A 55578-nucleotide genomic window follows, 5' to 3' on the forward strand; every position below is an offset into this window, starting at 1 on the left:
AATCGATCATCGAAGCGCCGCTCGGCACGCCGCGCGCCTTCGGCCTCTTCGTCATGAGCGGCACGTCGTGGAAAAATCTCACGGCCGATCAGAAGAAGCTTCTGTGGTCGGAAATGCCGAAGGCGACGGCGGCGGCGACCATTCGCGGCCATATCGTCGAGGACCAGCATGCCATCGAGGAAGCCAAGAAACACGGCATCAGCTTCGTGCCCGGCGCTTCGCTAAAGGGCGTGATGGATGCCTTCAATGCCGAAGAGATTGGCATTGTCGCGGCGGAAGCCAAGTCGCTTGGTGTGAAGGATCCGGAAGCGCTCATCGCCAAGCACATCGAACTCATACGCAAATGGGAAGCGCTGACCAAGGACATCGGCCAGGACGAAGCGAAACTCGCGGCGCTCCTGCAATCGGAAGTCTATTCCAAGATCGATCCGTTGAAGTGGTAGGACGATGACAGTGAGTGGTGCGGTGCGGCGGCGGGGACTCGAACGGTTTTTGCATCGCTACGACAAGGATGCGGACTTGCAGCGGAGGCTGGATGACGATCCAGCCTCCGTCGCCCGTGAATTCGCGCTCGCGACCGAGGAAATCAGCGCTGTGGTGCGACGCGACGTGGCGCAACTGCTGCGCTGGCAGCTGCATCCGCTGCTGATCCGCAATTTCGCCGGCTTCCAGAAGATCGACTACGTCGCCGAATACCGCAAAGCCGGCTTTGGCGTCGACGGCCAATCGTAAGCCGTTCGACAGGAGAACATCATGGCCAACATCGTCTGGAAAAGTTGCGTCTCTCACACGGCCGCCATGCTGCGCATGCCGCAGGGAACCGACGAGGCGCAGGCCAATCGCGTCTTTCAAGCCTTCGCGCATTTAAGAGAGACATTGAAAGCGAGCCGCCCCGACGTCCTCGTCATCATCGCCACCGACCATATGATGACCTTTTCCTATGAGGCCGTGCCGGTTTTCGCCATCGGCACCGGCGCGGCTTTTCCCTCTTGGGGCGAGGCCGGCACGCCGGATCGCACCTTCAAGGGGATCGATGCTTTTGGCGACGACGTTGTCAAACGGCTGATCGACAGCGAGTTCGACGTCGTTTCGGTGGCGGAGATGAAGCTCGATCACGCCTTTGGCTGCCCGCTGAGCTTCCTGATGAAGGATATCGATATTCCCCTCCTGCCGATTTACGTGAACTGCACGGTGCCGCCGCTGCCCAGCCACGCGCGCTGCCGCGCCTTCGGCACGGCCCTGGGCCAGGCTTTGCGGGCGCAGTCGGTGGCCTCGCGTATCGCCATCGTCGGCACCGGGGGCATCAGCCATTGGGTCGGCCTGCCGCAGACCGGCCTGATCAACGAGACTTTCGATCAGGACTTCCTGCGCCTGTTCGAGGCCGGCGAACTCGATGCCATCGTCGATTTCGATTCCGACAAAGTGATCGCCGAGGCCGGCAATGGCGCGGCGGAAATCCGCAATTGGCTGATCGCCGCCGCAGCTGCGCAGGCCAGCAAAGGCACGCGCCTCGCCTATGAGCCGGTCAGCGCCTGGAAGACCGGCATCGGTCTCGTCGAACTTTCATCTTAGAGGCAGAATATGTCGATCATCGAGAACACGGCGCGCGATCTCATCGCCGCTTACGATCAAGCCCCGATCGCGCCGGTGCGCGAAAAGCTCAACGGCGTCGCGGATGCCTATGCGGTGCAACAGAAGACCGTGCGCGACTGGCTGGCCCGGGGACGGCGCATCGCCGGACGCAAGATCGGCCTCACCGCCAAAGCCGTGCAGCAGCAGCTTGGCGTCGACGAGCCGGATTTCGGCACGATCTTCGCCGACATGGTGGTGCCGCATGGCGGCGAAGTGGCCAAGGGCACGGTGCAGCAACCACGCATCGAAGCGGAGATCGCTTTCGTCTTGAAACGTGATCTCGCCGGCGCAAACGTCACGGCGGAAGATGTCATCGCGGCCACCGACTATGTCTGCCCGGCGCTGGAAATCTGCGGCAGCCGCATCGCCGACTGGAACATCAAGATCGAGGACACGGTGGCCGACAACGCCTCCGCCGGCCTGATCGTGCTGGGCGAGAAGCGTTCGGCCGCCGATCTCGCGCACTTGCCAGACGTGGCGATGCAGCTTGCGCACAATGGCGCGGTGGCCGTGGAAGGGCGTGGCGAAGCCTGCCTCGGCAATCCGGCCATTGCCGTTGCCTGGCTGGCGCAGGCGCTGGCCCGCTACGGCGAAGGCCTGAAGGCCGGCGACATCGTCATGAGCGGCGCGCTGGCGCGCATGCTGCCGGCGAGCCCCGGCGATGTGTTCGAAGGCGACTTCGGCGCTTTCGGCATCGTCAAAGTTTCCTTCGCCCGGTGAACTCTATGGCAAAAGTCAAAGCGGCGATCATCGGTTCCGGCAATATCGGCACGGACCTCATGATCAAGATCATGCGCCATGGCGATCCACTCGAAATGGCGATGCTGGTCGGCATCGATCCGAATTCGGAAGGGCTGGCGCGGGCGCAGCGCCTCGGCGTCGGCCATACGGCGCGCGGTATCGAGGGGCTGATGGAGAGCCCCGACTTCAAGGACATCCGCATCGTCTTCGACGCCACGTCGGCTGGCGCGCATCAGCGCCATGCCGATCTGTTACGACCGCACGGCAAGATCCTCATCGATCTGACGCCGGCGGCGCTCGGCCCCTTCGTCGTGCCGGTGGTCAATCTCGACGCGCATGCGCAAAGCGACAATATCAATATGGTGACCTGTGGCGGCCAAGCGACGATCCCGATCGTCGCGGCCGTCAACTCGCAATCACCCGTCGTCTATGCGGAGATCGTCGCCTCCATTGCTTCGAAATCCGCCGGCCCCGGCACGCGTGCCAATATCGATGAGTTCACCGAGACGACGGCGCGGGCCATCGAGCAATTGGGTGGCGCGCAGCGCGGCAAGGCGATCATCATTCTCAATCCGGCCGAACCGCCCGTGCTGATGCGCGACACGGTCTATTGCCTGACGCGCGACGGCGAGCCGGGCAAGATCGCCCGTGCCGTCGAAGACATGGTGGCCAAGGTGGCAGCTTATGTGCCGGGCTATCGGCTAAAACAGAGCGTGCAGTTCGAACGGATCAGCAACAACAATCCCATGCGCATTCCCGGCATCGGCGATGTCAGCGGCCTGAAGACCACGGTGTTTCTGGAGGTCGAGGGCGCGGCGCATTATCTCCCCGCCTATGCCGGCAATCTCGACATCATGACCAGCGCCGCCATGACGACGGCGCGCAATCTGGCTCTACGTTTGGAGACGAGCCATGCCTGATTTCAATCCGTCGCGGCCGATCTATGTGCAGGACGTGACCCTGCGCGATGGCATGCATGCCATCCGCCATCGCTATACGATCGACCAGGTGAAGCAGATCGCCGGTGCGCTTGACCGCGCTGGGGTCTCCGCCATCGAGATCGCCCATGGCGATGGCCTGTCCGGCAGCAGTTTCAACTATGGTTTCGGCGAACGCACCGATCTCGAGTGGATCGAGGCGACCGCCACGGTGGTGAAACAGGCCGTCGTCACCACACTCCTTATCCCCGGCATCGGCACGATCCATGATCTCAAGGATGCCTATGCCGCCGGCGCCCGCTCCGTGCGCGTCGCCACCCATTGCAGCGAGGCGGATGTCGCCGCGCAGCATATCGAGGCGGCGCGCAAGCTCGGCATGGATGTCTCGGGCTTCCTGATGATGTCGCATATGCTGGAGCCGCAGGCGCTTGCGGGCCAAGCGCAGCTGATGGAGAGCTATGGCGCCCATTGCGTCTATGTGGTCGATTCCGGTGGCGCCCTCACCATGGCCGGCGTGGCGGAACGCTTCCAGCGTTTCAACGATGTCCTGAAGCCGGAAACGCAGACCGGCATGCACGCCCATCAAAATCTGTCGCTTGGCGTCGCCAATACGATCGCGGCGCTGGAACTGGGTGCGACCCGTGTCGATGCCAGCCTTGCGGGCATGGGCGCCGGCGCCGGCAATGCGCCGCTCGAAGCCCTCGTCGCCGTGATGGAGCGTTATGGCTTTGCCAACAGCTGCAATCTCTTCGCCTTGATGGATGCGGCCGAAGACCTGGTGCGCCCGTTGCAAGACCGCGCCGTGCGTGTCGATCGCGAAACCCTCAGCCTCGGCTATGCCGGCGTCTATTCGAGCTTCCTGCGTCATGCGGAAAATGCCGCCGCCAGCCACGGGCTCGACGTGCGCTCGATCCTGGTCGAACTGGGACGCCGACGCATGGTCGGCGGCCAGGAAGACATGATCGTCGACGTGGCGCTGGATCTGGCGAAAGCGCAGAGAAAATAAGGCTGAATCGTTGAAAACTTACCGTCATTGCGAGGAGCGCAGCGACGAAGCAATCCAGGGCGCGTGCCTTGACCCCTGGATTGCTTCGCTGCGCTCGTAATGACGGCTATCTCAATGCTGTCCTACGACTTTTCTGAGCACGGAAGCGGCATCGCCGTTCAGAGCATCGGCATGCCAAACCACATATTGATCGGGACGCACGAGGATCAGCCGGGCCGCATAATCGGCGCGGTTTGATTGCTGGTCGTCCCTGACGACCTTAAGTGGCACGTGCAGATTTTCGGCTGCCGCCGTGAAGGCTGCGACCGTGTCTTCCCGCGCATCGAACGCCAGAAGCGTGAAGTCGTTCCCCAGCGCCTCGAAACTGCTCGCCCCCGAGGACATCGCGACAGGCGCCAGATGATGCCCCGCGCGGGCGCGCACGGCGTGGGTTCCATGGGCTGAATTGACACCGCCTTCGGGGCCGAACATCACGGTGGAGCCTTCATAGTTTGGCTCATATTGCTGGAAACGCGATCCGATATCCGTCTCGCGGGCATGCCATGCGGTTTCAAATTCGGGCTTGTCGACGGTTGGATTGTAGCGATCGAGAAAGGCCGCATCGCGCTTGATGCGCGCGGTGATGAAATCATCCGCCGTTTCCCAGAACACCGGACGACGCTCGATGCTGTAGCTTTCGAGAAGACGATCGGTGCCCCAGCCGTTGAGACGCGCAGCCAGTTTCCAGCCGAGATTTCTGACGTCTTCCAAGCCGTTGTTCAAGCCGAAGCCACCATAGGGCGGATGGCTGTGCGCCGCATCGCCGGCGATGAAGACGCGGCCCTTTTGATAATGTTCGGCGACCGCCACGCGCATCTTCCAAAACGACAGATGTTCGAAATCGCAGTGGCACTCGAAGCCGGCAGCCTGGCGAATGAGTCCCAGCGCATCGAAAGTTTCGAGGCTCGCTTCCATGGGCACGGGCGCATGGAAGAACCATTCGTCCGGTTCCGAAATGCGGCCGAAGAACTGCCAATAGCCTTTCAGCTCCGGCTTGAGCACGCGATAGGTCGACCGCTGCGGGAAGCGCTCAAGCCGTTGGCTCAGGTCGCGCGAGCGGAAGACCGCGAGCAGCATGTTCTGCTCGTAGTCCTGCTTGCTGCGCTCGATCCCGAGTTGTGACCGGACATTCGAATGCGCACCGTCGCAACCAACGAGATAGTCACAGCTCACCGTGGCTTGTTCGTCGGACTCGATCGAACGCAGCTCGATCCGCACTTCGGATTCATCTTGCGACAGACGACCGGCTTCCCAGCCGAAAAGCGTATCCACTGATGGCTGTGTCGCCACCTTCTTTCGCAGGACTTCCTCCATACGATATTGCGGCAGGCGTTCATTGTCTTGCGAATAGAACGGACGGACGAGTTCGCGTCCGGCCGGCGCATGCCAATAGTCGCTCATCAGATCGCCATAGGCGGTCAGCTCTCCGATCGGATAGCCTGCCGGCATCAGACGCGCCGCCCGCAGTTCCTTCTCCAAGCCCCATGTGGCGAAATGTTCGAGCGTGCGCTGGGTCAGGTTTTGGCCCTTGGGAACCTTGCTCAGGGTTTTTCGCGGCTCGACGAGAAGACACGAAATACCCCTGAGCCCCAATTCGATCGCAAGGCCGACGCCAACAGGACCGCCGCCGACGACAATTGTCTGATAGTGATTTTTCACGATGTCTTCTCTCAGACTCATAGCGTCTTGCAGACGCCTCAAAACAAAGATCCAGGCAAAATTGCGTTTCTCTCGAAACGCAGTTTTCTTTAACGAGCCGCTTCGGAAATCTGACGCGCGCGCTCGAGAACCGCCGGCGGCGTGGCATAGACCTTTGCCAGGATACTGGCGATCTCGTCGCCGAACACCGGCGATACGTCGATCGATTGCCGTTCGGCCTCGGCGATGAAATCAACGTCCTTCGTCATTTTCTCAAACGCTGTGCGCAGCATCTCCACGCGATCGGCAGGCACGTTCGGCGGCGCCGCCAGCGGCCATGCGATGGCGAGCCGGGCGAGGAAGAACGACAGCAACTGACGGTCATCCTCATCGGTCACGAGATCCAAGGCAGAAGGCACATTCTCCAGATCGGGCGCCTTGGTAAGACCGAGCTGCATCAGGATGCGTACCTGCTGCTGCTTGATCCACGCCGGGCGGCTGGCCTTGAGATAGCCCCACGACAACCCAGCCATGCCATCGGCCTCGCCGCGATCGACGGCCAGAAGCGTTTCGGTGGCGCCCGGATAGCCGGTGACGATTTTCAGCTTGGTTTTGAAGATCGTATTGATGATCCGCGGGAAGGTCGCGGTATCGGCACCGCCGCCGGTGGTCGCGATCACGACCTCCTCGGTCTTCAGATCGTCGATGCTTTTGGCGCGCGAGGCTTGGCGCACGAACATCACATTGGTCTCGCGGCTGGGGCTGCCGATCCAGCTCAGCTTGCGCGGATCGAACTGCGCGCTCTTGTTGCCGACGAGCGGTTCGAAGGGGATGCCGCGCGAGAAAGTGCCGAGAGAAGTGCCGTCCTTGGGCGCGATATTGGCCAGATAGTTGATCGCCGAGAGGCTGCCGGCGCCGGGCATGTTCTGCACGACGACCGTCGGGTTGCCGTCGATATATTTGCCGAAGAAACGGCTGATCGTGCGGGCACTGAGATCGTAGCCGCCGCCGGGCGAGAAGCCGACGATGATGGTGATCGTCTTGCCCTTGTAGAAACCCGTTTGCTGGGCCGAGGCAGCCGGAGCAAACGGCATGCACAACGGCAAAATGGCGACGCAGCCGAGCGCCAATTTCCTCAAGTTCATGTCACCTCCCAAAAAATAGAACATCATTCTAATTTGCCGGCTATTTACAGACTGGCGCCGGTTCATGCAAGAAAATAGAACAGCGTTCTGAAATGGATTTGCGGAGGATAGGCGGATGACCCAGGTCGATGATGGGGAAGCCAAGCACGTGGCTTCCGTCGAGCGCGCCCTGAGTGTTTTGCAGGCCTTCTCGGCCGAGCGCCCGCGCATGACGCTCGTCGACCTCGCGACGGCGACGGGTCTCTATAAAAGCACCATTCTTCGCCTTTGCCAGACGCTTGAAGTTGCTGGCTTTTTAGCGCGCAGCGAGAACGGGCATTATTATGTGGGCGCGGCGACGCTGCAATTGGCGCGGCTGCACCAGGAAGCCGTTGAGCCCGCCGAGCTGATCCTGCCGGCGCTGCGCGAACTCGTCGCGGAAACCGGCGAAAGCGCCTGTTTCAACATCCGCAACGGCGACAACCGCGTGTGCCTCTATCGCATCGAATCGCACCACCGGCTGCGCGACCACGTGATGGTGGGGGATGTCATTCCGCTGAAATTCGGTGCGGCGGGTCATGTGCTGGAGGCGTTCTCAGGCGGCAAGAGCCCGAGGCATGCGCAAATTCGTAAGGCGGGCTATTCGATCAGCCTGGCGGAGGTGAGCAGCGGCGTCGCGGCGATCGCGGCGCCCGTATTCAAGGGCGGCGGCGAACTGGCAGGCGCCATCGTTCTGAGCGGCCCGAGAAGCCGTATCGATGATGCGACCCTCAAGCGGTTGGAGGGCGTCATCATCAAGGCGGCGCAAGCACTCTCGAAACGCTTCGGCAGCACCTATTTGACCTATAGCTGATCGCTCGCGGCCAATAAAAAAACCGCCGCGTCATGCGCGGCGGTTTCGCGAACGCGTTGCTTCTTGTTATTTCGCGTCGAGGAATTTGTTGGTGTAGAGCGTCTCGGCATCGCCTGGATTGCCGATCTTGTTCTCGCGCAAGGCGCTGACGCCAGCCTGCCAAAGCTTCGGCACGTTGCGCATCAGGTTCTCGCGCCCTTCCGACAGCCAGAGCTGGTCGATGGTCGCTTTTTCCTGGGCGACGACGCTGTCGATATCGCGCAGGCCGGGGATTTCGAAATCCTTGGCGGCGCGCTCGAAGATCGGCTTCAGCGGCTGCGCCACCATTTCCTCGGCCGACGCGCGCAAGGCCCGCACGGCGCGGGTCAGAATGTCGCCTTTCTTCTCCGCTGTCTGCTGAGTGACCACATAGGTCTGGCCCGGCATCGGCGCATAACGATCGATCGACCAGGCGACGATGTCTTCCTTCATGTTCTGCAGCGCGATGACGACGAGCAGCGAACCGAAGAAGCAATCGACGCGGCCCTGTTTGACGAATTGCATGGCGCCCGGGCTGTTGCCGGTGGCTTCGCGCTTCACATCGTCGGGCTTGAGACCGGCCTTCGCCAAGACGAGATCGAGCAGGATGTCACTGGTGCCGCCGCGCGTCACGAGACCCACGGTCTTGCCCTTCAAGTCCTCGGCCTTTTCGATTGGTTTCGACTTCGGGCTGATCATGTGGAACGTGCCGCCCTGATAGATGGTGGCGATCGCCACCAGCGGCACATTGGTCTGGCCTTTGGCGAGCATGACATCGAGGCTGGCGGCGCGCAGAATATCCACCTGGCCGACGACAAGCTGCTGCATGGCCTGAGCGCCGCCCTGGCCGCCGATGATCTTGGCATCGAGATTCTGCTTGGCGAAATGGCCGCCGGAAACGGCATTCATCATCTCGATGAAATCGGGGATGAAGCCGAAAGGAGTCATCAGAGAGACCTGATCGCGCGCCTGCGCCCGTAGAATGGCCGGAAAGCCAAACGGCGCGGCGGCTGCCGCGGCCGCGGATGCTTTGATCAGTTTACGCCTGTCCATCATCTGATACTCCCCTCGCTTGTAGACGGCTTATGCCGCTTATTTGAGATTGACCGACTGATGCCACGGAATGAGGAAGCGCCGGAGCGCGCCGGTGGCGAAATAGAAGAAGAAGCCCAGCAGGGTCATCTGGATGATGACGGCGAACAGGCCGTCGGTCTCATAGCCGTTCATCTTCGAAACCAGCATGAAGCCGAGGCCGGCATTGCCGCCGAGATATTCGCCGACGATGGCGCCGATGATCGCCAGCACGATGCCGACTTCCATGCCGGTGATGATGTAGGGCAAAGACGAAGGCAGTTCGAGACGACGGAAGATTTGCCAGTTCGTCGCGTTGAGGCTGGTCATCACGTCCTTATGGCCAGCATCGACCGACTTCACGCCCAGCACCGTATTGGTGAGGATGGGGAAGAAAGCGAGCACGGCGGCGACGATCACCTTCGGTGTGTTGCCGAAGCCGAACCAGACGATGAAGAGCGGCAGCAGCGCCACTTTCGGAATGACCTGGGTGGCGACGATGAAGGGATTGAGCGTCAATTCCAGCCAGCGGGCGCGGCCGAGCAGCACGCCGAGACCGACGCCGATGACCAAAGCCCAGAGAAAGCCGATCACGGTGACGTAGACGGTGAGGAACGTGTGGCCCCAGGCGCGGCGCGACATCAGCATGTCGATCCAGGCATCCCAGACCTTCGCCGGCGCCGGCAGAATGAAGGGCGAGAGATTGGTGGCGGCCACATAGAAATGCCAGATGCCGATCAGTACGATCAGCAGCAGCGGCGTGGTGACCCATGGCAGAACGCTTTCGCGCATGGGCTTGCGGCGCGCGGCGGTGGGCGGAACCGAGACGATGTCGTTGTTGCTCACGGCGCTCATCACGAAATCTCCGCCAGACGATGGCGCAACATTTTGGCGATCTCCTGAAAATCCTTGCTCGCCTGCACGTCGAGGGAGCGGGGCCGCGGCATGGGCACGTCGATGATCGTGTCGATACGGCCAGGGCGCGGCGACAAAAGAACGATGCGATCGGCGAGAAAGACGGCCTCCGAAATCGAATGGGTGACGAGCACGACGGTCTTGCGCGTCTCCATCCAGATGCGCTGCAATTCGAGATTCATCGTGTCGCGTGTCATGGCATCGAGCGCGCCGAACGGTTCGTCCATCAAAAGGATCTTGGGATTATAGGACAGTGCGCGGGCGATGGCGGCGCGCTGGCGCATGCCCCCCGACAATTCGCGCGGCCAGCGCTTCTCGAAGCCCGCGATGCCAACGAGCTTGGTCAACTCCCGCGCCTTGGCGCGGCGCTCAGTGGTGCCGACGCCCTTCAGTTCCAGCGGCAGCGCGATATTGTCTTCGATCGACAGCCACGGAAACAGGTTGGCGTCCTGGAAAACCATGCCGAGTTCCGACAGGGCCTGGCCCTGGCGCACGCCATGGCTCCATAATTCCTTGTCTTCCACCTTCAGCGCGCCACGGGTCGGCTCCAGCAGACCGCCGATCATGCGCAGCAATGTGGTCTTGCCGCAGCCCGACGGGCCGAGCAGCACGACGAACTCTCCTTCCGCCACCGCCAGATCGGTCGGCGCCAAAGCATGCACGGCTTCCGTGCCGGCGCCGAACCACTTTTCGATGCGTGATAACGATATGGCAGACGACATCAATGCTCCCGAACTTCTCGCCAAAGCCCCATTGTATGCTGAAGCGGCTTATCGCTGAAACTGAACAGCACAGCTTCGCGGTTTGCTTCGTGGCGGAAACGCAACCAGCCTGGAATGACAAAGTGGTCGTGTCGCGACCATGTGAATGTTTTCTCAATGCCATCGAGGCCGATGACCGTGGTGCGGCCCTCACCCTCGGCGACGCTGAACACGAGGGCTTCGGTGGTGCGGTAGAAGCCACCGGCAAAACCCTGAGGCAGAAGCTGCAAATAGGCGGCCATGGTCGGCATGATGGGGCCGCCGGTCTGCGGATGCGCATAGGCCAGGCGATAGCCGTGCACCGGATCGGCCTGCGCCCCTTTTGCCAATTGCGCCAGCGCGCCGCGCGCCTGCACGTATGGGTAGTGAATGCGCGGCGAGGCAACACTAATAGCCTCGGCCTCGGCCGGCAGCATGCCGCTGCCGAAACGGGCCATGGCCGCGCCTTCAGGCATTTTCGGTACGCCGCCTGCGGGCGGTTTCATCTCCGCGAAGGTCGTGCCCATGAGGCGCACGATCGGCAGATCGAGGCCGTCGAGCCAGGCGACGGCGGCATTGCCAGGATTGCCGTGACCATGCCAGGCGAAAGCCGGCGTCAGGATCAGATCACCCGCCGCCATGGTGAAGCGTTCGCCGCCAACTTCCGTATAGGCGCCGGCGCCCTCCAGAATGAAGCGCAAGGCCGACTGGGCATGACGATGCGGCGCTGCCGTTTCACCGGGCAGAAGATATTGAATACCGGCGTGCAAGGTGGCGGTGATGCGGGATTCGCCCGGATAGGAGGGGTTTTCGAACAACAGCACGCGGCGTTCAGCGAGTTCGGCTGAAATTTCGCGGGCGGCGCGTTCGAGATCGGGATTGAAATCGGCGGCGCGCCAATGGTGCGCCACCGCCGGCGGCGTCGGTTCGCTCGGCAGCATGCCGCGCATCACTTGCCACAATGGAATGAGGTGACGGGCGCGCAGCCCGTCCTCCCATCCGTTCGAACCGACTGTCGCCGCGCCGCTCATCAGGCACGCACCGCGATGCTGAGCGTGCCGATCTCCGGCACGGTGAGCGCAATCGTATCGCCCGGCACCACCGGCGCCACGCCTTCGGGCGTGCCGGTCATGATCAGGTCACCAGGTTGCAGGGTATAGAAGCGCGAGGCGTAAGCGATCAGCTTCTGTGTGTTGAAAATCATGTAGCTGGTCGACGAATCCTGGCGCCTTTCCCCGTTGACGTCGAGCCAGAGCCTGACGTCATTGGGATCTGCAATCTCATCCGCGGTGACCATCCAAGGGCCCATCACCGCATAACTGTCGACCGACTTGCGCAAGCTGCGATCTTCGGCGCCGCGCAAGGTCATATCGAGGCCCAGCGTGTAGCCGAACACGTGGTCCAGCGCGTCTTCGTAAGCAATGTTCTTGCCAGCTTTGCCGATGACGGCGACGAGCTCGCCTTCGTGGTCGGTGCGCCGGTCAGGGAAATGAATGGCGATCCCCTCGGCCGGGCCGACGATGGAGGTGCCGGCCTTCAGAAACAGACCGAGATCGTCGATCGTCTTGCCGACGACGCCCTGGTTGATCTGCCTATCGGCGGCGACTTCGGCCACGTGCTTCATATAGTTGGCCGGCGCGCCGATGACTTTGCCCGGCATGCCGACGGGGCTGAGCAGACGAACGTCGGCCAAAGGCTTGCGCGGCGCCTTGGCGGCGGCCTCGCGCAGTTTCGGCAGAAGGCCGGGCAGAGCCGCGATCACCGGATCGCCTGCGGTAAGCGGATAAACCAGCGGCGGCAAACTGCCGAGGACGAGTTCGGTCACATCGGCGACCGTCTCCCCTTCGATGACGCCAAACCGGTTCGGTTCAAATCGACAAAGGCGCATACACGGATCTCCCTGCCCTGTCCCAGCCTGTGAGGGCCGGCCTTTAGGGGCTTGCGCGATGCTAGACCAAGGAACAAATCTTGCGCAACAAAAATTATGCGTATACTGATCGTGAGTATACGCACTTGTTTGGCGGAGGATGGCGATGGAATACGGCGTTCAATTCTTTCCGGACGTGAAACCCGAGGAAAAGTCAGCAGCCCGCTATTTCGAGGAATGCTTGAACATTGCCGAGCAGGCCGAAAGCCTGGGCTTCACCCACGGCCGGATGGTCGAGCACTATTTCCATTACTATGGCGGCTACAGCCCCAATCCGCTGCTTTTCCTGGCATCGCTTGCCCAAAGAACACGCAAGATGCGTCTCATCACCGGCGCGCTTCTGCCGGTGTTCAGCAATCCGCTGAAAATGGCCGGCGAGATCGCCATGGTCGATGCCTTGTCGAACGGCCGCGTCGATATCGGCTTCGCGCGTGCCTTCCTGCCGCATGAATTCCGCCGCTTCGGCATTTCGCCCAACGAATCCGTGCGCCGCTTCCGCGAAGGCATCCGCCAGATCGATCTGCTGCTGCGCGAGGACGTGGTCAACGACAAAGGCGAATTCCTCACCATCGAAAACACCACCTCGCTGCCGCGCCCGACCCAGACACCACGGCCGAAATTCTACGTCGCGGCGCTCAACACGCCGGAGAGCTTCGAATATGCTGGCCAGAACGGCTTTTCGATCATGGCGATCCCGATTGCCGGCGGGCGCATGCGCGAACTGACCAAGATCTACCGGGACGCCTGGCGCGCCGCCGGCCATCCGGGCGACGGCGAGGTCATGCTGGCCTTCCACATGTATTGCGAGCCAGATGGCGATCAGGCCCGCGCCACGGCCAAACCTTTTATCGAGGGTTATTTCCACTCTCTTGTCGATGCCGCTTCGGACTGGCTTTCCGGCACGAGTTCTGATGATTATCCTGGTTATGCCAACATCATGAACAAGTTGAAGGCGACCAATATGGAAAACCAGATCGAGGGCAAATCCGCCTGGATCGGCTCGCCGCAGGAGCTGCGCGAGACGGTGGCCGGGCTTTTCGACGAATTCGGGCCGTTCGAGCATGCTTCATTGCAGATCGGCTTCAATATGCTGCCCTATGACAAGGCCATCGCCTCGATGAACCTGTTCGCCAAGGAAGTCATGCCGTTTCGGCCCAAACATGGCTAACCAAAATGGCTGACAAAGACGAGGCCTACGATTCCGTCTCCGGCCTGCATGATCGCGCCGGCCATCTGGCGCGCCGCCTGCAGCAGACCGCGGTGGCGCATTTCACGCGCTGCAATGGCTCGTTCGGCGTCACATCCGTCCAATATGCGGTGCTGATCGCGGTGCGCGACCATCCCGACCTCGATCAGGCGGCGCTGGCGGTGCAGATCGCTCTCGACAAGTCGACGCTCGGCGTCGTCGTCGACAAACTCGAACAGCGGGGCATGCTGAAACGCGCCCGCGATACGGTCGACAAGCGCCGCTACACCGTGCGCCTGACGCCGCGCGGGCGCAATCTGCTCGATTCCATGCGCCCGAGCGTCTGGCAATCGGAAAGCGATCTCCTGGCGCCGCTGACACCGGCCGAACAGAAGAAATTGAAGGCGCTGATCAGCAAACTGCTGCACGGCAATCGTGGCGTCAGCCGCACCGGCCCTGTCGATGAAGCCGCCTTGCCGCCACTGCGCCGTGGCCGCGCGTCAGCCAAATATGCGGACAAGCCGGACGCGGCGCCACGCAACACCAATCGCTAGATATTCGGGAGCAAACGTCGTGTTGAAGAAAGGCTACAAACAACTGTTGGCCGAGGCCAATGCGGTGGTCAAAACCGTCCCGGTAGAGGAAGCCAAGGCCCTGCGCGGCCAAGACGACGTGCAGTTCGTCGACATCCGCGATCCGCGCGAACTGGAACGCGACGGCATTATCGAAGGCGCGATGAGCGCGCCGCGCGGCATGCTGGAATTCTGGGTCGATCCCGAGAGCCCCTATTACAAGCCGGCATTGGGCGACGGCAAGAAGACACTGGTTCTCTATTGCGCCAGCGCGTGGCGCTCGGCCTTGGCAGCGAAAACCTTGACCGATATGGGTATGACCAATGTCAGCCATCTCGAAGGTGGTTTCACCGCCTGGAAGAATGCCGGCGGCGCCGTGGTGAAAAAGGAAAAATGATTTGACGAGCCTGCTGGTCGAAAACATCGGTGAATTTTTTACCGGCGACATCGCCGCGCCGACCGCCGACGTGCGCTCCCTGCTGGTTGAGGACGGACGCATCGCCGCGCTGAACGTGGCTGCGGACACTAAGGCCGACGCGGTGATCGACGCCAAGGGCAGCGCCGTTCTGCCCGGCCTCGTCGACGGCCATGTCCATCCGGTGCTGGGCGAATGGACGCCGACACAGGATGCGATCGGCTGGGTCGGCAATTATCTGCACGGCGGCTCGACGACCATGGTTTCGGCTGGCGAGCTGCATGCGCCGGGCCTCGACTATAACAATCTGACGCCGGAACTCGTCACCGCGCTGGCGGAAGTGACACGGCAGACCACCGGCCGCGTACGCTGGAGCAATGTGAAACTGCATGCCGGCACGGTACTGCTGGTGCCGGGCATGAACGAAACGCATTTCGACCGGCTGGCGAAGGTCGGCGCCATTCTGGCGAAATTCCTCTTCTATCCACTCGGCACCAATCCGGAGGAAGCCAAGCGCTATGTGCGTTGGTGCCGTGAACGCGGCATCCGTACAAAAGTACATACGGGCGGCGTCTCGCGCTCGGGCTTGAGCCAGATCTGCGGCTTCGAAATCCTGTCCTGGCTACAGCCTGATATTGCCGCGCATGTGTCGGGCGGTCCGATCCCGATGAGCGATGGCGATCTCAAGCGAGTGATCGACGAAACGACATTCGCGCTCGAAATCTGCACGTCCGGCAACTATCGCTCGACTTTGCTGGCGGCGCGCCGCCTGCGCGAACGCGGCCAGCTGCATCGCATGACCTTGGGCACCGATACGCCCGGCGGCACGGGCGTGGTGCCGCGCGGCATGCTGCGCAACATCTGCTATCTGTCTTCGGTCTGCGATCTGACACCCGGCGAGGCGATCGCGGTCGCCAGCGGCAATACCGCTCTGGCGCATGGGCTCGACGTCGGCTTCCTGCGCGAGGGCGCGCCAGCCGACTTCCTGATCTGCGGCCCTGTCGAAGGCTCGGCCGGCACGACTTTGGCCGATGCCATCGCCCATGGCGACCTGCCCGGCATTTCCTATGCTTTTATCGACGGCAAGCCTGTTGTCAGTGGTCGCAGCGAACAGACGCCGCCGTCGCGCTACACGATCAGGCTCGAAGCGGGCTGCCCCTGCCACGGCGATGGCACCGGTCGTTTCAACTGCAATTGAGAGAGCGAACGGATGCGCATTCTGACCCATCACGACGTCGTTCGCACCCTGCCCATGGCCGATTGCGTCGTGGCGATGAAACAGGCGCTGATCGATCTCGCCAATGGCGCTTATTATCTGCCGCTGCGCCTGAAGGCGCGGCCTGAAGGCGAGCCCAATCGCATGGGCTTCATGCCGGCACTGCGGCTCGCCGATGACCGACGCCTATGGTCGGTGAAGGAGATTTGCGTGACGCCCAGCAATGGCGCGCGCGGCATCGATCCGCACCAGGGCATGGTAATCCTGCACGACGGTTACGACGGGCGCCCGCTCGGCATTGTCGATGCCTCGTCCATCACCGCGATTCGCACCGCCGCGGTCACCGCCGTCGCCACGGCGGCTCTGGCGCCGCGCGAGGTGCGTAAAGTGGCGATTATCGGCGCCGGCGTACAGGCCGCCGCTCATGTGGACGCCATGCGCGTCGTCGTGCCTAAGGACGCCGAGATCGTCATCGCCAACCGCTCACCAGGCCGCGCCGCGCAATTGGCGGAGGAAAAACACTGCGGTTTCGCGCCGACGATCCAGGAAGGTCTTGCCGATGCGGACGTTGTCTGCACGGTCACCGGCTCCTACGAGCCGATCCTGAAACTCGAATGGCTGAAGCCCGGCTGTCACGTCAACGCGGTCGGATCGAGCCTGGCGGCGGCGCGCGAACTCGACGGACCGACGATGAAGGCGGTGGAGCTTTATGTCGATCGCCGTGAATCGGCGATCAACGAATCGGGCGAATATATTTTTGCGGTGCAGGAAGGCTTTATCGGCCCCGATCATATTCGTGCCGAACTGGGCGACGTGCTGACCGCGCGCCATCCGGGGCGTTCGTCGCAGGACCAGATCACCTGTTTCAAATCGCTGGGCCTGGCGGTGGAAGATCTCGCCGCCGCCGAACTGGCGCTGCAAAACGCCGAGCGGTTGAACGTCGGCACCCACGTCGACTGGTAAACAGCGCGAAGGGCATTTCTTCGCTCCCGTATTGGGCTATAGTCCGCTCCCCTGACGTTCAGCCCTGATTTCATCAGGCCGAACGCCAGATTCTTCGTTTGACGCATTTTCTTCACGCGAACCGGAAACCACTTCGCTTGAAAATGCTTTTCGGCTTCGGGAGCGGACCATGATCGATCTCTATGCGCTGACCAGCCCCAACGTTCAAAAGATTTACATTGCTCTTGAAGAACTTGGACTTCCCTACAAGGAACATTTCGTCGACGTCTGGAAAGGCGATCAATTCGCCGCCGAGTTCATGAAGCTCAATCCGAACGCGAAAATTCCAGTGATCGTCGATCATGACGGGCCGGACGGCAAGCCGATCACCATTTTCGAATCCGGCGCGATCTTGCTCTATCTCGCCGAGAAGACGGGCAAGCTGCTGCCCAGCGACAAGCGCGCCCGCACCGAAGCGCTGCAATGGCTGATGATCCAGCTCACCGGCGTCGGCCCGGCCTTTGGCAATTTTGTCCACTTCTCGCGCTTCGCGCCGCAGGGCAACGACTATTCGGTGTCGCGCTACAAAACTGAAATGACGCGTATCTTGAACCTCATCGACGAGCGCCTCAGCAGCAGCGCTTATCTCGGCGGCGCCGACTATTCCATCGTCGACATCGCCACCTGGCCGTGGATGCGCGGCTATATGGCCAACGCAGGCGTAGCGGAAAAAACGCCCCATCTCGCCCGCTGGTTCGCCGCCATCGAGAAGCGCGACGCCGTGCAGCGGGCGCTGGCCAAGATCGGCAAAATCCAGTCGGTGCGCGAAACAGCTAAGCCACGAGACATGGACCGCATGTTCGGCCGCGGCGAATTCGCCCGCGCCTGAGACAAAAGGGGCTGGTGCCCACCGGCTCTTTTTTACAGAGGCTTTTGTTTTCAAAAACTTTGCAAAGCGCGCGCGATCGCCTATTTTCGCGCGCCGTAATCACGAAGCCGACATAAGGGAGGGGACTATGACGATCACGCGCAAACAATTTCTGCAGGGCGCTGCGGCAGCAGCCGGCACGATCGCCATCGCGCCTGGCGTTTTCGCCCAGGAATATCCGAGCCAGAACTTTCTCGTCGTCTGCGGCTTTCCGCCGGGCAGCGGCGCCGACATTTTCGCCCGCTATTTCGCCGAGAAGATCCGCGTGAAGACCGGCCGCAACGTGGTGGTCGAAAACAAGGTCGGCGCCAACAGCAATATTGCCACCACCTATGTCGCCCGCTCGAAGCCGGACGGCTACACGCTCTATCCTTTCGCCGGCACCACCGTGGCCGCCACCATGCATCTGTTCAAGGAACCGCCTGTCGACGTCGGCAAGACGCTGACAGTGGCCGCCACCACCAGCAATCTCGCCTTCATGGCCTTGGTCGACGCCAAAAGCCCCTACAAGACCATGCAGGAGCTGACCGAGGCGATGAAGAAGAAAGGCACCAAAGCGACCTATGCGACCGCTGCCAATCCCGGCACGATCATGGGGGCGCTCTATAAGCAGGCGACCGGCATCGAAGCGGTTGAGGTCTCCTATCGCAACGCGCCGGATTCCCTCAACGAAATGCAAGACGGCAAGCTCGACTTCGCCTTCCACGATCCGATCTTCGCCTTGGCACAGGTGCGCGAAGGGCGCATGCGCGTTCTCGCCGTCAGCTCCTCCGACCGCCTGTCGTCGCTGCCCGATGTACCGACGATGAAGGAAACCGGCATTCCGATGGATCTCAACATCTGGTGGGGCGTGATGGTGCAGAAGGACACGCCGAAGCCGATCCTGGAAAGAATCAACGCGATGTTCCGCGACATTCTCACCACAGACGATACGAAGAAATTCCTCGCTCTGTCAGGTGCCGACCCGATGCTGCGCACACCGGAACAGGCCGACGCCATGTTCCAGGCCGCGATCAAGGAATGGGGCGACTACGTCAAGCTCGCCAAGATCCCGCAGAACTGAAAATTCCTGGCCAACGCGAGCGCCAATCAGAGCCAAACGGCCTGATTGGCGTTTGAAAAACACCATGTTAGCCTCGTGTCATGAGCGGCCGGACGCATTGGCAATCCTGGGACACGGCAAGAGCCAGCGGCAGTAAGATCGATTACTGGTCCGATGTCGTCGTTCGCGGCGTGATCGACGCATCGATGAAGCCGGCCACCAAGGCGTGCTTCGACGGTTTCCTGGCGAGCCGCTCGATCGAGACGGCCCGCTTTGTCTCGTTCCGCTCGCAGCCGCATCAGATCAATCGAACGACGACGCAAGCCCGCGGCGGCGACGGCCATCTCATGATCGGGCTGCAGTTGCGCGGCGTCTCCTTCATCGAACAAGGCGACACACGACTGCGGCTCGTGCCGGGCCAGATCGCCGTGGTCGACAGCAACAAACCGTTCAATCTTCACTTCCCCGATATCATCGAACGCCGCTTGATCCTGGTGCCGCGCACCTTCCTTGACTTGGGCGCGGGCACGCGGAACGACGCGCCGCACATCATCCGCTGCGAGGCGGGCGCCGCACAGGTAGCGCGGGAGGCGCTCTTGCGGCTGACCGATCTGACCTGCAACTGGTTGGACCAGGACTGCACTTTGATGATGCAGGCGTTGTCGCATCTGCTACGGACGGTGCCCGATCAACGGGCGCCGTCCGCCTCGGCAAGCCGGCTGACCCTGGCCGATATCCAGATGGAAATGCGCGCCAGGCTTTCCGACGAAAGCCTCAACCCGGCAATGCTCGCGCGGTCGTTCGGGATTTCCGTGCGCTCGCTCTATCGGCTGTTCGCGCAAGAGCGGCGGAGCTTTTCGCAGCTCCTGCTCGACTTGCGGCTCGATCATGCACGCGCGCAAATGGAAAAGGACGCGGGCCAATCCCTGACCGCCATCGCGCTGGACAGCGGCTTGAGCGATTCGGCCCATTTCTCGCGCGCCTATCGCGCCAAGTTCGGCGAGGCGCCGAGCCTCACCCGCGCCAGGCTCCGCTCGAAACCTATTCGGGCTTGATCCCGGCGGTTTCAGCCACCTTGCGAAACAACTCAAGCTCCGTGCGTATCCGTTCGGGTACTTGCGCAGCCGAGGTGGTGGACGGCTCGATGCCCAACAGACGCACCTTCGCTTGCACTTCCGGCAGCGCGAGAATCCGTGCGGTTTCCCGTTCGAGCTTGCCGACAACCGCGGCGGGCGTGCCGGCCGGCGCGAAAAGAGCGGACCATGGAACGACCTCAAAACCGGGCAGACCGGCTTCGCCCGCAGTTGGAATATCGGGCAGGCTCGGAATGCGCTGCAGCGTGGTCACCGCCAGGCCCCTCAACGTTCCGCCCTGAATCTGCGGCAGAACGGTGGAAATGTCACCAAGGGTGAGCGACACGTCATTGGCGACAACCGCCATGACCGCCGGCGCACTGCCACGATAGGGCACGTTCTGCAGTTTGATCCCAGCGCGCTGCGCGAACATTTCCGTTGCGATCTGGAACGAACTGGCCGCCGAACTGTAATTGATCTTACCCGGCTCGGCTTTGGCCAGGCGGATGAAATCCTGCAACGTCTTGGCCGGCACCGACGGATTGACAGCGACGATCAATGGAAAATGACCGATCATCGCCACCGGAACGAAATCCTCGACCGGATTGTAGTTGGCCGACTTCAACAGGAGCGGATTGACGGTCATCGCGCTGCTTGACCCGACCAGCAAAGTGTATCCGTCCGGGGTGGCGCGTCTGACGGCGCTGATCGCGACCATGCCGCTGGCTCCGGGCCGGTTCTCGACAATGAAAGTCTGACCCAAGGCTTGCTGCAGATGCTCGGCCAGAATACGCGCGAGGACATCATTTCCCCCGCCGGCGGCGAAGCCGACCATGAAAGTAACCGGGCGCGATGGATACGCCTCCTGAGCCAGAACAGGCGGGGCCCACATCAAGGCGGACAACAAAGCACTGAAGACGAAACGGCGGATCATCATCATGGAGAGCCCTCCCAAGCCTATTATTCGATACCGTAACGCCCTGGCGCAATAATTCCATTCGGATCCAGGGCCTGTTTGATGGCGGCGCAGGCATTCACAACCTGCTGCGTGCGCTGGCCCTGATGGAAGGCTTGATACTGCGTCGGCGCCCGGCCCACGAAAATGCCGCGCTCCCGAAACGCTTCGCACATGGCGCGATAACACCGGTCGGCACGCGCGGCCTCTTCGGCTTTGTCGCGATCATAGATGATGGCATGGACGCTGCGCGCGAAGCGCGGGCCACAGACAAACGAGGCCATGTAGTCGAGCCCGTTGTCGAGCGCGATCTTGCGACATTGCGCCTGGAAGGCGTTGACCATCAGTCCGTCCATCGGCGTGCCGGGGGTAAGCCAGATTGCGCCGCCGCCCGGCCGCCACTTGAGCATGCCCAATTCGCCATCGGCCGGCCGACCGGAGTTCGAATTGATTGCCGCATGGAGGTGCGGCATGGCCTGCGCATCCTCGAACGGTATGTAGCGCGCCTTGCCGGAGGCTTCGAAATGGGCACGCAGCATGTCGATGCCCGGCTTCAGCGCCTCGTCGCTGCCGCCGTAGAGCGCGCCGGAAACCGTCCACGAGCCGACGCCATAACGCTGTTGCAGATCACGGCGTTCGGCCAAGGATAACGGCGCCGCCGTCGGCGCGCCGGAACGCGGATGGCGCTCCTGCGACGACAACAAATAAAGATCGTTGGTGGCGCGAATGAGCGTCGGCACCAAGGTTTTCTTCTTCATGGCGCGGATCAATTCGATGATCTCCTGCAGATCGTCGTCATCCGGGAAGGTGAAGAAGAACGGACGAATGGCACTCGGGCGCTGGTTCAACCAGATGCCGACGCGGGTGACGATGCCATAATTGGACTGGGTGAAGAGCCCGTCCAGCGCCGGGCCGAAACTGTATTTCGTGACATGCCAATTGGGATGGGAGGACATATCGAGCCCACCGTCACCGGTGCGGATCGTGTCACCATTGCCGAGCACCACCTCCATGCCGCAGACATTGCCGAAGTGATCGCCCGCCGGCCCGCTGCCGCCGCCCTTGTCGAGCGCATTGCCGAGCAGGCTGCCATCCGGCGGCCCGGCGGTCGGCGACATCATCAACGCCGAGCCACGGCTTTGCAGCGCCTCATAGAGAGCATTGAACGTGACGCCAGGCTCGACCACGCAATAGCCGAGCTCTTCATTGATCTCGACGACGCGATTCATGCGACGACCGAGATCGACCACAACCTGGCCCGAGCGCATCGGCGCACGGGAGCCAAGCCCTAGATTGCGCCCCATGCTGATCGGAAAGAGCGGTACGCGAAACGCATTGGCATGCCGCACGATGGCTTCAACGTCCGCCGTGGAGGCCGGAAACAGAATGGCGGACGGAACGTGGTCGGCGCCGGGCAGCGTGTGGTGCCCATATTCTGCGCATTCCTGGCGATTGGAAGACAGGATGTCGGGATCAAGAGATTGGCGCAGGGTGTCAAGAAAGGCGTTCAGTTGAGCGGCGGTTGTCATGGGCGTGATCCGGTGGAATGCTGCCCGCAAGTTAGGGCGAGAGCTTTCCACCGATCTTGATCGAGCCTGCCAGTTTTCTTGTCCCCGACTGCCAAATCCCGAAGGAGCGCCCTACGGCCGCAGGCGATAGCCGGTGCGGAACACCCACCAGACGATGGTGAGACACAGCAGCATGAACAGGAAGGTCATGCCGGCGCTGATGCCGAAATTCACATCGGCCACGCCATAGAAAGTCCAACGGAAGCCGTTGACCAGATAGACCACCGGATTGAACAGAGTGACGGTGCGCCAGAGCGGCGGCAGCATATCGATCGAATAGAATGTGCCGCCCAGGAAGGTCAGCGGCGTCACGATCATCAGCGGCACGATCTGCAATTTCTCGAAACTGTCGGCCCAAAGCCCGAGCACGAAGCCGAACAGGCTGAAGGTCACGGCGATCAGAACGAGAAAACCGAGCGCCAGGACCGGATGGACGATCTCGAAGGGGACGAACAGCCGCGCCGTTGCCAGTGTGATCAGACCGATGATCATCGATTTCGTCGCCGCGGCGCCGACATAGCCGATGACGATTTCGGCCACCGAGACCGGCGCCGACAGTACTTCGTAGATGGTGCCGGTGAATTTCGGCAGATAGATGCCGAAGGAAGCGTTGGAAATGCTCTCACTGAGCAAGGTCAGCATGATCAGGCCCGGCACGATATAGGCGCCATAACTGACGCCATCGACCGTCTGCATGCGCGAGCCGATCGCCGAACCGAAAACGATGAAATAGAGCGAGGTGGAGAGAACCGGCGAGGCGATGCTCTGAAACAAAGTGCGCCAGGTGCGCGACAGTTCGAACGTATAGATCGCCCGGATCGCATGGACGTTCATCAGCGGGCCCTCACCAGATCGATGAAAATATCCTCAAGTGTGCTGCGGCGCGTTTCGATGGCGCCGAACTCCAATCCGAGCGCCGCGAGACGGCGGAACAGTTCCGCCACGTCGGCATGTTCGCCGCCATTCTGCGATTGATAGACCAGTGTGGCACCGTCGCTCGAAAGCTCGATCGGCAGATCGGACAGGCCGGCGGGTAAGGCCTCCAGCGGTTTCTTGAGTTGCACCGTCAGCTGCGATTTGCCGAGCTTGGCGAGAAGACTGGTCTTCTCCTCCACCAGGATGATCTCGCCCTTGTTGATGACGCCGATCCGATCGGCCATCTCCTCGGCTTCCTCGATGTAATGGGTGGTGAGGATGATGGTGACGCCGGATTCGCGCAGACGGCGCACCATTTCCCACATGTCGCGGCGTAGCTCGACATCGACGCCGGCCGTCGGCTCATCGAGAAACAGAATCTGCGGCTCGTGCGACAAAGCCTTGGCGATCAGCACGCGGCGCTTCATGCCGCCCGACAGCGCGCCGATCTTGCTGTCCTTCTTGTCCCACAATGAAAGATCGCGCAGCACCTGCTCGACATAAGCCGGATTGGCTTTCTTGCCGAAGAGGCCGCGGCTGAACGACACCGTATTCCAAACGGTTTCGAACATGTCGGTCGACAATTCCTGCGGCACGAGGCCGACCAGGGTGCGCGAGGCGCGGAAATCCCGGGTCACGTCATGGCCGGCGACCGTGACTGACCCGGCGGTGGGCTGCACAAGGCCGCAGACGATGCCGATCAGGGTCGTCTTGCCGGCGCCATTGGGACCCAGCAACGCGAAAATCTCGCCACGACGGATATTGAGGTCGACGGATTTAAGGGCCTGGAAGCCGGACTTATAGGTCTTCTCCAGGCCCGTGATCGAAACGATATTCTCCACTCCGGGCTCCCGCTTTCCCATCACATCAAACCGGACACAGCAAGGCTGACTGTTTCAGCCAACACAATGTCAGGATATGGCAGCAGGAAACGGACCCGTGTCCAGCGCACCGCAAGGGCGCTGGAGATATTCGCCTCGCCGGTTGAGATCAAGGGTCGCGCTTCGTTATTTCCGCGCGCCGCCGCGCAGCGATCTGCGGCGGCGCGTCAAACCGTTCAGGATCAGTTCGATGTCGCCTCTGGCCTGACCGTTGTGCTCCGACGCGCGCTGGCGAGGAGAGCGCCGACGACGATCAAAAGAGCGGAGAGACCTACGAGAAGAGTGGCCGGCGCATAGCCGGCCACAATGAGAAGCAGGGTCGAGAGGAGCGGCGCGAAATAGGACAGGGCGCCGAGTAGCGGCAGGTTGCCGTGCTTGGTGGCATGGTCCCACGCCAGGAAGGCCAGGCCCGTCGGGCCAATTCCCAGCAGCAGGATCGCAAGCGCCTGCTGGGTCGTCGGCCAGACCGTGCTCTCGAACGCCGCATGAACGATGCCGCCGGCGAGCGCGACGCCGCCGCACACGCCAATCAGCATTTCGCTCGGGACATGCGCGAAGCGATGATTGAATACGGAATAGACCGACCAGATGACCGCGCAGCCGGCCGCCGCCAGATAGCCGGCGATGCCACCAACGAGTTGCGGCTCCGTCGTCTGGTCGGCAAGGATGAGCGTGGCGCCGCCAAGCCCCAGGATCGCGCCAACGACATGTCGCATGTGAAGACGCTCGCCGCAGGGGGCCAGCGCCGCAAGCAGAACGATCAGCAGAGGCCAGAGATAGTTGATGAGACTGGCCTGCACGGGAGGGATGGTGGCCAGAGCAAAGAAATAGAGCGCATGATAAAAAAAGATGGCAAGAAAAGCAGTGATCCAGGCTTCGACCGGTTGTCGCAAGAGGGCCAGCGCGCTGCGACCTCTGATGGCCAACACGACAAGCCCCGCCAGGAAGGCCACGCCGAAACTCAGCGCCAGCAATTCAAACGGCGGTATTCCCTTGGCGCCCACGGCGAGAAGCGCCAGCCCTGACCAAAAAGCAATCGCGGCTGCGCCCACTGCCGTGGCTTTGCCCATCCGCCGATCCGTCATCCCTCTGTCCCCGAAGTCAAGCTGCTGCGCCGACATCAGGGATGACACCGAAGCCGCAGCCTTCCGCGCTTCGATGTCATCAAACCAGACGGATCACAACCGTCGAATTATTGCGGCTCGATCTTCGCCGCTTTCACGTAGCGTTCCCAATCCTGCTGGTCTTTCAACAGTTGTGCCTGGCCTTGTTCGGGCGTGCTGCTCCAGGGATCGCCACCAAACTTGGTAAGAAATTCCTTGGTCTCGGGCGTCGCGACGATTTCGCGGAACCAGGTATTGAGCTGATCGACCACCGGGCGCGGTGTCGCCGCGGGCACCATGACGGCGAACCAACCAAACAATTCAACACCAGGTACGCCTTCCTCGGTCATGGTCGGCAGATCGGGCACGGCGTTCATGCGCCTCTCGGTCGAGACGGCCAGCATGCGCCAGCGGCCGGCGGCCGTGTTGGCCATCGAGGATATGGGATCCATCATGCCATAATCGACGGCACCGCTGGCGAAATCATTGAGACTGTCGGCGGTGGTGCGATAGGGAATTTCCAGCGCCTTGATGCCGGTCGCCACCTTATAGAGTTCGCCCATCACCTTGCCGGTGGTGTTGGATTGGGCATAGCTCGCCTTTTCGCCCTTTTTAAGCATGGCGGCGGTGAGTTCTTTAAAGGTTTTGTACGGGCTGTTGACCGAGACCACGACCATGAACGGCTGCTGATTGAGCGTCGTCACCACCTGCAGTTCCTTAGCCGGATTGATCGGCGGCTTCTTGAACAGATGGAAGTTGGCGGCGGTGGAGCTGCCGGCGTGGATCAGCATCGTATAACCGTCCGGCTTGGCCCGGACCACGTATTCGGCAGCGATATTGCCGGCGGCGCCGACCCGGTTTTCAACGATCGTCGTGCGGCCGGATTTCTTGCGTAATTCCTCGGCGAAATAACGCACCGGTATGTCGGCGCCGCTACCGGGCGGAAAAGCGCAGACCACCAGGAAATTCTGCGACGGGAATTGTTGCGCCGCCGCCCCGGTGACGCCACCAGATGCAGCCAACGCGGCACTTCCCGCGCCAATCAGCATGTTGCGCCTTGATATATCTTGCATTTTTCCCCTCTCGTTTCCCTGGCGTTGAACGCCGGCAATCAATCGATTGATCCCATAGGTTTTTTCGAGCGCGCCGGCTCAATCGGGCGGTCGAAGACGTGAATCAACTGGCTATTGCGGCTCGATCTTCGCAGCCTTCACATAGCCTTCCCAAGCCTGTTGATCCTTCACCAATTGCGCCTGGCCTTGTTCGGGCGTGGTGATCCAGGGATCGCCGCCATTGGTGTTGAGGAATTTCTTGGTTTCCGGCGTCGCGACGATGTCCTTAAACCAGGCGTTGATCTGGTCGATGATCGGCTTCGGGGTCGCGGCCGGCAGCATCACGGCAAACCAGCCAAAGAGTTCGACGCCGGGCACGCCTTCCTCGGTCATGGTCGGCAGATCGGGCACGGCCTGCATGCGCTTCTCGGTCGAGACCGCCAGCATGCGCCAACGGCCGGCAGAGGTGTTGGCCATGGAGGATTGCGGATCCATCATGCCGTAGTCGACGGCGCCGCTGGCGAAATCGTTGAGACTGTCGGCGGTGGTGCGGTAGGGAATTTCCAGCGCCTTGATGCCGGTCGCCGTCTTATAGAGTTCGCCCATCACCTTGCCGGTGGTGTTGGACTGGGCATAGCTCGCCTTGTCGCCCTTCTGCAGCATGGCGGCGGTGAGTTCCTTGAAGGTCTTATGAGGGCTGTTGACCGAAACCACGACCATGAACGGCTGCTGGTTCAGCGTCGCCGCCACCTGCAGCTCCTTGGCCGGATTGATCGGCGGCTTTTTGAACAGGTGATAGTTGGCGGCGGTGGAACTGCCGGCATGAATGAACATCGTATAGCCGTCCGGCTTGGCGCGGACCGTATATTCGGCGGCGATATTGCCGGCGGCGCCGACCCGGTTTTCAACGATCGTCGTGCGGCCGGACTTCTTGCGCAGCTCCTCGGCGAAATAGCGCACCAGCACGTCGGCACCGCTGCCCGGCGGAAAAGCACAGACCACCGTGATATTCTGCGACGGGTATTGTTGCGCCGCCGCTCCGGTCAAGCCGCTCGAAACGGCCAAGGCTGCGCTCCCCGCGCCGACCAACACCTTACGCCTTGAGATGTCCTGCATTTTCCTCCCCTCTCTGTTACTGCCGGACTTTGATGCCGGCACCCCCGCCCTGCTATTTCAGGGTTCCTGCTATTGTATCGATCGCCGAAATAATGAAAAGCCTGAATGCGGATCGCCGCGGAGCGGTCGATTGGCATGATCTCTGGAGCACGCGCATGAGCACCCCGTTGGGCACCCCGTATGGATTTCCGCAATATGTGATCGACCGGGTGATGGCGAAGCGCGGCAAGCTGACCGTTTACGATCGCTTCGATCCCCGCAAGACGGCGCTGCTCGTCATCGACATGCAGAATTTCTATGTCGGCGAAATCGCCTCGGTCGTGGGCATCATTCCCAACATCAACCGGCTGGCGCAGCGCCTTCGTGCAGTGGGCGGTCAGGTCTTCTGGGTGGGCATGACGGCGGGCGAAAAAGGCAGCAGCCATTGGCCGGTCTATCACGATTATTTTTTCACGGCCGAGAAAGGCGCCAACCACCGCGACCAGTTGTCGCCCGGCCATCCCGGCCACGATTTCCACAAGGATCTCGACATCAAGCCAGACGACACGGTCACTTATAAGAACCGCTTCAGCCCGTTCGTCGAGGGCGCGTCCGACCTGCATGCAACGCTGCGGGCGCGCGGCATCGACAGCCTGATCGTCACCGGCACGGCGACCAATATGTGCTGCGAAAGCGCGGCGCGCGACGCCATGATGCTCGACTACAAGGTGATCATGGTGGCGGATGCCAATGGCGCGCGCTACCCGGAAGACCACATGGTCGGCCTCACCTCGTTCTACCAGAGCTTCGGTGATGTCCGCACGACCGATGAAGTGCTGGCCGACGTATTGCCGGCCAGCGCCTAACTTGGATCGTTATTTGTAGATCGCTTTGGCGCGATCGAACATGTCTTGAATGCGCGAGAAATCCTCGGGCACGAGCGGCTTGGCTTCTGACAATTTCTCCAGCTCCGGATCGAGCTTCTCCTTCAGATCGGAGATGACGATGCCGTGACCGTCGCGCGCGTAGACCGCCTGCGCCGTGTCGGAGAAATAGAAATTGGCGAGCAGGCGCGCCGCATTGGGGTGCGGCGCGTTGCGGAATATCCCCACGCCATAGGAACCATAGGTGACGCCTTCCTCAGGGATCACGTAACGCACCGGCAGCGGTTTGATCTTGGCATAATCGCCCAGGATCAAGGGAATATAGATCGGATATTCGCCGCGGGCAACGCGCCGGGTCGCTTCGTTATAATCGCGCACGAAGACAAGCTCCTGCGCCGCAAGCTTTTCGTGGAATTCGGCGCCCCATTTGTCATAGGTCATGTGAAACATGACGCGGCCACCGCCGGACGCACGCGGATCGTCGCTCAAAATCTTGCCCTTCCATTTCGGATCGAGCAGATCGCGCCAGCCCTTCGGCTGGTCTTCCGGCTTCACCATATTGGCGTTGATCAGGAAGCCGTAGTTGATGGTGAAGATCGGGATCACCGTATCGTCGGCGCGGGCCGCAAATTCCGGCTTCAGTCTTTTGGCATCGGGCAGGCCGCCATGGGGCACCAGCGAATTCTCGACCCGATTCGCCCCCCAGGTCTGACTCAGGGCGTTATGCGACACATCGGCGAGAAAACGACCTGTCGACTGCTCGATACGCAGTCGCTCGCGCAGCTCGCCACCGCGCGCCATGAAATATTCGACCTTGATGCCATAGGCTTTCTCAAACGCATCGCCGATCGCCTTATGCGTATTGGGCGAGACGTAGCCGGAATAGACGACGACACTGCCTTCCTTCTTGGCGGCCGCGATCACCTTGGCCCATTCCGCGTCCGATGGGGTTGGCGGCGGCGTTTGCGCCACGACAGACGTACATAACGACAGCAGACCGGCCATAACCGCGAGAACACGCCTCATCTCTTTCCTCCCTTCGAGCCGCAGGGCGGCCCTTATTGCGGTTAGCGCTGGCTTTTTCGCTCCAGCCCCGTCATCTTGAACCTCAGCCCAGTGTTTTATATAAGGGTCCCTTAGGTCTGAGCGATAGACGGCGTCAAGGAGCCAGCCAACCCGTGCAAGAGCAAATTCCCAGCACGATTTATCTGCTGCATCAAGCCGGCCAGGCGCTGCGCCTGCGACTTGAGAATGAATTCCGTGGCCTCAACATCACCGGCCTGCAATTCACCATCCTCGGCCTGCTCGACCGCTATTCCGGCCTGTCATCCGCCGAATTGGCGCGGCGTTTCTTCGTCACGCCGCAGACGATGAATCAGATTGTCGCCAATATGTTACGGCGCGGGCTCATCGAGCGTTCGGTGAGCGAAGACAACCGCCGCATTCTGAAAATGCGCTTGTCGCCGGTGGGACGCGACATCCTGCAGCAATGCACGGTGATCGCTGCCCAAGTGGAATCCGACGTGCTGGAGTGGATGACGCCCACCGCCCAGGAGGATTTCCGCAAAGTCCTGGCCACCTTGCTGCGCACGCTGCGTCCGACAGTGGGCTATACGGAGCCTCTGATGATGACAGAGGCCGACATACCCCAGCTGAACGACGCCAGCGAGACAGGGGACTTCGACGAGAACGGCAAGAAACGCGCCGCCAGCTAAACCGGAGTAAGACACCTCAATCAGACTTGCTGAACAACAATTGCATCGCACGCCGGATCAAAATTTGATCTGGCGCAAAAGGTGGCTCCGGCGTACGGAGACCACATAAAATGGTGGGACACGTCTCGGGAGAGAAATAATGTTACGCGTGAAAAGCCCCCAGGATTTCTGGGCTGGCGTCCTTTTCATCTGCTTCGGCGCCTTGGCGCTGTATCTCGGCCAGAGCTATGCGTTTGGCACGGTAACCCGTATGGGACCGGGCTTTCTGCCGACCGTGCTCGCCTGGATCGTCGTCGGGCTCGGTGCCATTATCGTGGTGCGCGGCATGGCGGTTGATGGTACGGCCATCGCACGCGGCCAGTTGCGGCCGCAATTCTTCATCCTGCTCGCCATCGTGCTGTTCGGTCTTCTGATCGAACGGGTTGGCCTGGCACCGACGATTTTCATCGTCACTCTGGTTGCCTCCATGGCAAGCACAGAAATCCGCTGGAAAGAGGCTGTCGCGCTCGGCGTCGGCGCAGCCATTTTCTCCGTTCTGCTGTTCATCAAGCTGCTCGGCCAAGCCATGCCGGCGTGGGCCTGGAGCTTCTGAACATGGATATGTTCGCCAACCTCGCTACGGGTTTCGGCGCGGCGATCACGCCGGCCAACCTGTTGTTCTGCCTGATCGGTTGTCTGCTCGGTACGCTGATCGGCGTGCTGCCGGGTATCGGCCCGATCGCGACGATCGCCATGCTGCTGCCGATCACCTTCGGCCTCGATCCGCTGTCATCGCTGATCATGCTCGCCGGCATCTATTACGGCGCGCAATATGGTGGTTCGACCACGGCCATCCTCGTGAATCTGCCCGGTGAGACTTCATCGGTCATCACCTGTATCGACGGCTATCAGATGGCGCGGCGCGGCCGTGCCGGCGCGGCGCTGACCATCGCGGCGCTGGGTTCGTTCTTCGCCGGCTGCGTCGGCACGCTGGTGATCGCCGCTTTCGCGCCGGTGCTGGCGGGCTTTGCCGAGAAATTCCGCTCGCCGGAATATTTCTCGCTGATGCTCTTTGGCCTCGTCGCCGCCGTGGTTCTGGCGCACGGCTCGGTCATCAAGGCGGTGGCGATGGTCATCCTTGGCCTGCTGTTCGGCCTCGTCGGCACGGATACGCAGGCTGGCGTGACGCGCTTCACCTTCGGCGTATCCGAACTTTATGACGGCATCGACTTCGTGCCGCTGGCCATGGGCCTGTTCGGTTTCGCCGAAATGATGGGTAATCTGGAAAAGCGCGCCGAAGATCGCAGTCAGACCCAGAAGATCGAAAGCCTGTGGCCGACCCGCGAGGAAGCCAAGCTGGCGGTGCCGGCGGCGCTGCGCGGCACGATCATCGGCTCGTTCTTGGGCATTCTGCCGGGCGGTGGCGCGGTGCTCGCCTCCTTCGCCAGCTATACGCTGGAGAAGAAGATCTCCAAATCGCGCGCCATGTTCGGCAAGGGCGCGGTGGAAGGCGTCGCCGGTCCGGAATCGGCCAACAATGCCGGCGCGCAGACATCGTTCATTCCGCTGCTGACGTTGGGCATTCCCTCGACGCCGGTGATGGCGGTCATGGTCGGCGCGATGATGATCCAGGGCATCGCGCCCGGCACCGCCCTGCTGACGGAACGGCCGACCCTGTTCTGGGGCATGATCGCCTCGATGTGGGTCGGCAATCTGATGCTGGTGATCATCAACCTGCCGCTGATCGGCTTGTGGGTGGCGCTGTTGAAAGTGCCATACCGGCTGCTGTTCCCCTGCATCCTGATCCTGTGCTGCGTCGGCGCCTATGCTGTCAGTTCCAGTACGTTCCTGGTGATCATGATGGCCGGCATCGCTCTGCTCGGCTACACGTTCAACAAGCTCGGCTGCGAATGCGCGCCCTTCCTGCTCGGTTTCGTGCTGGGCCCGCTGATGGAAGAAAACCTGCGCCGCTCGATGGTGCTGTCGTTCGGCAGCCCCAGCATTTTCGTCGAGCGTCCGATCTCGCTGGTGCTGCTGTTGATGTCGGCGGCGTTGATCGCGATCATCGTGCTGCCGTCGTTCCGCAGGACGCGCGAGGATGCGTTCCAGGAATAAGCAGGTCGCCAGACTTAAAAAGAAACCCCGGCGCCAGCGCCGGGGTTTTTGTTTGCCAATATGCCGGTGCCGGTCAGTCCATCCAAGCGACGATGTCACATTGCACGAGTTTGCCGCCGTCCATCACCACTTGGGTGGTCTGGCGCACCGGCCGGTTGGCCGGATCGGGAAACATCTGCGTCCATAGCTTGTTGAGCGCCGAGCGTTGCGACACATCGTGGATGCCGATGCTGAGCTTGACGATGTTGCTCGTATCGCCGCCGGCCGCCTTCATCACCTCAGGGATACGCGCGAACATCAGTTCGCATTGCTCTTCCATCGAGCCCGGGGGGTTGGCGTGATCGATGCCGGTGATGATGCCGGTCATCACCAGATTGCCCATCCGGCAGGCGGCGGGAATGGGATTTTGATGCGCGAAACTGTCGGAATAAATGCTTTGTCGTTTAGCCATGACTTTTCCTTGGCGGTGTCCCAGTGATCTTCCTTTTCGGGCTCTCCTTGAGGCGTTTGGCCCGATTCGAGGGTGGTCAACATAGCCGTTCGCGGCCCGCTTGTACCGCCTCGCGGTTGTGTTGCCGAAGATACCCTGAAACAGCATTTTGCAAGATATTTTGAAAGAGTTGCGGCCCATCGACAGATGCGCCGCTTTCCATAATATGGGCAAGAATAGGAACTTGGGGTTCTGACCCCTGGGTAGGAGCAGGAAGATATGGCGCGTAAGGACATTGCCGGCTTGAAGGTCGATACGGTTTTGGCGGATTTCATCGCCAAGGAGGCCATCGCCGATACGGGGGTGGAGCTCGACGCTTTCTGGCAGGGACTGGCTGGGCTCGTCCGGGATCTCGCGCCGCGCAACAAGGCTCTGCTCGCCCGCCGCGATGACCTGCAAGCCAAGATCGACCAATGGCATAAGGCGCGAGCCGGCAAGCCGCACGATCAGGCCGCCTATGTCGCCTTCCTCAAGGAGATCGGCTATCTGCTGCCGGCACCGGCGGCCAAGCCCGTCGAGACGTCCAAGGTCGACGACGAAATCGCCCGTATCGCCGGGCCGCAGCTCGTCGTGCCCGTCTCCAACGCCCGCTATGCCTTGAACGCCGCCAATGCGCGCTGGGGTTCGCTCTATGACGCGCTCTATGGCACCGATGCCATTCCCTCGGACGGCGGCGCGGAAGCCGGCAAAGGCTACAATCCGGTGCGCGGTGCCAAGGTCATCGCCAAGGGCCGCGAAATTCTCGATCAGGCGGCGCCGCTGGCCATCGGCTCGCACAAGGAGGCCACCGGCTATAAGGTGGTCGACGGACAACTGGCCATCGTCATCGACAATGGCAGCGCGACCGCGCTCGCCAATCCGGCGCAATTCGTCGGCTATGCCGGGCCGGCCGACGCGCCGACCTCGATCCTTTTGGCCAAGAACGGCCTGCATCTGGAAATCGTCATCGACCGCAATCATCTGATCGGCAAGAGCGACGCGGCCGGCGTCGCCGACATCGTTATGGAAGCGGCCATTTCCACCATCATGGACATGGAGGATTCGGTCGCCGCCGTCGATGCGCAGGACAAGACCGAGATCTACCGCAACTGGCTCGGCCTGATGAAAGGCACGTTGACCGCCGACCTCGAAAAGGGCGGCAAGACCATCACCCGCGCCCTGCACAAGGATCGCAGCTTCACCAAGCCCGCCGGCGGCACGCTCACTTTGCATGGGCGCAGCCTGATGCTGATCCGCAATGTCGGCCATCACATGTATACCGATGCGGTGCTCGACGGCAGCGGCAACGAAATTCCCGAAGGCCTGCTCGATGCCGCCGTCAGCGTGCTGATCGCCAAGCATGACATCATCGGCAAGGGCGGCCTGCGCAACAGCCGCGCCGGCTCGATCTATATCGTCAAACCGAAAATGCATGGGCCCGAGGAAGTGGCCTTCACCAGCGAAATCTTCTCGCGCGTCGAAGACATGCTCGGTCTTCCCCGCAATACGGTGAAGATCGGCATCATGGATGAAGAGCGGCGCACGACGATCAATCTCGCCGCCTGCATTCAGGCCGCCGGCGAACGCGTCGTGTTCATCAACACGGGCTTCCTCGATCGCACCGGCGATGAAATCCACACCTCCATGTATGCCGGTCCGATGGTGCGCAAGAACGAAATGCGCAACATGGCCTGGATCAAGGCTTACGAGGACAACAATGTCGACGTCGGCCTGGCGCAGGGTTTGCGCGGCAAGGCGCAGATCGGCAAGGGCATGTGGGCCATGCCCGACCGGATGGCCGACATGCTGGTGCAGAAGATCGGCCACCCCAATGCCGGCGCCAATACGGCCTGGGTGCCCTCACCGACGGCCGCCACCCTGCATGCCCTGCACTATCTGCAAGTGAATGTGGCGGCCAAGCAGGAGGAGCTGGCCAAGCGCGCGCCCGCCAAGCTCGACGACATCCTCACCGTGCCGGTGTCGCAGTCGAACTTCTCGCCGGAAGCGGTGCAGCAGGAAATCGACAACAATGCGCAGGGCATTCTCGGCTATGTGGTGCGCTGGATCGACCAGGGCGTCGGCTGTTCGAAAGTGCCCGACATTCACGATGTCGGCCTGATGGAAGATCGCGCGACGCTGCGTATCTCCAGCCAGCATATCGCCAATTGGCTGCAGCACGGCATCGTCAAGGAAGCGCAGGTGATGGAGACGATGAAGCGCATGGCGACCGTGGTCGATCGGCAGAATGCCGGCGACCCGCTCTATAAGCCGATGGCGCCCAGCTATGACGGCGTCGCCTTCAAGGCTGCCTGCGACCTCGTCTTCAAGGGCACGGCGCAGCCCAACGGCTATACCGAATTCATCCTGCACGCCCGCCGCCGCGAGGCGAAAGCGAACAGTTAATCGCTGCGATAGATCCCCCCGATCCATCGATTGACGACAATTTGCGCGCGCCACCACCCGTGGCGCGCGTTTCATTGGCAGGCTGCGCCCGCGCTCGGCAATCTGCTGCCGTTGATTGCAGCATGGCGGCCAAACTGCCTCTATTTTCAGCTCTCGATTCCAGTGCAACGCACAAAAGTTAGGCGGTGATTCAGACCGTCACAATCCGCGATATGACACCTTAAAATTCGATACTTCCCTCTATTTTCAGAAGCTTAGCCTATCGAAAAAGGCTTGGCACAAAGCTTGCGAATCCCTTGCCGGCAATCCAGCCAGTACAGGGGAGCTTCATGAGTTCATTCACGATCGGCCGCCGCGGCATGCTGGCCGGCATCGTCGGCAGCGCGATGATGTTGTCGGCGTCCTTACCCGCGTTGGCCCAAGAGACCATCAAGGTCGGCGTTCTCCACTCCTTGTCTGGCACGATGGCGATCAGCGAGACGACCCTGAAGGACGTCATGCTGATGCTGATCGAAGAGCAGAACAAGAAAGGCGGCGTCCTCGGCAAGAAACTCGAAGCCGTCGTCGTCGATCCCGCCTCGAACTGGCCGCTCTTTGCCGAAAAGGCGCGCGAACTGATCACGCAACAGAAGGTCGCCGCCGTGTTCGGCTGCTGGACCTCGGTGAGCCGCAAGTCGGTTCTGCCGGTTTTCAAGGAGCTCAACAGCATCCTCTTCTATCCGGTGCAGTACGAGGGTGAAGAGAGCGAGCGCAACGTATTCTACACCGGCGCCGCGCCGAACCAGCAGGCCATCCCGGCCGTCGACTATCTGATGAGCAAGGACGGCGGCGAAGTGAAGCGCTGGGTGCTGGCGGGCACCGACTACGTCTATCCGCGCACGACCAACAAGATTCTCGAAGCCTATCTGAAGTCGAAGGGCGTCGCCGACGCCGACATCATGATCAACTATACGCCGTTCGGTCATTCCGACTGGCAGACGATCGTCTCCGACATCAAGAAGTTCGGTTCGGCCGGCAAGAAGACGGCGGTGGTTTCGACCATCAACGGCGATGCCAACGTGCCGTTCTACAAGGAACTCGCCAACCAGGGCATCAAGGCAACCGACATTCCCGTCGTCGCCTTCTCGGTCGGTGAAGAAGAACTGGTCGGCGTCGACACGTCCAATCTCGTCGGTCACCTCGCCGCCTGGAACTATTTCGAGTCGGTCAAAAACCCGGCCAACGAAGAGTTCATCAAGAAGTGGCAGGCCTTCACCAAGAATCCGAAGCGCGTCACCAACGATCCGATGGAAGCGCATGTCATCGGCTTCCAGATGTGGGTGAAGGCGGTCGAAAAGGCCGGCACCACCGATCCCGACAAGGTGATCGACGCGCTGCCGGGCACCGAAGCGCCGAACCTGACCGGTGGCATTTCGAAAATGCTTCCCAACCACCACATCACCAAGCCGGTGATGATCGGCGAAATCCGCAAGGATGGTCAGTTCGACGTGGTGTGGCAGACCAAGGATCTGGTGCCGGGCGACGCCTGGTCGGACTTTCTTGACGGTTCGAAGGATCTCGAAGCCGATTGGGTGACCAAGAAGTGCGGCAACTTCAACGTCAAGACCAATAAGTGCGGCAGCTAATCAGCTGACGCACCTTCCGGCGGCCGCTTTCCCTCCTCCTCAGGCGGCCGCCGGACCCCACGATTTTCAAGTTCATGCAAGTTCAAGCGGCGAAGAGGCCGGTCCATGCTGCGAAACGCTCGGCTCCTGGCCGCATTCCTTTCGATGATTTTCTGGGCGGCGCCGCTGGCGCCGGCGCTGAGCGCCGAGATCAGCCAGGCGACATTTAGCCGGCTGGCCGCCGACGACTTCAGCGAAACGGCCACAGCCATCGATGAAGTGGCGGCTTCAGGCGCGTCCAATGCCCAGGCGATCCTGGAAGCGCTCGGTTCGGCGCGCCTGTTCTTCGATCCCGCGAGCAAGAAGATTTACATCGGCGGCTCCGGCACGGTGACCGAAGCGGCGACCGGCGCCAGCCTCGCCGCGCCTGCCGGCTTGCAGACCGTGCGCGTCAACAACCGCCTGCGCCGCGCCATCGAAAATGCGCTCGGCACACTGACCTTGCTCTCCCCCGATCCGGCGAAACGCCGCGCCGCCGCCGACGCATTGTTCAAATCGCGCGATACCAGCGCCTTGCCTGCGCTGGAGAGCGCCTTGAAGGCCGAACAGGACGCGGGTGTGCAGAAACTGTTCTCCGAGGCCCGCGCGGCCATTCTGCTCGGCCAACCCGACACGCCACGTGCCGACATCATCGATTCCATCGCGCTGCTCAAGGCGCGCGGCGACATCAGCGCCATCGCCACCTTGCGCTCGCTTTCCGACAAGGCAGCGCCCGATCTGCGGCAGATGGCCAATGATGCCGTCGCCTCGATCGAAAATCGCCTGAAGATGCTGAGCTATGTGCAGAACGTCTGGTATGGCCTGTCGCTCGGATCGGTGCTGCTGCTCGCAGCCATCGGTCTCGCCATCACCTTCGGCGTGATGGGCGTCATCAACATGGCGCATGGCGAAATGGTGATGATCGGCGCCTATACGACCTTCGTCGTGCAGGACCTGATCCGCACGCGTGCGCCGCATCTCTTCGACTGGTCGCTTCCCATCGCTTTGCCACTCGCCTTCCTCGTCGCCGGCCTTGTCGGCATCGCCATTGAGCGCGGCATCATCCGCTTTCTCTATGGCCGGCCGCTCGAAACCCTGCTCGCCACCTGGGGCGTCAGCCTGATCCTGCAGCAGGCGGTGCGGTCGATCTTCGGCCCGAACAATCGCGAGGTCGGCGCGCCGTCCTATATGTCCGGCGCCTTCGATTTCATGGGCCTCTCCATCACGTGGGGCCGCATGTGGATCATCGTCTTTACGCTTTGCGTCTTCTTCGCTTTGCTGGCGGCGCTGAAATGGACGTCGCTCGGCCTTTATATGCGCGCCGTCACCCAGAACCGCCGCATGGCCGGGGCCATGGGCATTCGCACACCGATGATCGACGCTCTGACCTTTGGTCTGGGTTCAGGTCTTGCCGGCATTGCCGGCGTCGCGCTGTCGCAGATCGACAATGTCTCGCCCAATCTCGGCCAAAGCTACATCATCGACAGTTTCATGGTCGTGGTGTTCGGCGGTGTCGGCAATCTGTGGGGCACTTTGGTTTCGGCCATGGCGCTCGGTGTCGCCAATAAATTCCTCGAACCCTTCGCCGGCGCGGTGCTGGCGAAGATTTTCATCCTCGTCCTGCTGATCCTGTTCATCCAGAAACGCCCGCGCGGTCTGTTCGCGCTCAAGGGAAGGGCCGTCGAAGCATGATCACCAAAGCCATCGTCTCTCGCTTCGACGGAATGGGTTTGATTTTTCTGGGCGTGATGGCGGTGGTCGCCATTTTCGTGCCGCTGTCGAATCTGTTCATTCCGGAATCCTCCTTTCTGCATGTACCCACTTATGTGATGGCGCTGGTCGGCAAATACCTGTGCTACGCCATCCTCGCCATTTCGCTCGATCTGGTTTGGGGTTATTGCGGCATTCTCTCGCTCGGCCACGGCGCCTTCTTCGCGCTCGGCGGTTATGCCATGGGCATGTATCTGATGCGCCAGATCGGCTCGCGCGGCGTCTATGCCAATCCGACCCTGCCGGACTTCATGGTGTTCCTGAATTGGAAGGAGCTGCCCTGGTTCTGGTACGGTTTCGATAAATTCCCCTTCGCCTTCCTGATGGTGCTGTTCGTGCCGGGACTGCTCGCCTTCGTCTTCGGCTGGCTCGCCTTCCGCTCGCGCGTCACCGGTGTCTATCTGTCCATCATCACCCAGGCGATGACCTACGCGCTGCTACTCGCCTTCTTCCGCAACGACATGGGCTTTGGCGGCAACAATGGTCTGACTGATTTCAAGGACATTCTCGGCTTCAACGTGCAGGCGCAGGGCACGCGCGCCACCCTGTTCTTCCTGACGGCGCTGACGCTGATCCTCGTCTATCTGATCGGCCGCTGGATGGTGACGACCTCCTTCGGCAAGGTGCTCGTCGCCATTCGCGACGCCGAGAGCCGCACGCGTTTTCTCGGCTACCGCGTCGAGCACTTCAAGCTGCTGGTGTTCACGGTGTCAGCGGCGATGGCTGGACTGGCCGGTGCACTCTACGTGCCGCAGGTCGGCATCATCAATCCCTCGGAGTTCTCGCCGGCCAATTCGATCGAAGCGGTGATCTGGGTGGCGGTCGGTGGACGCGGCACCTTGGTCGGTGCCGCCGTCGGCGCTGTGCTCGTCAATTTCATGAAGTCGGTCTTCACCACCGGCTTGCTGGCGCCCTATTGGCTGTTCCTGCTCGGCGCGATCTTCATCGGCGTCACCCTGGCGCTGCCCAAGGGCATCGTCGGCACGCTCAACGACCTGGCCGGCAAATGGCGAAGAAGACCCGCGCAGGAAGCCGGCGTTCCACGGCTGGCGGAGTGAAGTCATGACCAGCGAGAAAGCCCGCGAAACCCAGGCCCTGCTCTATCTCGACGGCGTCAGCGTCAGCTTCGACGGCTATAAAGCCATTCGCGGCCTGTCGCTTTACATCGAGCCCGGTGAAATGCGGGCGATCATCGGCCCCAACGGCGCCGGCAAGACGACGATGATGGACATCGTTACCGGCAAGACGCGACCGGACGAGGGCGAGGTGCTTTTCGACCGCGGCAAATACGATCTGACCAAACTGGACGAAACCGCCATCGCCGAACTCGGCATCGGACGCAAATTCCAGAAACCGACCGTGTTCGAAAGCCATACGGTGGCCGATAATATTCTTCTCGCGCTGAAAGGCCCGCGCACCGCCACCGCCTCGCTCTTTGGCTGGCGCAACCGCGTCCATAAGGACCAGGTCGACGCCATTCTGACCACCACCGGATTGATCGACCATCGCGACCGCATGGCCGGCGTCATCTCGCATGGTCAAAAACAATGGCTCGAAATCGGCATGCTACTGGCACAGGATCCAGCCATTCTGCTGGTCGATGAGCCGGTGGCTGGCATGACCGACCATGAGACGGAGCTGACCGCCGAACTGCTGACCGAGATCAACAAGGATCATTCGGTCATCGTCGTCGAACACGACATGGCCTTCGTGCGCGCGCTCAACTGCAAGGTCACCTGTCTGCACGAGGGCTCCGTGCTCTCGGAAGGTTCCATCGACAAGGTGGCCGGCGACGAGCGGGTCATCGAAGTCTATCTCGGACGCTAGGAAACAATGGCATGCTGACGGTAGACTCCATCGATCTTTCCTACGGCGCGGCGAAAGTGCTGCGTTCGGTAACGGTCGCGGCCGAGACGGGCCAAGTCACCTGTGTCCTCGGGCGCAACGGTGTCGGCAAGACCTCGCTTTTGCGCGCCATCACCGGCCAGCAGCCGATCGGCGCCGGGCGCATCACACTCGATGGCGCCGATATTTCGCGTCTTGCGCCCTACGACCGTTCGCGCCGGGGTATCGGCTATGTACCGCAGGGCCGCGAAATCTTTCCCCTCCTCAGCGTGAAGGAAAATCTCGAGACCGGCTTTGCCGGCGTAGGACGCGGCGAAAAATACATTCCCGACGAAATCTTCGACCTCTTCCCGGTGCTGGGGCAGATGATGCACCGGCGCGGCGGCGACCTCTCAGGCGGCCAGCAGCAGCAGCTCGCCATCGGCCGGGCGCTGGTGACGCGGCCGAAACTTCTGGTGCTCGACGAACCGACCGAGGGCATCCAGCCCTCCGTCATCAAGGACATCGGCCGCGCGATTGACTATTTGCGCCGGAGCGGAAAGATGGCCATCCTGCTTGTCGAGCAATATTTCGATTTCGCCCGCGAACTGGCCGACCGTTTCGTCGTCATGGAGCGTGGTGAAGTGGTCATGGCCGGCGGCGCTGCCGAGCTCGAGGGGGATGATGTCCGCAGACGGATTGCGATCTGAAGCGGAACAGGCGGTCGATCCTCTCGCTGGCATCCGCGCATTCGGACGTATCGATCTTTCCGTTCAGAACCGGAACGGCATGACGATCCGGCAGCGCGTAAGAGAAGAAGGCGCTTTCCGCATACGCTTCCCGCGCGAGCGGCTGAACCGGCTCGACGCCATTCTCGTCAACGTGGCGGGCGGCGTCGCCGGCGGCGATCACTATCAGGTGCAAGTGACGGCGGGCGCCGGCACGCGCACGGCGCTTTCGACTGTCGCCGCCGAGAAGATTTATCGCAGCGCCGCCGACGTCGCCCGGATCGACGTGTCGCTACGGCTTGACGGCGATGCACAACTGTTCTGGCTGCCGCAGGAAACGATCATTTTCGACCAAGCGCGACTGGCGCGGCGCATCGACGTGGACATGGCGCCCACGGCGCGGCTGACCTTCTGCGAGGCGACCTATCTCGGCCGTACCGCCATGGGCGAAAGCGTGCGCGAGATCGATTGGCGCGAGGCCTGGACCTTGCGTCGCGGCGGACGGCGGATTTTTGCCGAACGTTTGCGCCTGAACGGCGACGCCACTCAGGCGCTCTTGAGCAAAGCGACGGGCGCGGGCCTGCGCTCCATGGCGACCTTGATCCATGTGGCGCCGGATGCTGACGCTTTATGCGAACCACTGCGCGAACGCCTGGCGAGGCATTCCGCCGATCGCTGCGAAGCGGCTTTGTCGTCCTTCGACGGCATGCTGATCGTCCGCATGATCGCCTGGCATGGCCACGATATCAGGCAGTGTCTGGTCGACTGCCTGTCCATTTTTCCCGGCGCGGATCTGCCGCGCTCCTGGCAAACGTAAAAAATCGGCAAACCTAAAATGATGATTGGGTGAAACAATGAATCTGACACCGCGAGAAAAGGATAAGTTGCTCATCTCCCTCGCCGCCATGGTGGCGCGTGGCCGCCTGCAACGGGGCGTGAAGCTCAATCATCCGGAATCCATCGCGTTGATCACCGATTTCGTGATGGAGGGTGCGCGCGACGGACGCTCCGTCGCCGATCTGATGGAAGCGGCCGCCCATGTGGTGACGCGCGATCAGGTGATGTCCGGCATCTCCGAGATGATCCACGACGTGCAAGTGGAAGCGACTTTCCCCGACGGCACCAAGCTCGTCACCGTTCACAACCCCATCCGTTGAGGGAGGCGACCATGATCCCAGGCGAAATCATTACAAAACCGGGCGACATCGTCTTCAACGAAGGGCGCGAGACCGTCACGTTAGCCGTTTCCAACACGGGCAACCGGCCGATCCAGGTCGGCTCGCATTATCATTTCTTCGAAACCAATCCGGCTTTGTCCTTCGACCGCGCCAAGGCACGCGGCTTCCGCCTCGATATCGCCGCCGGCACCGCCGTGCGCTTCGAGCCGGGACAGACCCGCGACGTGCAGCTCGTCGCCTTGGCCGGAGACCGCCAGGTCTTCGGCTTCCGCCAGGCCGTGATGGGAAAATTGTGAGGCAGCCATGAGCAACAAGATTTCGCGCGCCGCCTATGCGGATATGTTCGGCCCCACCACCGGTGATCGCATCCGGCTCGCCGATACGGAACTGTTCATCGAAGTGGAGAAGGATTTCACCACCTATGGCGAAGAGGTGAAGTTCGGCGGCGGCAAGGTGATCCGCGACGGCATGGGCCAGTCGCAATTGTCGCGCGCGCAAGGCGCCGTCGATACCGTCATCACCAATGCGGTGATTTTAGATCACTGGGGCATCGTCAAAGCCGACATCGGCCTGCGCGACGGCCGCATCGTCAAGATCGGCAAAGCCGGCAACCCAAGCATCCAGCCCGGCGTCGACATCATTGTCGGCCCCGGCACGGAAGTGATCGCCGGCGAAGGCAAGATCATCACAGCTGGCGGTTTCGACAGCCACATCCATTTCATCTGCCCGCAGCAGATCGAGGAAGCGCTGATGTCAGGCGTCACGTCCATGCTCGGCGGCGGCACCGGCCCCGCGCATGGCACCTTCGCCACCACCTGCACCCCCGGCCCCTGGCATATCGCCCGCATGATCGAAGCGGCCGATGCCTTTCCGATGAATCTCGGTTTCGCCGCCAAGGGCAATGCCTCGCTGCCCGCCGCGCTCGTCGAACAGGTGCGGGCCGGTGCCTGCGCCATGAAGCTGCATGAGGACTGGGGCACGACGCCAGCCGCCATCGACAACTGCTTGTCCGTCGCCGACGACATGGACGTGCAGGTGATGATCCATTCCGACACGCTGAACGAATCCGGCTTCGTCGAGGACACCATCGCCGCCTTCAAGGGCCGCACCATTCACGCCTTCCACACGGAAGGCGCGGGCGGCGGCCACGCGCCCGACATCATCACCGTTTGCGGCCTGCCCAACGTGCTGCCGTCGTCGACCAATCCGACACGGCCGTTCACCGTCAACACGCTCGACGAACATCTCGACATGCTGATGGTTTGCCACCATCTCGATCCTTCCATCACCGAGGATCTAGCCTTCGCCGAAAGCCGCATCCGCAAGGAGACGATCGCCGCCGAGGATATTCTTCATGACATCGGCGCGCTGTCGATGATGTCGTCGGACAGTCAGGCCATGGGCCGCGTCGGCGAAGTGATCATCCGCACCTGGCAGACCGCCGACAAGATGAAGCGGCAGCGCGGGCGCATGAAGGACGAGACCGGCGACAACGACAATTTTCGCGCCAAGCGCTATGTCGCCAAATATACGATCAATCCGGCCATCGCCCATGGCGTGTCGCGCCATATCGGCTCGGTGCAGGAAGGCAAGCTCGCCGATCTCGTCGTCTGGTCGCCGGCCTTTTTCGGCGTCAAACCGGATTGCATTCTCAAAGGCGGCGTCATCGTCGCCGCACCGATGGGCGACCCCAATGCCTCGATCCCGACGCCGCAGCCGGTGCATTACCGGCCGATGTTCGGCGCCTTCGGCCGCGCCATCGCGTCGCATTCGGTGACATTCGTCTCCGGCGCCGCTGTTGCCGACGGTCTGGCGGCCCGGCTCGGCGTTGCCAAACCCATGGTGGCGGTGGAAAATACGCGTTCCGGCATCTCCAAGGCGTCGATGATCCACAATGGCGGGACACCGAAAGTCGAGGTCGATCCGGAAACCTATATCGTGAAGGCGGACGGGGAAGTGCTCGTTTGCGAGCCGGCGAAAGAACTCGCCATGGCGCAGCGATATTTCATGTATTGAGGTGGCGGTTGGCGAGAGAACCAACCGGTTTGGAGGCGACGTGATTTATGTGATTTCAACGGCTCACCTGAAACCCGGCACGCAGGCACAGGCCGTGGCGGCAGCCAAGCCCTGCCTGGCCGAGACGCTGAAGGAAGACGGCTGCCTGTCCTATGACCTACACGTCAGCGTCAGCGATCCGGACAAAGTGGTTTTCGTCGAGCGCTGGGAATCCCGCGATCACCTGGCCGCCCATACCCGCACACCACATTTTCTCGCCTGGCGCGCCGCGGCCGCCGACTTCGTCGCCAACCGCACGGTGGAAGTCATCGACCCGGCTCAGGTTACAGGACTGTAGACGCACATGATCAAAGCGAATTTCATCAGCAGTAAGGGATCGTGGCAGGCCAAGGCGGCCGATACGATCGTGCTCGACTACGAGGGCCGGCATCGCCGTCGAGTGGTCATGCAGGGCGTGCGTGGCACCGAATTCCTGCTCGATCTGCCGGAAGCCGTAATCCTGCGCAACGGCGATGCCCTGGTGCTCGAAGACGGGCGTTTGGTCGAGATCGTCGCCGCGCCGGAAGAACTGGCGGAAGTGCGCTGCGGCGATGCCAGGCAGTTGGCGCGCGTCGCCTATCACCTCGGCAACCGCCATGTGAATGTGGAAGTGCTGGCCAATCGCCTGCGCATCCGCCGCGACCATGTGCTGGAAGAGATGGTGCGCGGCCTCGGCGCCAAAGTCGCCCATATCGAAGCGCCGTTCGAGCCCGACAGCGGCGCCTATGAGGCCGCCGAATCCCATGGTCATCATGTGCATGGGCATGATCATCAACACGATCATGGCCACCATCACGGCCACGATCACAAACATGATCACGCGCACGACCATGATCATGGTCACAAGCACGGGCATGATCACGACCATCATCACGGACACAAACACGCGCATGACTGACGCGATCGGCTCCGCCGGATTGGATTTGGCGCTCCTGGCTTGGGCCTCGCCGGCTTATCCGGTGGGGGCCTTCGCCTATTCCCATGGGGTGGAATGGGCGGTCGAGAGCGGCGATATCACCGACGGTGAGAGCCTGCATGCGTGGCTGACGGATATTCTGACCGCAGGCAGCGGCCGCAACGACGCCATCCTCTTCGTCGCGGCCTGGCAGGCCGCGCGGAGAGACCCTGCCGCTCTCACTGACATCGCCGAACTCGCCATCGCTCTTGCGGGCGCCAGCGAGCGGCGGCTTGAAAGCCTGCAACAAGGCGCGGGTTTTCTCGCGGCGACGCGCGCCGCCTGGCCGAGCCCGAAGCTCGAAGCCTGCGCGGCCGCTTTCGGCGCCGACACCGTTTATAGCGTCTGTTTTGCCGCTGCCGTGGCCGCCCGCGGTCTGTCGCTGCGCCCGGCGCTCGACATTTATCTTTCCACCTTCCTGTCCAACATCGTCTCGGCCGCCGTGCGCCTCAGCACCATCGGCCAGACCGAGGGACAGAAGATCATCGCCCGTTTGTCGACGGCAATCGGCCCGCTCGCCGATGCGGTCGAACACGCGACATTGGACGATCTCGGCGGCCATGCTTTCCGCGCCGATCTCGCGGCCCTGCACCATGAAACCCAATATTCGAGGCTTTTCCGATCATGAGCACCAACGGACCCTTGCGCGTCGGCATCGGCGGACCTGTCGGCGCCGGCAAGACGGCGCTGATGGAAGCGCTCTGCAAGCGCTTTCGCGACAGCTATGACATCTGCGCCATCACCAACGACATCTATACCAAGGAAGATGCGCGCATCCTGACCGTCGCGGGCGCGCTGCCGCCGGAGCGGATCATGGGCGTGGAGACCGGTGGCTGTCCGCACACCGCCATCCGCGAGGATTGCTCGATCAACCTGCATGCGGTGGCGGAAATGCGTGGGCGCTTTCCGGCGCTTGATGTCATCCTCATCGAATCCGGTGGCGACAATCTCGCCGCCACCTTCAGCCCGGAACTGGCCGATCTCACCATCTATGTGATCGACGTCGCCCAGGGCGAGAAGATCCCACGCAAGGGCGGCCCCGGCATCACCCGTTCCGATCTTCTGGTGATCAACAAAATCGATCTGGCACCGCTCGTCGGCGCCGATCTGTCGGTGATGGACAGCGACACCAAGCGCATGCGCGGACAGCGCCCCTATGTGTTCACCAATATGCGGGATGGAACAGGTCTCGCGCGGATCGCTGAATTCATCGAACGGCAGGGCGGACTGGCCGCTGCCGCCGCTTAATTAAAACAACGGGTGAGGAAACAACATGCCGCAGGTCATGGTGCGCCATCTCGCTGGCGTTTTCACGCGCGAGCAGCAGAACCAGCTCATGGACGATATCGTCGAAGCCTTTGTGCGCGCCGGCGGCGAAGGCATTCGCCCCACCGTCAACGTGACGGTGGAGGAGGTGGCCGACGGCCTGTGGTCGGTCGGCGGCACCAAGCTGACGATCGCCGAGATCGAGCGGCGGCGCGCCGAACGACGCGCGGCGGGTGGGAGTTAGAGCCACTCCGCAAACGTGCGGACGTCGATTTCATTGCTCCAGGCGGCGCGCGGCTGCATGTGCAGTTGATAATAGGCCTCGGCGATGCCATCGGGCGCGACCAGGCGATTGTGATCGGCGTTGGCGGCGCGGGTGCGGGCTGAATCGATCGGCCCGTCGATGGCGATATGGGCGACGTGCAGGCCCTTAGGTCCGAGATCGCGGGCCGCCGCCTGGCTGAAAGCGCGCAAGCCGCTTTTCGCCACCGCCATGGCACCAAAGCCGGCCCCCGCACGCATCTGCGCCGCCGAGCCCGTAAACAGAATGGTACCGCGCCCACGCGCGATCATGTTCTTCGCCACGGCCTTGGTCAGATGGAAAGCCGGCAAACAGCCGGCCTGCCAGATGGCGGTGAATTCTTCCGCGCTCAGGTCGATGACGGGAGCGATTTTCCAGGCGGCCGAATTGGCGATGGCGACTTCGACCGGCCCGGACTCGCGCTCGACCTTGTCGACCAGAGCGGCCACCGCCGCGCCATCGGTGGCATCCACCTGATGGCTGGAGATGTGATCATCGCCGGCGAAGAGACCTACGAGACGTTCGCCATTGCGCGCGGCGGCGGCAACACGTAGCCCGCCGGCACGGAAGCGCCGCACCAGCGAGGCGCCGAGCCCTGCACCAACTCCGAGAATGAGCGCTGTCGGCTCAGCCATCGTTTCCTCCTGTTCTTGTGAAGCGATGCGACCTTATCTGACGATATTGATCATGTCAGCCGCGCGCCCTTCGGTGAAGCAAGTGAGATTATGCGAAACGATCGGCAGTATCTGCTTGGCAAACACATCGCTCATGCCGCCGATGCGCGGCGTGATGATAACATTCTTCATATCCCAGAGCGGGCTTTCATCCGCCGGCGGCTCCTCCTCGAACACGTCGAGGCCGGCACCGCCCAGCGTTCCGTCTTGCAGACGTTTGACTAAGGCCTTTTCATCCACCACCGGTCCGCGCGCCAGATTGATGACCATGCCGCCGCGTTTCATCGCCGACAGCACGCCGTCGTCGATCATATGGCGGGTGCGTTCGCTCAATGGCACGAGGACGATGAGGAAATCGGCAAGGTTGGCCGCTTCCTGCAATTGCGCGCGCGGCATCAGCCGGTCGAAACCCGGCGCGCTGGCGCGGGCATCGCTGATGCCAATGACCGTCATGCCAAAGGCCTTGCAGCGCGCCGCCATATCTTCGGCAATCGGGCCGATGCCGACGAGAACCGCCGTCTTGCCGAGCAGCAGTTTCTGCGGCCAGCGCTGCCAGACATGGGCGCGCTGATTGGCCTGCATGGCCGAAAAATCGCGCGACAAGGAAATCATATAGAGGAAAGCCAGCTCAGACATCTGCGGACCATGAATGCCGCGGCCGGAGGTGATGCGCACATCCGGCTGCAAAGCCTTGAGGCCATGCAGATGATCGACGCCGGCGGTGAGCGAGCAGACATAACGCAGGCGCGGCATGGCGGCGAGGAGTTCGTCGGTCACGTCATGGGCCAGAGCGACGAGGACTTCCGCATCGCGCGCGAGCGGAAGTCCCGCAGCCGCATTGGGCGCGGCGAGGATCGAAAGCGCCGGGCAAGCGCGGCGGACATCGTCGGCGACGATGTGAATACCATCTTCAAGGATCAAAACGGACATGGATTAAACCTCTGGAGAGGATGGCGAATGTAACGACAACGAACCTGCCCGAACAGCCGCCCACGATGCGGCACTGGCGCCCGCCCTTGATCCCGTTATAGTCACGGTATCCTCGATGGATCGCGAGCGGAGGGCAGCATGGCGAACAAGGTTATCGTGACGATCGCACCAACCGGCGGCATGGCGAGCAAGAAGCAGAACGCTAATATCCCGACGCAGCCTGCCGAAATCGCCGAGGATGTCTATCGCTGCTACAATGCGGGCGCTTCCGTCGTCGCGGTTCACGCGCGGCGGCCCGACGATCAGGCGACGTGCAATCCGGAAATCTACCGCGACATCAACCGGCGCATTCGCGAGAAGTGCGATATCGTCATCAACAATTCGACGGGTGGCGGCATCAACGGCGACATGGTGCGCGAGGACAATGGCTATCCGGAGATCATCTGGGAGGAGCGGTTGAAAGGCATGGAAGCGGGCGCTGAGATGTGCACGCTCGATGCCACGACCATCATCGCCAGTTTCGATGGCCGCGAAATTCTCATGCATACCGGGCCGGAGCGCTGCCGCTTCCTGGCCAAGAGCATGATGGATCGCGGCATCAAGCCGGAATGGGAAGTGTTCAGCCCGACCCATCTCCTGCAGGACGTGACATCCTGCATCGAAGCCGGGCTCGACAAGCCGCCCTATTTCATCAATTTCGTTCTCGGCGCCGATCGCGGCTTCCAGGGCGCCATGCCCTATACGCCGAAAGTGCTGTCGCAGATGGTCGACCTGATGCCGAAACAGGCGGTGTTCAACGTCAGCGCCATCGGCCCGTCGCAATTGCAGGCCGGCGTCATGTCGATGATGCTCGGCGGCCACGTGCGCGTCGGCCTGGAAGACAATCTCTATTATTCGCGCGGCCGGCTCGCCAATAATCTCGAGCTGGTGGAACGCATGGTGCGGATCGTCCGCGAAATGGGCTATGAACCGGCGACACCGGACGAGGCGCGCGAGATTATAGGCCTGGAAAAGGTGGCGGCGTAAGTTGCGAAACGCAACCTCGGTGTCATCCCGGACGCCGCAGTGTAAAGACCGGAGACATCCCTGACATGTGTTCGGACACATCCCTGACACTCATTCTGGGGTCTCAGGCTCGTTAAGATCAATGCTGGCGATCTGATGGGCACCGAAGCAGATAGCGTATTGGCCGTCGTGTCCGCGCGGGCGAATGGCGACGTTTTCGCCGACAAAAGCGTCTGATACGGGCCAGGTGCGGCCCTTGAACTGAACGCGTCCTCGCGAGGGATCGACTTTGCGGACGATCTCGCCCTCATCGTATTGTGGGCTGGGAAGCGTCCTGGGAAAAGGCCGTCTCGAAGGGCGATAGCGCTCGGCTGGCGTTGCCAAGCCAAGCGCCTGATGAGGCCGTTCCCGATTGTAGACGTGCCGCCAGCGATCGAAGATAGCCTGCGTGTGGGCCTGATCGCGCAAGTTCACCAGATTGAACACCTCGGCGCCCAGTGTGCGATGGAAGCGCTCGTTCTTGCCGCGTCCTTGGGGATGATAGGGCCTGCTGTAAATGGTCATGATGCCCATTTTGAGCAGCCAGACCCGCAAGATCGTCCACTTGCCCCCGCCCCAGGGCGGGCCGTTATCAACGTAGATGGCTTCGGGCAGGCCATGGTGGCGAAGAGCCATTTCCAGGCGATTTTGCACAGTTTGGAGCTGCTGATTGAGGCAGGCCCCCAGTTCCACCGCAAACCGGGAGTGGTCATCGATAATGGTCAGGGCGTGCATATATTCGCGATTGACCAGTCGGGTTCGTCCCTTGAAGTCCATCTGCCACAAGTCGTTGGGCGCGCTCTTCTCGAAGCGTTCAAAGTCCCGTCCAGGTCTGTCGGGAATGATGCGGCCATGGCGTTGCAGAACCGCATGGATGCTGGAGACCGCCGGTGGCTCGATGCCGGAACGGCGCAGAATGACGGCGATTTTGCGGGCCCCCCAGGCGGGGTGGGCATCGCGCACCTCAAGAATCTTCTCTTCCAGACGCTTGGCCATCCGGCGGGGGCTATCGAGAGGCCGACGTGACCGATCGGCAAAACTCTCTTCCCCCGCGCCATGCCGGCGCAACCACAAATGACCCGTCTGGCGGCTGATGCCAAAGCGATCGCACAACGACGACACGTTCGCCCCTTCGAGCGAAGCCAGCATTACAAACTCTCGGCGCTGATCTTCCACCGACACCTCCAGCCATCCCATTCTCATGCCTCCTGCCGCTCGGCAGGAGTGTCAGGGATGTGTCCGAACAAGTGTCAGGTATCTATCCGGTCTCTACAGCAGGCGATCCGGGAGCCAGGGGCGTGTGGTAGAGCCTGACGAAACGCACGGCATCCGACATAGCCACTTTTGACATCGCAGCGGTTGCCCCTGGATCCCGGATCACGCTGCGCGTGTCCGGGATGACACAGAGGCAGTCCTACTTCTTCTTCAGCTCTTCCAGCATGTGCTCGTAATTGCCGCCCATGACTTGGGATACCGGCATGCCGGCATAGACGGCGGCGGCCATGTCGTCGCTGCGATCGCGGATCTGCTCGGCGCGCGACAGCACGTCTTCGATGCTGGCGGCGGGAATGACGACGCAGCCGCTGCGATCGACCGCGATATAGTCGCCCGGATGCAAAGTGAGATCGCCGAAGGCAATCGGCGTCTGGCATTCGGCTTCATAGATGCGGCCGCGCGCCGTGCGGCAGGTCTGCGTGCGGGCGTAGACCGTGTAGCCGATGCGGTTCGACTCTTCGATATCGCGCGCCGGACCGTCGATGACCGTGCCGGCGATGCCACGCACCTGGGCGGCACGTGCGAGAATCCCGCCCCAGGCGGCCGCATCGATGCCGGTGCGCTGTTCGATGGCGATGATGTGATCGGGACCGGCGGCTTCCACGGCCGTCGTGCACAAATGCCGGGGCTTGGCCGAGGGCGGCGCATTGCCGGCGACCAGTTTAACCGTCACGGCACGGCCGGCGATCGGCTTGCCGGCGCTGGCCTGGAACAGGCCGGTCACCGCCGGCGGCAGGCCCAGCGCGTCCACCGCGTCGGAGAGATCGCAAATATCGAGGGCGCGCAACCGGGCGATGTAACTGTCGAGAGCCATTTTTCTTCCTTCGTTATGAATTCCCAAAGCCATCGCGTCGAAACGCGACGGCCCATGCCGCTGTTCTGGCGCATCTGCGCACATTTGACCAATGCCAAAGCGCGAACGCTGGCGGCTGGCCTACCAGCGGGCCATGGCGTCTTGGGCAAAGCGGCTCTTCCAGTCGACATCTTGCGGAACGAGGTCGTCATGGGCGCGGATATGGCCGTGGGTGGCAGGATCGAGGCCCTTCAGGCGTTCGCCGCGCTCGACGACACGGGTCGCCTCCAAAAGCAATCGGCGCACGGTGACAATGGCCTTGTCCGTGGAGCCTAAGAATTCGCGGGTCCTATCGACAATCGGCCCCATGCCTTCCTGCAAGGCGAAATCCTGCGTGTTGACGCCGCGAATACCCGAGAAGACGCCGCGCTTCTGCAAGTCGCGATCGATCGCGAAATCGTTCGTCATGTTCAGCTTCAACTGATAGGTGCCATCGACCAGATGTTCCGGGCCACGGCCGGATCTGCGCTCATAGTCGATCGCATAATCCTCATCGATCGGCGTCGAGGCATCGTATGAATACATGAAATTATACACCCAGGTGTGTTCGTCATCGATGGGCATCCAGAGATGACCGTCGATCTTCGGCACTTTCGGGCGCTTGCCGGTATGGCCGAGCACATTGCCGCGCATCTGCTGCGCCGGCATGATGTATTGATAGAGGCGGATATAGCGTTGACCGTCGCCGACATGGCGCGTCGAAACGTAGTTATAGCCATAGTCGGTGACATCGACATCGAGACGCGGCGCGCCATCGGCCGCCGCTAAAGCCATCGAATGATCGGTCGTGTCACGGTGTAGGAACGAGACATGCGCGGTGTCGAGACCGCCTTCCAGGCCCTGCATATAGTTGCAGGATTCGAAGGTCTTGGAGACAAAGCGATGGGTCGCCGGCGCGCGCAGCCATTCGTAATCCGGCTCCGGCGGCTTCTCGGCCAATGGTCCCATATAGATCCAGATCACGCCGCCCTTTTCGCAGGTTGGATAGGCGGTGAGTTTGACGCGGGCCTGCAGCGGCGTGCCCGCCGGTTCCGACGGCATGTCGACACACCGTCCCTGCCGATCGAATTTCCAGCCGTGGTAAACGCAGCGAATGCCGCGTTCCTCATTGCGTCCGAAAAAGAGCGGCGCACGACGATGCGGGCAAAACGCCTCGACGATCCCGACAACGCCGTCGCTGTCGCGAAACGCCAGCAGGTCCTCGCCGAGAAGACGCACGCGCAACGGCGCACCATCTTTCTCGATCAATTCCTCGGAGAGGAGCGCCGGCTGCCAATAGCGCCGAAAGACTTCGCCCATGGGTGTTCCCGGGCCGATGCGCACCAGCCGCTCGTTGTCTTCCTTCAGCATTTCCTGGCCCTTATATTGATGTTTTATTTGCCGGATTTTTGACCATTTGCGGGGCCAACGCAATGGACTTGCCGGCAAGCCTTTCAAACCCCATGCCTTTCAAAGCGCAGCGGGCGGGACTAGACTGGCGACAAACACAAAGGGAGGTCGCCATGGCCTATACGCTGCAGGAATTCTGCCGGGACAGCCACGACATTCTGGCGGGAAATGTGCCGCTTCAGCAACGGATCGACGCGGTGGCGCAAAAGCTCGGTGACCTCTTGCTTGAAGCGGATTTCGTCGCCAGCACATTCAGCGCCGATACGCCGCCCGGCCGTCGCGAACTCTTTCACGATCCCGAACTCGATTTTTATGTCCTCGCCCATGTGCAGGAGGGCGGCAAACGCGGCTCGCCGCATTCGCACGGCACATCCTGGGCGATCTATGGCAATGCCACCGACCTCACGCGCATGCGCGAATTCCGCCGCGTCAATCCAGACGGCGAGGAAGCCTGGATTCTCGAACAGACCGGCGAATATGACATGCGCACCGGCGACACCAAGGCCTATGGCCCCGGTCACATCCATTCGACGGAACATCCGCAAACCTGCTGGGTGGTGCGCGTCACCGGCACAGATCTCGATCAGATTCCGCGCTACCGTTTCCGCAAGCTGCGTGACCGGGTTCTGGAGAAGACCTGACTGGGTGGCGGAAAGCCTTCCGTGTCATTCCCGACGCGCCGAAGGCGCGAGTGGGAATCCAGAGCTAGTGGTAATACATTGCACGATGACCGCGTTACAGTTGCGACCGGCATTCTACCACTCGCCCCTGGATTCCCGCTCAGCCGCTGCGCGGCTGTCGGGGATGACACCGAGGATTGAAGCAAACGAATTCAGATGTCGATGACGATATATTCTTCCTCGACTTTCACGGGGAAGCTTTCGGCGACATAGGGGCCTTTCACCAGGGTCTCGCCCGGCGCCACATCGACCTTGAACTGACGCACGCGCATCGACTTCGGATCGCACCAGGATTGTCCCGTGCGGATCTCGAATTCCCAACCGTGAAACGGACAGCGCAGGAATTCGCCCTTGCGCTCCAACCGGTATTTATTGGGGCCATCGGATAGAGCGAGGCCGGTGATGAAGCCTTTGCACAGATCGGCGCCCGCATGCGGGCAGCGGTTGGCAAGCGCATAATAATCGCCGGCGACATTGAAGACGCCGATTTCGCGTCCACCCACTTCGACGATCTGACTGGAACCTGGCGCGATGTCCTGCGCCTTCGCAACAACGTGACGGGTCATGACAGTTGATACAAAGCCTTGGCGTTGGCGCGGAAAATCTTCTCGCGCTGTTCATCGGTGAGACGAACCTTGATGACCTGACGCGGGTCGTCGAAATCCCAATGCGGATAATCGGTCGAGAACATGATGTGATCCCAACCGATCCAATCGAACATCTGGATGATGTCCTGCGGATTCTCAGGCTCTTCCATCGGCTGGGTGGCGAACCAGAAATGCTCGCGCATGTATTCGGACGGCGGCCGCTTGATATGCGGCGTTTCCTTGCGCATGCGCTCCCAGATGCGATCCATGCGCCAGCCCAGCGCCGGCGCCCAGCTGAAGCCGGATTCGATCATGGCGATGCGCAGCTTCGGGAACTGCTCGAACACGCCTTCCATCACCAGGCTGACGGCGGCCGCCTGCGAGCCGGTGGTGAAGGTGTGGTGTTCCTGCATGTAATAGGTCGGCCAGCCGGCGCCAGACGAGGGATTGCCACCGGGCACGGCCGCCGGATGCAGGCCGATCGGCAGACCGGCCCGTTCGGCCGCGGCAAAAATCGGCCAATAGCGGCGGCGGCCGATCGGCTCACTGCTGCGTGGCGAAATGATCACCTGCGCGAAGCGGCGGTCGCCGGCGCGCTTCTCGATCTCGGCGACGGCATGTTCGGGATCCTCGCCGGTGACGACGATGCCGGCCCGCAGGCGCGCGTCGCGCTCGACCCAATCGTGCAGCTGCCAGTCGTTGACGGCCGACGACAGCGCGCGGGCGAACGGCTGATTGCGCTCTTCCATGCCGCCCTTGCTCAAGGCCACCAGCATGCCGAATTCAACGCCATTGGGATCGAGATGCTGGCGCTTCATCAGGTCATAATCGGAGCCCGGCGGGCCGCCCTGAGGCGGATAGGCATCGGCACGCTGGCCGGAAGCCATCATGCGCGGCCACATGATCTGCTCGGTCATGCCCTGGCGGACGTGGGCGCCGAAGCTCTCGATATGCTCCTGCCAGACTTTCGGCAGATAAGGATAGAGATCCTTGGCCGAGCGCTGGATCGGATGAATGTCGCAATCGACGATCATCAGGGTTTGGGACGCTTTCTGGGCGCGTAGCGGAGCGTTCATTACACGGTCTCCTTCGTATCCGGGGCCTCGACGGTGGCGAGCCGCGGGAAGGCGGCACGCGGATTGTCGATGGCGATCTTACGCAACAGCTCGTGGCTCAAACCTTCCGGCAGCCCGTTGTCGCCGTCGAAATGCCCGTGCGGGTAGTCCGACGAATAGACGATCATGTCGTCGCAGGCGATCTGCTCGAAAATCTTATT

59 protein-coding genes and 1 pseudogene (2 of these 60 only partly in view) are annotated in these 55578 nt (G+C 61.8%); 36 read left to right on the forward strand and 24 right to left on the reverse strand.

From position 1 onward, the window contains the following. The 6 genes from dctP to dmpG form a co-directional block, all read left to right on the forward strand. Positions 1-443 carry the final stretch of a TRAP transporter substrate-binding protein DctP gene (dctP, locus tag OIM99_RS04625; RefSeq protein WP_311849155.1) on the forward strand. It extends 664 nt beyond the left edge of the window, so 443 of the gene's 1107 nt are visible here — the last part of the coding sequence; the start codon falls outside the window, past its left edge; it ends in the stop codon at positions 441-443. Positions 444-519: 76 nt separating this feature from the next. Then, positions 520-732, forward strand: a complete 213-nt coding sequence (locus tag OIM99_RS04630; protein ID WP_409371470.1) for a hypothetical protein — start codon at positions 520-522, stop codon at positions 730-732. A gap of 21 nt (positions 733-753) precedes the next feature. Then, the gene (locus OIM99_RS04635) at positions 754-1572 is read left to right on the forward strand and encodes a hypothetical protein (RefSeq protein WP_311849157.1); all 819 of its coding nucleotides are present in this window, start codon (positions 754-756) and stop codon (positions 1570-1572) included. A 9-nt stretch (positions 1573-1581) separates the two neighbouring features. Beyond that, complete coding sequence (locus tag OIM99_RS04640) at positions 1582-2352, forward strand: fumarylacetoacetate hydrolase family protein (protein WP_311849158.1); 771 nt, start codon at positions 1582-1584, stop codon at positions 2350-2352. Positions 2353-2357: 5 nt separating this feature from the next. Further along, the gene (locus OIM99_RS04645; RefSeq protein WP_311849159.1) at positions 2358-3293 is read left to right on the forward strand and encodes an acetaldehyde dehydrogenase (acetylating); all 936 of its coding nucleotides are present in this window, start codon (positions 2358-2360) and stop codon (positions 3291-3293) included. Further along, complete coding sequence (dmpG, locus tag OIM99_RS04650) at positions 3286-4317, forward strand: 4-hydroxy-2-oxovalerate aldolase (protein ID WP_311849160.1); 1032 nt, start codon at positions 3286-3288, stop codon at positions 4315-4317. Before OIM99_RS04645 ends, dmpG begins: the two co-directional genes overlap by 8 nt. A gap of 111 nt (positions 4318-4428) precedes the next feature. Here the strand turns inward: dmpG and OIM99_RS04655 are convergent, their stop codons facing one another. Together OIM99_RS04655 and OIM99_RS04660 are read right to left on the reverse strand one after the other, a co-directional pair. Further along, the gene (locus tag OIM99_RS04655; RefSeq protein ID WP_311849161.1) at positions 4429-6015 is read right to left on the reverse strand and encodes an FAD-dependent monooxygenase; all 1587 of its coding nucleotides are present in this window, start codon (positions 6013-6015) and stop codon (positions 4429-4431) included. A gap of 89 nt (positions 6016-6104) precedes the next feature. Then, entirely contained in the window at positions 6105-7139 is a 1035-nt protein-coding gene (locus tag OIM99_RS04660) for a hypothetical protein (RefSeq protein WP_311849162.1), read from the reverse strand. A gap of 115 nt (positions 7140-7254) precedes the next feature. On the opposite strand from OIM99_RS04660, the gene OIM99_RS04665 reads away from it, so the two are divergent. After that, positions 7255-7971, forward strand: coding sequence for an IclR family transcriptional regulator (locus OIM99_RS04665; RefSeq protein ID WP_311849163.1), 717 nt, complete (start codon positions 7255-7257; stop codon positions 7969-7971). A 66-nt stretch (positions 7972-8037) separates the two neighbouring features. Here OIM99_RS04665 and OIM99_RS04670 read toward each other — a convergent pair whose 3' ends face one another. From OIM99_RS04670 to OIM99_RS04690, 5 genes are read right to left on the reverse strand one after another with little or no spacing between them, the layout of a single operon-like run. After that, positions 8038-9045 (reverse strand): ABC transporter substrate-binding protein, encoded by a 1008-nt coding sequence (locus OIM99_RS04670; RefSeq protein WP_311849164.1) that lies wholly within the window; start codon positions 9043-9045, stop codon positions 8038-8040. A gap of 36 nt (positions 9046-9081) precedes the next feature. After that, a complete protein-coding gene (locus tag OIM99_RS04675; protein ID WP_311849165.1) occupies positions 9082-9915 on the reverse strand; it encodes an ABC transporter permease in 834 nt (277 codons plus the stop codon). Further along, positions 9915-10697 (reverse strand): ABC transporter ATP-binding protein, encoded by a 783-nt coding sequence (locus OIM99_RS04680; RefSeq protein WP_311849166.1) that lies wholly within the window; start codon positions 10695-10697, stop codon positions 9915-9917. The genes OIM99_RS04675 and OIM99_RS04680 overlap by 1 nt, the downstream gene beginning before the upstream one ends. Next, entirely contained in the window at positions 10697-11746 is a 1050-nt protein-coding gene (locus tag OIM99_RS04685) for a cupin domain-containing protein (protein WP_311849167.1), read from the reverse strand. The genes OIM99_RS04680 and OIM99_RS04685 overlap by 1 nt, the downstream gene beginning before the upstream one ends. Then, the gene (locus tag OIM99_RS04690) at positions 11746-12603 is read right to left on the reverse strand and encodes a fumarylacetoacetate hydrolase family protein (protein WP_311849168.1); all 858 of its coding nucleotides are present in this window, start codon (positions 12601-12603) and stop codon (positions 11746-11748) included. Before OIM99_RS04690 ends, OIM99_RS04685 begins: the two co-directional genes overlap by 1 nt. 145 nt (positions 12604-12748) lie before the next feature. On the opposite strand from OIM99_RS04690, the gene OIM99_RS04695 reads away from it, so the two are divergent. The 8 genes from OIM99_RS04695 (at position 12749) to OIM99_RS04730 (ending at position 19998) form a co-directional block, all read left to right on the forward strand. Beyond that, positions 12749-13810, forward strand: a complete 1062-nt coding sequence (locus OIM99_RS04695) for an LLM class flavin-dependent oxidoreductase (RefSeq protein ID WP_311849169.1) — start codon at positions 12749-12751, stop codon at positions 13808-13810. A 5-nt stretch (positions 13811-13815) separates the two neighbouring features. Next, positions 13816-14382, forward strand: a complete 567-nt coding sequence (locus OIM99_RS04700) for a MarR family transcriptional regulator (RefSeq protein WP_311849170.1) — start codon at positions 13816-13818, stop codon at positions 14380-14382. 22 nt (positions 14383-14404) lie between these two features. Further along, positions 14405-14797, forward strand: a complete 393-nt coding sequence (locus tag OIM99_RS04705; RefSeq protein WP_311850349.1) for a rhodanese-like domain-containing protein — start codon at positions 14405-14407, stop codon at positions 14795-14797. Between the two features lies 1 nt (position 14798). Beyond that, positions 14799-16013: an amidohydrolase family protein gene (locus tag OIM99_RS04710; protein WP_311849171.1), complete on the forward strand. Its 1215-nt coding sequence runs from the start codon at positions 14799-14801 to the stop codon at positions 16011-16013. A 12-nt stretch (positions 16014-16025) separates the two neighbouring features. Beyond that, positions 16026-16994, forward strand: coding sequence for an ornithine cyclodeaminase family protein (locus tag OIM99_RS04715; RefSeq protein WP_311849172.1), 969 nt, complete (start codon positions 16026-16028; stop codon positions 16992-16994). Between the two features lie 169 nt (positions 16995-17163). After that, complete coding sequence (locus OIM99_RS04720) at positions 17164-17862, forward strand: glutathione S-transferase N-terminal domain-containing protein (protein WP_311849173.1); 699 nt, start codon at positions 17164-17166, stop codon at positions 17860-17862. Positions 17863-17989: 127 nt separating this feature from the next. Continuing rightward, complete coding sequence (locus OIM99_RS04725) at positions 17990-18964, forward strand: tripartite tricarboxylate transporter substrate binding protein (RefSeq protein ID WP_311849174.1); 975 nt, start codon at positions 17990-17992, stop codon at positions 18962-18964. 80 nt (positions 18965-19044) lie between these two features. Continuing rightward, on the forward strand, positions 19045-19998 hold the full coding sequence (locus tag OIM99_RS04730; protein WP_311849175.1) for a helix-turn-helix domain-containing protein: 954 nt from the start codon (positions 19045-19047) through the stop codon (positions 19996-19998). Here OIM99_RS04730 and OIM99_RS04735 read toward each other — a convergent pair. The 7 genes from OIM99_RS04735 to OIM99_RS04765 all read right to left on the reverse strand — a co-directional run bounded on the left by OIM99_RS04735 (position 19985) and on the right by OIM99_RS04765 (position 27555). After that, positions 19985-20956: a tripartite tricarboxylate transporter substrate binding protein gene (locus OIM99_RS04735; RefSeq protein ID WP_311849176.1), complete on the reverse strand. Its 972-nt coding sequence runs from the start codon at positions 20954-20956 to the stop codon at positions 19985-19987. The two genes, OIM99_RS04730 and OIM99_RS04735, sit on opposite strands and share 14 nt — an antisense overlap. A 20-nt stretch (positions 20957-20976) precedes the next feature. Then, entirely contained in the window at positions 20977-22500 is a 1524-nt protein-coding gene (locus tag OIM99_RS04740; RefSeq protein ID WP_311849177.1) for an FAD-binding oxidoreductase, read from the reverse strand. 111 nt (positions 22501-22611) lie between these two features. Then, positions 22612-23373 (reverse strand): ABC transporter permease, encoded by a 762-nt coding sequence (locus OIM99_RS04745; protein WP_311849178.1) that lies wholly within the window; start codon positions 23371-23373, stop codon positions 22612-22614. Next, positions 23373-24296, reverse strand: a complete 924-nt coding sequence (locus tag OIM99_RS04750) for an ABC transporter ATP-binding protein (protein ID WP_311849179.1) — start codon at positions 24294-24296, stop codon at positions 23373-23375. Before OIM99_RS04750 ends, OIM99_RS04745 begins: the two co-directional genes overlap by 1 nt. A gap of 221 nt (positions 24297-24517) precedes the next feature. After that, positions 24518-25420: an EamA family transporter gene (locus OIM99_RS04755; protein ID WP_311849180.1), complete on the reverse strand. Its 903-nt coding sequence runs from the start codon at positions 25418-25420 to the stop codon at positions 24518-24520. Between the two features lie 107 nt (positions 25421-25527). Then, positions 25528-26511, reverse strand: a complete 984-nt coding sequence (locus tag OIM99_RS04760) for a tripartite tricarboxylate transporter substrate binding protein (RefSeq protein WP_311849181.1) — start codon at positions 26509-26511, stop codon at positions 25528-25530. A 111-nt stretch (positions 26512-26622) separates the two neighbouring features. Next, positions 26623-27555: a tripartite tricarboxylate transporter substrate binding protein gene (locus OIM99_RS04765; protein WP_311849182.1), complete on the reverse strand. Its 933-nt coding sequence runs from the start codon at positions 27553-27555 to the stop codon at positions 26623-26625. A gap of 206 nt (positions 27556-27761) precedes the next feature. Here OIM99_RS04765 and OIM99_RS04770 point away from each other — a divergent pair, with 206 nt between their 5' ends. Then, on the forward strand, positions 27762-28451 hold the full coding sequence (locus OIM99_RS04770) for a cysteine hydrolase (RefSeq protein WP_311849183.1): 690 nt from the start codon (positions 27762-27764) through the stop codon (positions 28449-28451). A gap of 9 nt (positions 28452-28460) precedes the next feature. Here the strand turns inward: OIM99_RS04770 and OIM99_RS04775 are convergent, their stop codons facing one another. Then, positions 28461-29495 (reverse strand): extracellular solute-binding protein, encoded by a 1035-nt coding sequence (locus tag OIM99_RS04775; protein ID WP_311849184.1) that lies wholly within the window; start codon positions 29493-29495, stop codon positions 28461-28463. A gap of 152 nt (positions 29496-29647) precedes the next feature. Between OIM99_RS04775 and OIM99_RS04780 the strand changes: the two genes are divergently transcribed. The 3 genes from OIM99_RS04780 to OIM99_RS04790 all read left to right on the forward strand — a co-directional run bounded on the left by OIM99_RS04780 (position 29648) and on the right by OIM99_RS04790 (position 32278). Further along, positions 29648-30184 carry a MarR family transcriptional regulator gene (locus OIM99_RS04780; protein WP_311849185.1) on the forward strand — a complete coding sequence of 179 codons (537 nt, stop codon included), beginning with the start codon at positions 29648-29650 and terminating at the stop codon, positions 30182-30184. A 139-nt stretch (positions 30185-30323) separates the two neighbouring features. After that, positions 30324-30776 carry a tripartite tricarboxylate transporter TctB family protein gene (locus OIM99_RS04785; RefSeq protein WP_311849186.1) on the forward strand — a complete coding sequence of 151 codons (453 nt, stop codon included), beginning with the start codon at positions 30324-30326 and terminating at the stop codon, positions 30774-30776. Between the two features lie 2 nt (positions 30777-30778). Then, the gene (locus OIM99_RS04790) at positions 30779-32278 is read left to right on the forward strand and encodes a tripartite tricarboxylate transporter permease (RefSeq protein WP_311849187.1); all 1500 of its coding nucleotides are present in this window, start codon (positions 30779-30781) and stop codon (positions 32276-32278) included. A 73-nt stretch (positions 32279-32351) separates the two neighbouring features. On the opposite strand, the gene OIM99_RS04795 is transcribed toward OIM99_RS04790, so the two are convergent. Beyond that, positions 32352-32729: a RidA family protein gene (locus OIM99_RS04795; RefSeq protein ID WP_311849188.1), complete on the reverse strand. Its 378-nt coding sequence runs from the start codon at positions 32727-32729 to the stop codon at positions 32352-32354. 258 nt (positions 32730-32987) lie between these two features. Here OIM99_RS04795 and OIM99_RS04800 point away from each other — a divergent pair, with 258 nt between their 5' ends. From OIM99_RS04800 to OIM99_RS04870, 15 genes are all read left to right on the forward strand, one after another. Then, the gene (locus OIM99_RS04800) at positions 32988-35150 is read left to right on the forward strand and encodes a malate synthase G (protein ID WP_311849189.1); all 2163 of its coding nucleotides are present in this window, start codon (positions 32988-32990) and stop codon (positions 35148-35150) included. 359 nt (positions 35151-35509) lie between these two features. Continuing rightward, entirely contained in the window at positions 35510-36775 is a 1266-nt protein-coding gene (urtA, locus tag OIM99_RS04805) for an urea ABC transporter substrate-binding protein (protein ID WP_311850350.1), read from the forward strand. 105 nt (positions 36776-36880) lie between these two features. Continuing rightward, positions 36881-38485, forward strand: coding sequence for an urea ABC transporter permease subunit UrtB (gene urtB / locus OIM99_RS04810; RefSeq protein ID WP_409371471.1), 1605 nt, complete (start codon positions 36881-36883; stop codon positions 38483-38485). Continuing rightward, a complete protein-coding gene (gene urtC, locus OIM99_RS04815; RefSeq protein ID WP_311849190.1) occupies positions 38482-39621 on the forward strand; it encodes an urea ABC transporter permease subunit UrtC in 1140 nt (379 codons plus the stop codon). Before urtB ends, urtC begins: the two co-directional genes overlap by 4 nt. Before the next feature lie 4 nt (positions 39622-39625). Continuing rightward, a complete protein-coding gene (gene urtD / locus OIM99_RS04820; protein ID WP_311849191.1) occupies positions 39626-40390 on the forward strand; it encodes an urea ABC transporter ATP-binding protein UrtD in 765 nt (254 codons plus the stop codon). A gap of 11 nt (positions 40391-40401) precedes the next feature. After that, positions 40402-41097 carry an urea ABC transporter ATP-binding subunit UrtE gene (urtE, locus tag OIM99_RS04825; RefSeq protein WP_311849192.1) on the forward strand — a complete coding sequence of 232 codons (696 nt, stop codon included), beginning with the start codon at positions 40402-40404 and terminating at the stop codon, positions 41095-41097. Continuing rightward, a complete protein-coding gene (locus tag OIM99_RS04830) occupies positions 41072-41932 on the forward strand; it encodes an urease accessory protein UreD (RefSeq protein WP_311849193.1) in 861 nt (286 codons plus the stop codon). Before urtE ends, OIM99_RS04830 begins: the two co-directional genes overlap by 26 nt. A 37-nt stretch (positions 41933-41969) precedes the next feature. Next, entirely contained in the window at positions 41970-42272 is a 303-nt protein-coding gene (locus OIM99_RS04835; RefSeq protein ID WP_311849194.1) for an urease subunit gamma, read from the forward strand. 11 nt (positions 42273-42283) lie between these two features. Further along, positions 42284-42589 carry an urease subunit beta gene (locus OIM99_RS04840; protein ID WP_311849195.1) on the forward strand — a complete coding sequence of 102 codons (306 nt, stop codon included), beginning with the start codon at positions 42284-42286 and terminating at the stop codon, positions 42587-42589. A gap of 7 nt (positions 42590-42596) precedes the next feature. Beyond that, entirely contained in the window at positions 42597-44309 is a 1713-nt protein-coding gene (ureC, locus tag OIM99_RS04845; protein ID WP_311849196.1) for an urease subunit alpha, read from the forward strand. A gap of 40 nt (positions 44310-44349) precedes the next feature. Further along, entirely contained in the window at positions 44350-44646 is a 297-nt protein-coding gene (locus tag OIM99_RS04850; RefSeq protein ID WP_311849197.1) for a putative quinol monooxygenase, read from the forward strand. Positions 44647-44652: 6 nt separating this feature from the next. After that, complete coding sequence (locus OIM99_RS04855; protein ID WP_311849198.1) at positions 44653-45246, forward strand: urease accessory protein UreE; 594 nt, start codon at positions 44653-44655, stop codon at positions 45244-45246. Next, positions 45239-45931: an urease accessory protein UreF gene (locus OIM99_RS04860; RefSeq protein WP_311849199.1), complete on the forward strand. Its 693-nt coding sequence runs from the start codon at positions 45239-45241 to the stop codon at positions 45929-45931. The genes OIM99_RS04855 and OIM99_RS04860 overlap by 8 nt, the downstream gene beginning before the upstream one ends. Further along, complete coding sequence (gene ureG, locus OIM99_RS04865) at positions 45928-46551, forward strand: urease accessory protein UreG (RefSeq protein WP_311849200.1); 624 nt, start codon at positions 45928-45930, stop codon at positions 46549-46551. Before OIM99_RS04860 ends, ureG begins: the two co-directional genes overlap by 4 nt. A gap of 25 nt (positions 46552-46576) precedes the next feature. Beyond that, a complete protein-coding gene (locus OIM99_RS04870; protein WP_311849201.1) occupies positions 46577-46813 on the forward strand; it encodes a tautomerase family protein in 237 nt (78 codons plus the stop codon). On the opposite strand, the gene OIM99_RS04875 is transcribed toward OIM99_RS04870, so the two are convergent. Then, entirely contained in the window at positions 46810-47505 is a 696-nt protein-coding gene (locus OIM99_RS04875) for an SDR family NAD(P)-dependent oxidoreductase (protein WP_311849202.1), read from the reverse strand. The genes OIM99_RS04870 and OIM99_RS04875 overlap by 4 nt on opposite strands. Positions 47506-47538: 33 nt before the next feature. After that, positions 47539-48474, reverse strand: coding sequence for a D-2-hydroxyacid dehydrogenase (locus OIM99_RS04880; protein ID WP_311849203.1), 936 nt, complete (start codon positions 48472-48474; stop codon positions 47539-47541). A gap of 138 nt (positions 48475-48612) precedes the next feature. On the opposite strand from OIM99_RS04880, the gene OIM99_RS04885 reads away from it, so the two are divergent. Further along, positions 48613-49500 (forward strand): 3-keto-5-aminohexanoate cleavage protein, encoded by an 888-nt coding sequence (locus OIM99_RS04885; protein ID WP_311849204.1) that lies wholly within the window; start codon positions 48613-48615, stop codon positions 49498-49500. A gap of 22 nt (positions 49501-49522) precedes the next feature. Here the strand turns inward: OIM99_RS04885 and OIM99_RS04890 are convergent. From OIM99_RS04890 to OIM99_RS04900, 3 genes and pseudogenes are all read right to left on the reverse strand, one after another. After that, positions 49523-50715 (reverse strand): annotated as a pseudogene (locus tag OIM99_RS04890) (IS481 family transposase). Between the two features lie 217 nt (positions 50716-50932). Further along, positions 50933-51607, reverse strand: a complete 675-nt coding sequence (locus OIM99_RS04895) for an RraA family protein (protein WP_311849205.1) — start codon at positions 51605-51607, stop codon at positions 50933-50935. A 120-nt stretch (positions 51608-51727) separates the two neighbouring features. Continuing rightward, positions 51728-52996 carry a Rieske 2Fe-2S domain-containing protein gene (locus OIM99_RS04900; RefSeq protein WP_311849206.1) on the reverse strand — a complete coding sequence of 423 codons (1269 nt, stop codon included), beginning with the start codon at positions 52994-52996 and terminating at the stop codon, positions 51728-51730. A gap of 152 nt (positions 52997-53148) precedes the next feature. Between OIM99_RS04900 and OIM99_RS04905 the strand changes: the two genes are divergently transcribed. Next, positions 53149-53676 carry a hypothetical protein gene (locus OIM99_RS04905; RefSeq protein ID WP_311849207.1) on the forward strand — a complete coding sequence of 176 codons (528 nt, stop codon included), beginning with the start codon at positions 53149-53151 and terminating at the stop codon, positions 53674-53676. Between the two features lie 191 nt (positions 53677-53867). On the opposite strand, the gene OIM99_RS04910 is transcribed toward OIM99_RS04905, so the two are convergent. The 3 genes in view from OIM99_RS04910 to OIM99_RS04920 are tightly spaced (each overlapping or abutting the next) and all read right to left on the reverse strand, a layout consistent with a single transcriptional unit that may run on beyond the window. Continuing rightward, on the reverse strand, positions 53868-54281 hold the full coding sequence (locus OIM99_RS04910; protein WP_311849208.1) for a Rieske (2Fe-2S) protein: 414 nt from the start codon (positions 54279-54281) through the stop codon (positions 53868-53870). Continuing rightward, positions 54278-55378, reverse strand: a complete 1101-nt coding sequence (locus OIM99_RS04915; protein WP_311849209.1) for an amidohydrolase family protein — start codon at positions 55376-55378, stop codon at positions 54278-54280. Before OIM99_RS04915 ends, OIM99_RS04910 begins: the two co-directional genes overlap by 4 nt. Then, on the reverse strand, positions 55378-55578 hold the end of the coding sequence (locus OIM99_RS04920) for an amidohydrolase family protein (RefSeq protein ID WP_311849210.1). It continues 894 nt past the right edge of the window; 201 of the gene's 1095 nt are visible here — the last part of the coding sequence; its start codon lies beyond the right edge, outside the window; its stop codon occupies positions 55378-55380. The genes OIM99_RS04915 and OIM99_RS04920 overlap by 1 nt, the downstream gene beginning before the upstream one ends.

It is taken from the genome of Methylocella sp. CPCC 101449 (assembly GCF_031921685.1).
Lineage (GTDB): Bacteria > Pseudomonadota > Alphaproteobacteria > Rhizobiales > Beijerinckiaceae > Terripilifer.

What these genes read in the sequence shown, in the direction of transcription:
- OIM99_RS04670 (WP_311849164.1), bottom strand. Translation starts at nt 9,045, where the DNA reads ATGATGGACAGGCGTAAACTGATCAAAGCATCCGCGGCCGCGGCAGCC.
- OIM99_RS04635 (WP_311849157.1), top strand. Translation starts at nt 754, where the DNA reads ATGGCCAACATCGTCTGGAAAAGTTGCGTCTCTCACACGGCCGCCATG.
- OIM99_RS04770 (WP_311849183.1), top strand. Translation starts at nt 27,762, where the DNA reads ATGAGCACCCCGTTGGGCACCCCGTATGGATTTCCGCAATATGTGATC.
- urtC (WP_311849190.1), top strand. Translation starts at nt 38,482, where the DNA reads ATGATCACCAAAGCCATCGTCTCTCGCTTCGACGGAATGGGTTTGATT.
- OIM99_RS04725 (WP_311849174.1), top strand. Translation starts at nt 17,990, where the DNA reads ATGACGATCACGCGCAAACAATTTCTGCAGGGCGCTGCGGCAGCAGCC.
- OIM99_RS04675 (WP_311849165.1), bottom strand. Translation starts at nt 9,915, where the DNA reads ATGAGCGCCGTGAGCAACAACGACATCGTCTCGGTTCCGCCCACCGCC.
- OIM99_RS04910 (WP_311849208.1), bottom strand. Translation starts at nt 54,281, where the DNA reads ATGACCCGTCACGTTGTTGCGAAGGCGCAGGACATCGCGCCAGGTTCC.
- urtA (WP_311850350.1), top strand. Translation starts at nt 35,510, where the DNA reads ATGCTGGCCGGCATCGTCGGCAGCGCGATGATGTTGTCGGCGTCCTTA.
- OIM99_RS04900 (WP_311849206.1), bottom strand. Translation starts at nt 52,996, where the DNA reads ATGCTGAAGGAAGACAACGAGCGGCTGGTGCGCATCGGCCCGGGAACA.
- OIM99_RS04730 (WP_311849175.1), top strand. Translation starts at nt 19,045, where the DNA reads ATGAGCGGCCGGACGCATTGGCAATCCTGGGACACGGCAAGAGCCAGC.
- OIM99_RS04860 (WP_311849199.1), top strand. Translation starts at nt 45,239, where the DNA reads ATGACTGACGCGATCGGCTCCGCCGGATTGGATTTGGCGCTCCTGGCT.
- OIM99_RS04700 (WP_311849170.1), top strand. Translation starts at nt 13,816, where the DNA reads ATGGCTGACAAAGACGAGGCCTACGATTCCGTCTCCGGCCTGCATGAT.
- OIM99_RS04915 (WP_311849209.1), bottom strand. Translation starts at nt 55,378, where the DNA reads ATGAACGCTCCGCTACGCGCCCAGAAAGCGTCCCAAACCCTGATGATC.
- dmpG (WP_311849160.1), top strand. Translation starts at nt 3,286, where the DNA reads ATGCCTGATTTCAATCCGTCGCGGCCGATCTATGTGCAGGACGTGACC.
- OIM99_RS04880 (WP_311849203.1), bottom strand. Translation starts at nt 48,474, where the DNA reads ATGTCCGTTTTGATCCTTGAAGATGGTATTCACATCGTCGCCGACGAT.
- urtD (WP_311849191.1), top strand. Translation starts at nt 39,626, where the DNA reads ATGACCAGCGAGAAAGCCCGCGAAACCCAGGCCCTGCTCTATCTCGAC.
- urtE (WP_311849192.1), top strand. Translation starts at nt 40,402, where the DNA reads ATGCTGACGGTAGACTCCATCGATCTTTCCTACGGCGCGGCGAAAGTG.
- OIM99_RS04690 (WP_311849168.1), bottom strand. Translation starts at nt 12,603, where the DNA reads ATGCGCCTTTGTCGATTTGAACCGAACCGGTTTGGCGTCATCGAAGGG.
- OIM99_RS04735 (WP_311849176.1), bottom strand. Translation starts at nt 20,956, where the DNA reads ATGATGATGATCCGCCGTTTCGTCTTCAGTGCTTTGTTGTCCGCCTTG.
- ureC (WP_311849196.1), top strand. Translation starts at nt 42,597, where the DNA reads ATGAGCAACAAGATTTCGCGCGCCGCCTATGCGGATATGTTCGGCCCC.
- ureG (WP_311849200.1), top strand. Translation starts at nt 45,928, where the DNA reads ATGAGCACCAACGGACCCTTGCGCGTCGGCATCGGCGGACCTGTCGGC.
- OIM99_RS04905 (WP_311849207.1), top strand. Translation starts at nt 53,149, where the DNA reads ATGGCCTATACGCTGCAGGAATTCTGCCGGGACAGCCACGACATTCTG.
- OIM99_RS04895 (WP_311849205.1), bottom strand. Translation starts at nt 51,607, where the DNA reads ATGGCTCTCGACAGTTACATCGCCCGGTTGCGCGCCCTCGATATTTGC.
- OIM99_RS04760 (WP_311849181.1), bottom strand. Translation starts at nt 26,511, where the DNA reads ATGCAAGATATATCAAGGCGCAACATGCTGATTGGCGCGGGAAGTGCC.
- OIM99_RS04785 (WP_311849186.1), top strand. Translation starts at nt 30,324, where the DNA reads ATGTTACGCGTGAAAAGCCCCCAGGATTTCTGGGCTGGCGTCCTTTTC.
- OIM99_RS04720 (WP_311849173.1), top strand. Translation starts at nt 17,164, where the DNA reads ATGATCGATCTCTATGCGCTGACCAGCCCCAACGTTCAAAAGATTTAC.
- OIM99_RS04870 (WP_311849201.1), top strand. Translation starts at nt 46,577, where the DNA reads ATGCCGCAGGTCATGGTGCGCCATCTCGCTGGCGTTTTCACGCGCGAG.
- OIM99_RS04715 (WP_311849172.1), top strand. Translation starts at nt 16,026, where the DNA reads ATGCGCATTCTGACCCATCACGACGTCGTTCGCACCCTGCCCATGGCC.
- OIM99_RS04835 (WP_311849194.1), top strand. Translation starts at nt 41,970, where the DNA reads ATGAATCTGACACCGCGAGAAAAGGATAAGTTGCTCATCTCCCTCGCC.
- urtB (WP_409371471.1), top strand. Translation starts at nt 36,881, where the DNA reads ATGCTGCGAAACGCTCGGCTCCTGGCCGCATTCCTTTCGATGATTTTC.
- OIM99_RS04745 (WP_311849178.1), bottom strand. Translation starts at nt 23,373, where the DNA reads ATGAACGTCCATGCGATCCGGGCGATCTATACGTTCGAACTGTCGCGC.
- OIM99_RS04680 (WP_311849166.1), bottom strand. Translation starts at nt 10,697, where the DNA reads ATGTCGTCTGCCATATCGTTATCACGCATCGAAAAGTGGTTCGGCGCC.
- OIM99_RS04885 (WP_311849204.1), top strand. Translation starts at nt 48,613, where the DNA reads ATGGCGAACAAGGTTATCGTGACGATCGCACCAACCGGCGGCATGGCG.
- OIM99_RS04790 (WP_311849187.1), top strand. Translation starts at nt 30,779, where the DNA reads ATGGATATGTTCGCCAACCTCGCTACGGGTTTCGGCGCGGCGATCACG.
- OIM99_RS04830 (WP_311849193.1), top strand. Translation starts at nt 41,072, where the DNA reads ATGTCCGCAGACGGATTGCGATCTGAAGCGGAACAGGCGGTCGATCCT.
- OIM99_RS04640 (WP_311849158.1), top strand. Translation starts at nt 1,582, where the DNA reads ATGTCGATCATCGAGAACACGGCGCGCGATCTCATCGCCGCTTACGAT.
- OIM99_RS04645 (WP_311849159.1), top strand. Translation starts at nt 2,358, where the DNA reads ATGGCAAAAGTCAAAGCGGCGATCATCGGTTCCGGCAATATCGGCACG.
- OIM99_RS04800 (WP_311849189.1), top strand. Translation starts at nt 32,988, where the DNA reads ATGGCGCGTAAGGACATTGCCGGCTTGAAGGTCGATACGGTTTTGGCG.
- OIM99_RS04740 (WP_311849177.1), bottom strand. Translation starts at nt 22,500, where the DNA reads ATGACAACCGCCGCTCAACTGAACGCCTTTCTTGACACCCTGCGCCAA.
- OIM99_RS04775 (WP_311849184.1), bottom strand. Translation starts at nt 29,495, where the DNA reads ATGAGGCGTGTTCTCGCGGTTATGGCCGGTCTGCTGTCGTTATGTACG.
- OIM99_RS04795 (WP_311849188.1), bottom strand. Translation starts at nt 32,729, where the DNA reads ATGGCTAAACGACAAAGCATTTATTCCGACAGTTTCGCGCATCAAAAT.
- OIM99_RS04695 (WP_311849169.1), top strand. Translation starts at nt 12,749, where the DNA reads ATGGAATACGGCGTTCAATTCTTTCCGGACGTGAAACCCGAGGAAAAG.
- OIM99_RS04685 (WP_311849167.1), bottom strand. Translation starts at nt 11,746, where the DNA reads ATGAGCGGCGCGGCGACAGTCGGTTCGAACGGATGGGAGGACGGGCTG.
- OIM99_RS04665 (WP_311849163.1), top strand. Translation starts at nt 7,255, where the DNA reads ATGACCCAGGTCGATGATGGGGAAGCCAAGCACGTGGCTTCCGTCGAG.
- OIM99_RS04660 (WP_311849162.1), bottom strand. Translation starts at nt 7,139, where the DNA reads ATGAACTTGAGGAAATTGGCGCTCGGCTGCGTCGCCATTTTGCCGTTG.
- OIM99_RS04755 (WP_311849180.1), bottom strand. Translation starts at nt 25,420, where the DNA reads ATGACGGATCGGCGGATGGGCAAAGCCACGGCAGTGGGCGCAGCCGCG.
- OIM99_RS04875 (WP_311849202.1), bottom strand. Translation starts at nt 47,505, where the DNA reads ATGGCTGAGCCGACAGCGCTCATTCTCGGAGTTGGTGCAGGGCTCGGC.
- OIM99_RS04840 (WP_311849195.1), top strand. Translation starts at nt 42,284, where the DNA reads ATGATCCCAGGCGAAATCATTACAAAACCGGGCGACATCGTCTTCAAC.
- OIM99_RS04855 (WP_311849198.1), top strand. Translation starts at nt 44,653, where the DNA reads ATGATCAAAGCGAATTTCATCAGCAGTAAGGGATCGTGGCAGGCCAAG.